The organism is Streptosporangium sp. NPDC048886 (genome assembly GCF_055586905.1).
Genome location: NZ_JBVJHH010000023.1, coordinates 1 through 57671, shown reverse-complemented (window position 1 = coordinate 57671; position 57671 = coordinate 1). Strand labels below are relative to the sequence as shown.

At 74.2% G+C, this 57671-nt stretch carries 31 protein-coding genes and 2 pseudogenes (1 of these 33 running past the window's edge); 19 read left to right on the top strand and 14 right to left on the bottom strand.

Annotated elements, in window-relative coordinates:
• The 5 genes in view from ACZ6R6_RS27250 to ACZ6R6_RS27230 are tightly spaced (at most 35 nt apart) and all read right to left on the bottom strand, a layout consistent with a single transcriptional unit that may run on beyond the window.
• Positions 1–889 carry the 5' portion of an alpha/beta hydrolase gene (locus ACZ6R6_RS27250; protein WP_470097899.1) on the bottom strand. It extends 5 nt beyond the left edge of the window, so the window shows 889 of its 894 coding nt (coding positions 1–889); the start codon lies at positions 887–889; its stop codon lies off the left edge, out of view.
• An 18-nt stretch (positions 890–907) separates the two neighbouring features.
• Positions 908–2233: an MBL fold metallo-hydrolase gene (locus ACZ6R6_RS27245; RefSeq protein WP_470097897.1), complete on the bottom strand. Its 1326-nt coding sequence runs from the start codon at positions 2231–2233 to the stop codon at positions 908–910.
• 35 nt (positions 2234–2268) lie between these two features.
• Positions 2269–3099 carry an NAD(P)H-binding protein gene (locus ACZ6R6_RS27240; protein ID WP_470097895.1) on the bottom strand — a complete coding sequence of 277 codons (831 nt, stop codon included), beginning with the start codon at positions 3097–3099 and terminating at the stop codon, positions 2269–2271.
• Between the two features lies 1 nt (position 3100).
• Positions 3101–3376, bottom strand: coding sequence for a nuclear transport factor 2 family protein (locus ACZ6R6_RS27235; RefSeq protein ID WP_470097893.1), 276 nt, complete (start codon positions 3374–3376; stop codon positions 3101–3103).
• Positions 3334–3555: a nuclear transport factor 2 family protein gene (locus tag ACZ6R6_RS27230; protein WP_470097891.1), complete on the bottom strand. Its 222-nt coding sequence runs from the start codon at positions 3553–3555 to the stop codon at positions 3334–3336. The genes ACZ6R6_RS27235 and ACZ6R6_RS27230 overlap by 43 nt, the downstream gene beginning before the upstream one ends.
• 82 nt (positions 3556–3637) lie before the next feature.
• On the opposite strand from ACZ6R6_RS27230, the gene ACZ6R6_RS27225 reads away from it, so the two are divergent.
• The gene (locus ACZ6R6_RS27225; protein ID WP_470097890.1) at positions 3638–4516 is read left to right on the top strand and encodes a LysR family transcriptional regulator; all 879 of its coding nucleotides are present in this window, start codon (positions 3638–3640) and stop codon (positions 4514–4516) included.
• Between the two features lie 198 nt (positions 4517–4714).
• Here ACZ6R6_RS27225 and ACZ6R6_RS27220 read toward each other — a convergent pair.
• Positions 4715–5830 (bottom strand): annotated as a pseudogene (locus tag ACZ6R6_RS27220) (alpha/beta hydrolase); the annotation flags it as partial.
• A gap of 396 nt (positions 5831–6226) precedes the next feature.
• Here ACZ6R6_RS27220 and ACZ6R6_RS27215 point away from each other — a divergent pair.
• From ACZ6R6_RS27215 to ACZ6R6_RS27205, 3 genes are all read left to right on the top strand, one after another.
• Positions 6227–7000, top strand: coding sequence for an ABC transporter permease (locus tag ACZ6R6_RS27215; protein WP_470097888.1), 774 nt, complete (start codon positions 6227–6229; stop codon positions 6998–7000).
• 96 nt (positions 7001–7096) lie between these two features.
• On the top strand, positions 7097–7885 hold the full coding sequence (locus ACZ6R6_RS27210) for an ABC transporter permease (protein WP_470097886.1): 789 nt from the start codon (positions 7097–7099) through the stop codon (positions 7883–7885).
• 4 nt (positions 7886–7889) lie between these two features.
• On the top strand, positions 7890–8639 hold the full coding sequence (locus ACZ6R6_RS27205; protein WP_470097884.1) for an ABC transporter ATP-binding protein: 750 nt from the start codon (positions 7890–7892) through the stop codon (positions 8637–8639).
• Here the strand turns inward: ACZ6R6_RS27205 and ACZ6R6_RS27200 are convergent.
• Positions 8627–9013, bottom strand: coding sequence for a winged helix-turn-helix transcriptional regulator (locus tag ACZ6R6_RS27200; RefSeq protein ID WP_470097882.1), 387 nt, complete (start codon positions 9011–9013; stop codon positions 8627–8629). The two genes, ACZ6R6_RS27205 and ACZ6R6_RS27200, sit on opposite strands and share 13 nt — an antisense overlap.
• A gap of 87 nt (positions 9014–9100) precedes the next feature.
• On the opposite strand from ACZ6R6_RS27200, the gene ACZ6R6_RS27195 reads away from it, so the two are divergent.
• The 7 genes from ACZ6R6_RS27195 (at position 9101) to ACZ6R6_RS27165 (ending at position 18500) form a co-directional block, all read left to right on the top strand.
• On the top strand, positions 9101–9724 hold the full coding sequence (locus tag ACZ6R6_RS27195; RefSeq protein ID WP_470097880.1) for an NAD(P)-dependent oxidoreductase: 624 nt from the start codon (positions 9101–9103) through the stop codon (positions 9722–9724).
• A gap of 195 nt (positions 9725–9919) precedes the next feature.
• Entirely contained in the window at positions 9920–10984 is a 1065-nt protein-coding gene (gene trpD, locus ACZ6R6_RS27190; RefSeq protein WP_470097878.1) for an anthranilate phosphoribosyltransferase, read from the top strand.
• A gap of 122 nt (positions 10985–11106) precedes the next feature.
• Positions 11107–12492: a hypothetical protein gene (locus ACZ6R6_RS27185; protein ID WP_470097876.1), complete on the top strand. Its 1386-nt coding sequence runs from the start codon at positions 11107–11109 to the stop codon at positions 12490–12492.
• 201 nt (positions 12493–12693) lie between these two features.
• Positions 12694–13596: a siderophore-interacting protein gene (locus ACZ6R6_RS27180; RefSeq protein WP_470097874.1), complete on the top strand. Its 903-nt coding sequence runs from the start codon at positions 12694–12696 to the stop codon at positions 13594–13596.
• Positions 13597–13697: 101 nt separating this feature from the next.
• A complete protein-coding gene (locus ACZ6R6_RS27175; protein ID WP_470097872.1) occupies positions 13698–15383 on the top strand; it encodes an ABC transporter ATP-binding protein in 1686 nt (561 codons plus the stop codon).
• A gap of 31 nt (positions 15384–15414) precedes the next feature.
• Positions 15415–17427 carry an ABC transporter ATP-binding protein gene (locus ACZ6R6_RS27170; protein ID WP_470097870.1) on the top strand — a complete coding sequence of 671 codons (2013 nt, stop codon included), beginning with the start codon at positions 15415–15417 and terminating at the stop codon, positions 17425–17427.
• On the top strand, positions 17427–18500 hold the full coding sequence (locus tag ACZ6R6_RS27165; protein WP_470097868.1) for an iron-siderophore ABC transporter substrate-binding protein: 1074 nt from the start codon (positions 17427–17429) through the stop codon (positions 18498–18500). Before ACZ6R6_RS27170 ends, ACZ6R6_RS27165 begins: the two co-directional genes overlap by 1 nt.
• Before the next feature lie 76 nt (positions 18501–18576).
• Here ACZ6R6_RS27165 and ACZ6R6_RS27160 read toward each other — a convergent pair whose 3' ends face one another.
• Both ACZ6R6_RS27160 and ACZ6R6_RS27155 read right to left on the bottom strand, forming a co-directional pair.
• A complete protein-coding gene (locus ACZ6R6_RS27160; RefSeq protein WP_470097866.1) occupies positions 18577–18777 on the bottom strand; it encodes an MbtH family protein in 201 nt (66 codons plus the stop codon).
• Entirely contained in the window at positions 18774–41069 is a 22296-nt protein-coding gene (locus ACZ6R6_RS27155; protein WP_470097864.1) for a non-ribosomal peptide synthase/polyketide synthase, read from the bottom strand. Before ACZ6R6_RS27155 ends, ACZ6R6_RS27160 begins: the two co-directional genes overlap by 4 nt.
• 174 nt (positions 41070–41243) lie before the next feature.
• Here ACZ6R6_RS27155 and ACZ6R6_RS27150 point away from each other — a divergent pair, with 174 nt between their 5' ends.
• The 3 genes from ACZ6R6_RS27150 to ACZ6R6_RS27140 are packed head-to-tail and all read left to right on the top strand — an operon-like array spanning position 41244 to position 44219.
• Positions 41244–42269 (top strand): FecCD family ABC transporter permease, encoded by a 1026-nt coding sequence (locus tag ACZ6R6_RS27150; protein WP_470097862.1) that lies wholly within the window; start codon positions 41244–41246, stop codon positions 42267–42269.
• 2 nt (positions 42270–42271) lie between these two features.
• Entirely contained in the window at positions 42272–43378 is a 1107-nt protein-coding gene (locus tag ACZ6R6_RS27145) for a FecCD family ABC transporter permease (RefSeq protein ID WP_470097860.1), read from the top strand.
• A gap of 4 nt (positions 43379–43382) precedes the next feature.
• Positions 43383–44219 (top strand): ABC transporter ATP-binding protein, encoded by an 837-nt coding sequence (locus ACZ6R6_RS27140; RefSeq protein ID WP_470097858.1) that lies wholly within the window; start codon positions 43383–43385, stop codon positions 44217–44219.
• Positions 44220–44406: 187 nt separating this feature from the next.
• Here ACZ6R6_RS27140 and ACZ6R6_RS27135 read toward each other — a convergent pair whose 3' ends face one another.
• Positions 44407–45354 carry a methionyl-tRNA formyltransferase gene (locus ACZ6R6_RS27135; protein WP_470097856.1) on the bottom strand — a complete coding sequence of 316 codons (948 nt, stop codon included), beginning with the start codon at positions 45352–45354 and terminating at the stop codon, positions 44407–44409.
• Between the two features lie 85 nt (positions 45355–45439).
• Between ACZ6R6_RS27135 and ACZ6R6_RS27130 the strand changes: the two genes are divergently transcribed.
• A complete protein-coding gene (locus ACZ6R6_RS27130) occupies positions 45440–46786 on the top strand; it encodes a lysine N(6)-hydroxylase/L-ornithine N(5)-oxygenase family protein (RefSeq protein WP_470097854.1) in 1347 nt (448 codons plus the stop codon).
• Between the two features lie 152 nt (positions 46787–46938).
• On the opposite strand, the gene ACZ6R6_RS27125 is transcribed toward ACZ6R6_RS27130, so the two are convergent.
• Together ACZ6R6_RS27125 and ACZ6R6_RS27120 are read right to left on the bottom strand one after the other, a co-directional pair.
• The gene (locus ACZ6R6_RS27125; RefSeq protein ID WP_470097852.1) at positions 46939–47556 is read right to left on the bottom strand and encodes a LysE family translocator; all 618 of its coding nucleotides are present in this window, start codon (positions 47554–47556) and stop codon (positions 46939–46941) included.
• 119 nt (positions 47557–47675) lie between these two features.
• On the bottom strand, positions 47676–48146 hold the full coding sequence (locus tag ACZ6R6_RS27120; RefSeq protein WP_470097850.1) for a hypothetical protein: 471 nt from the start codon (positions 48144–48146) through the stop codon (positions 47676–47678).
• 111 nt (positions 48147–48257) lie between these two features.
• Here ACZ6R6_RS27120 and ACZ6R6_RS27115 point away from each other — a divergent pair, with 111 nt between their 5' ends.
• On the top strand, positions 48258–48812 hold the full coding sequence (locus ACZ6R6_RS27115; protein WP_470097848.1) for an MFS transporter: 555 nt from the start codon (positions 48258–48260) through the stop codon (positions 48810–48812).
• 184 nt (positions 48813–48996) lie between these two features.
• Positions 48997–49752, top strand: coding sequence for a YcnI family copper-binding membrane protein (locus tag ACZ6R6_RS27110; RefSeq protein WP_470097846.1), 756 nt, complete (start codon positions 48997–48999; stop codon positions 49750–49752).
• A gap of 1040 nt (positions 49753–50792) precedes the next feature.
• Here the strand turns inward: ACZ6R6_RS27110 and ACZ6R6_RS27105 are convergent.
• Positions 50793–52115, bottom strand: a pseudogene (locus ACZ6R6_RS27105) (AfsR/SARP family transcriptional regulator); the annotation flags it as partial.
• Positions 52116–52582: 467 nt separating this feature from the next.
• On the opposite strand from ACZ6R6_RS27105, the gene ACZ6R6_RS27100 reads away from it, so the two are divergent.
• Positions 52583–53836, top strand: coding sequence for a hypothetical protein (locus ACZ6R6_RS27100; protein WP_470097844.1), 1254 nt, complete (start codon positions 52583–52585; stop codon positions 53834–53836).
• Between the two features lie 11 nt (positions 53837–53847).
• Positions 53848–55926 carry a tetratricopeptide repeat protein gene (locus ACZ6R6_RS27095; protein WP_470097842.1) on the top strand — a complete coding sequence of 693 codons (2079 nt, stop codon included), beginning with the start codon at positions 53848–53850 and terminating at the stop codon, positions 55924–55926.
• 132 nt (positions 55927–56058) lie between these two features.
• Here ACZ6R6_RS27095 and ACZ6R6_RS27090 read toward each other — a convergent pair whose 3' ends face one another.
• Positions 56059–57225 carry an ROK family protein gene (locus ACZ6R6_RS27090; protein ID WP_470097840.1) on the bottom strand — a complete coding sequence of 389 codons (1167 nt, stop codon included), beginning with the start codon at positions 57223–57225 and terminating at the stop codon, positions 56059–56061.
• Positions 57226–57671 lie beyond the last annotated feature (446 nt).

Genomic DNA, 57671 nt, shown 5'->3' with positions numbered 1-57671 from the left:
CGCGGGGCAGCGTGCGGGCGAAGTGGGCCGCTGCGGCGTCCGCCGCCGTCGTGACCTGCGGTTCCTGGTCATAGAAGGCGAACTGGTCGCCCTCGGTCCAGACGAAGTCCTTGGGCCCGGCCAGCGCGGCGTGGAAGCGCCGCGCCCCGTCCGGGATGGCGGCGTCCTCGCTGTGGACGAGCAGGACGGGCTGGGTGAGGCGGGGGGCAAGGGAGATCGAGTCGTGGCCGAGCCAGTCCGGCCATGCCATCACCGCGAAGCGGTTGGGCCACTGCGGGAGGCCGCCGCGGTCGGGGTTGAGGTAGAAGTCGATGTCGAACGGCATGGCGGCGCGGGGGTCGGAGCCGCTGACGACCGGCACGTACTCGACCTCGCCGGTCGCCTCGTACTTCGCGCGTGCCCGCGCGGCCTCGGCGAGCTTGCCCGCGACGCCCTCCTCGCCGCCGTACACCTCCCGGCAGATCTCGGGGTCGTGCAGCCAGGGCGCGACGAGCGCCAGCGACCGGATGCGGGGATCGTCGACGGCGTTCCCGCTCATGTACATCGCGGCCGCGCAGACGCCGAGGGCGCCGAGACGGGCGGCGTTCACCGCGGGATGTTCGGCGAGGAAGGTGACCGCGTGGTTGATGTCGCGGATCTTCCGTTCCGGCACCTCGTAGTCGCGAGGTTCGCCCTCGGATTCGCCGTAGCCGGTGAAGTCGAAGGACAGGGCGGCGAACCCGCGGTCGGCGAGCCGTTCGGCGTACCGGTCGGCCATCAGCTCCTTGACGCTCGTCCAGGTGCCCGCCACCACGATGCCCGGCGCCGGGCCGGCGCCGCCGGGTAGAAACAGGTTCCCGGTCAGCGTCACGTCGCCGGCGGAAAACTTCACCTTCTGCATGGTGGTCATGAACGTGTGCTCCTTCGATCAGTTCGCATAGGTCAGTTCGGCTTCGGCGATGGACGAGCCGTCGACGGTGAAGGCGTAGTAGGCCTCGAAGCCTCCCTGGCCGCCGGGGGCGAAGCGCACCAGGAGGCGCTGGTGACCGGGCCGGTTCTCGGCGACCCTGATGACGGTCAGGCTGCCGCCGATGACCTCGGCCCGCGCCCAGTCGCGGATCGCGGCGCGCCCCTTGAAACGCCGCCCGACGTCAATGAGCTCCGCGTCGGCGGCGAACGCTCCCGCCAGCGCGTCGAGGTTCCGGCCGTTGACCGCGGTGACGTAGGCGTTCACCGGCGCGAGCAGCCCGTCCGGCCCTTCCTGGGGGGTGTCCGCGCAGACGGCAGGCGTCTTCGCGGGGTCCTCGGCGGACAGCTCCCGCGCGACGGCCCTGACGTTCTCCTGCGCGATGGTCGGAAGGTCCGCGACCGGTGGATAGCCGGGGTAGGCGCGGTCCAGCTCGGCGATGATCGACTTCTGCTCGCCGGGGCCGACCGTCCTGCCCCCGGGCGAGTCCGGGGCGACGGCCGGCCGGACCAGGCCGCGGAATACCTGGAGATATCGGCGCTGCTCGTCGATCAATGCGCGGGCCGGGCCTGCGGCACCGTGTCCCGGGTACGTCGTCCTGGCCCCGGAGAAGCGCCCACCGAGCTGATCGAGGATCTGGAGCCAGCCACAGCTGGTCCCCTCGATCAGCGCGGGCGTGACCTTACCGGTCGCCAGGTCACCGGAGAAGAGGTCGCCGGTGTCGGGACGGTAGTAGACGTCCGCGGTGTCGGACTCGCCGTGGGCGAACGTGGCGGTCTCGAAGCGGAGGCCGCCGACCTGCAACGGTGCGCCGTTCTCGAAGGTCCGGTCGGCGTAGGTGAGCTTGGCGGGGAAGTCCGCGTTCGCCGAACGGGCCAGCGGGTAGAAGCCCCGACCGTCCTCCCGCATCGTCTTGTCGGTCGCCTTGGACGCGTAGATGGGGGCCTTGGGGAACGCCTCGTGGAAGGCGCCCGCCCCGCCCACGTGGTCGGGATGGGAGTGGGTGAGCAGGATGGCGGCGACCGGCTTGCCGGTCTTCCTGATCTCCGCCACCGCTTTCCGGGCATCGGCCGGCGTGCGCAGGGTGTCGATGAGGATCAGGCCCTCCGGTGCCTGGATCCAGTAGGTGTTGACCGAACCCGGGTTGGACGAGGCGAAACGTCCCGGCTCCGCCTTCTGCGCGGGCGGCGCCGCGGGCTTGTCGTCGTTCGAACAGCCCGCCACCGACGCGATCGCGCATGCGGCGGCGGAGCTTGCGGCGAGAAGACGCCGCAATCTCTGGTTCATCTAGAGCCTTCGTGGAGTTGGGATGTGAGGGGGGTTCAGCGGAAGTCGTCCGCGTGGGCCTGTGCCCACTGCTCGAAGGTGCGGGGCTCGCGGCCGGTGACCTCGCGGACGGTCGGGCGGACGATCGACTCGTCGAGCGAGCCGTTCACGTAGAAGTCGAAGAACGCGTCCACGTACTCGACGGGCATGGTGGCGAGCAGGTCGGCGCGCGCCTCCTCGTCCGTCAGGCCCACGGACTCCAGATCGCGGCCGAGGACCTCGGCCAGCACGGCGACCTGGTCGGCGGGCGGCATCGCGACCGGACCGGTCGGCCGGAGGATCTCGCCCCGGTACTCGTCCGACAGCAGCGCGCGGGCGGCGACGGCCCCGACGTCGCGCGGGTCGACGCTCGCCGCGCGGACGTCCGGGAACGCGACCCGCACCCGATCGCCGGACCGGAGCTGCGGCAGCCAGCGCAGAGCATTGGACATGAACGCGCTCGGCCGCAGGAACGTCCACGGCAGCCCGGACTCCCGCACGGCGGACTCGGACGAGGCCATGAAACGGGTCACCGCGTTGGTCATGTCGCCGCTCCCGGCCGAGCCGCCGGACAGCAGCACGACCTGTTCCACTCCCGCGCGCCGGGCCTCGGCCACCAGGCCCGGCATGTCCTCGTACCCGGGGAGCAGGAACACCGCGCGGGCCCCGCCCAGCGCTCCGGTCATGCTCTCCGGCCGGTTGAGGTCGCCCGTCACCGCCTCGACGCCGTCCGGCAGCGGTACGGTGTCCGGCTTGCGCACCAGCGCCCGGACGGGTTCACCGGCTGCGGCCAGGGCCCGGACCACTTCGGAGCCGACGTTGCCTGTCGCACCCGTCACCAAGATCATTTCATTCTCCTTCGAGTTCCTTGGCCGCGGTCTCGGCCGCCTCCGGCGATCGGGCGGCGGTCATCACCACAGCGCCGATCTTCCACGCGCCGTCCGACCGGACCAGGTCGAAGCGGTAGGTGCCGCCCAGCGTCCACAGCGGCGAGCCGAACGGATCAGTGAGGCGGTGCGTGGCCTGGGACGACACCGTGCAGAGCGCGGTGGCGCCGTCGACGGTCACCAGGTGGTCCATGATCAGGTGCTGCGTGGCGTCGAACCGCCGAGCAGGCCCGACCACGCCCCGACGATCTGCGCCGGCGTCAGCACGGCAGGCTCGCCGCCGTTCAGGCTGGTGTGGTCCAGGGTCACCGAGTCCGCGGACACCTCGCCCAGACGGTCCCATTCGCGCTGGTCGGCGTGCCATGCCATGCGGGTGCAGGTCTCGATGATCGCCAGGCGATCCTGCGTGGTGCTCATGCCGCAATCGTGGCGTCGACCTTCCCCGCACGTCCAATATCTGCTGTAATAGCCGACCGTTATGGATGCTCATCTGCGTGACATGAGGTATTTCGTGGCCGTGGCGGAGGAGCTCAGCTTCACCCGGGCGGCCGAGCGCCTGTTCATCTCACAGCCGGCGCTCAGCAAGCAGATACGCCAGCTCGAAGAGCTGATGCGGGTGAGGCTGTTCGACCGCGACCGGCGCACGGTGCGGCTCACCGCGCCGGGCGAGGCGCTGCTGCCGGCCGCCCGCGAGCTGCTCCAGCAGTGGGACGAGGCCCAGCAGGCCGTCGCCGACGCCGCCGCCGCCGAAGCCTCACGGCTGACCGTGGGCATGTCGACCAGTGTCGGACGCGGCCTCTTGGGAACGCTGCGGGAACGGTTCACCAAACGCCGTCCGGGCTGCGACCTGCGGTTGCGTCAGGTCAACTGGACCGACCCCACGGCGGGCCTGGCCGAGGGCGAGGTCGACGTGGCGTTCGTCTGGCTGCCGTTCCCCGGTCAGGACGATCTCAACGTCCGGGTCGTGGCCCGAGAGCCGCGCTGGGTCGCGTTCCGGCACGACCACTGGCTGGCCGAACGGGACGAGGTCGACTTCACCGAGCTCCTGGACGAGAAGTTCCTGGCGCTCCCCGAAAGCGCCGGCCCGCTCCGCGACCACTGGCTCGCGACCGACGAGCGCGGCGGGCGGCCGCCGGTGGTCTGCACGACCGTGACGAACGCCGAGGAGACCTTCGCGGCGCTGGAGAGCGGCGACACCATCGTCCTGCTCGCCGCCGGCAACGCCGAGATCTACCGGCGGCCCGGGATCATGACCATCCCGGTCACCGGGCTGTCCCCGAGCGTGCTCGCCCTCGCGTGGCGGCCCGGCGATCATCGCAGCACCATCCGCGACCTGGTCGAGGCCCTGTCGCCCGAGCCGCAGCGCCCCCGGACGTGATCCCCGTACGCTCCTGACGGCCTCTTCCGGCCCCACCCCCTGAACGGCGACGACCTGAACGGCGAGATCCTGAGCCGGGAGATCCTGAGCCGCGAGATCCTGAGCCGGAAGGTCCTGAACGGCGGTGAGAAAGCGGGCGATGTGCCGGAAGACCTGGCGGGCCTCGGGGACGACGTCGGCGAGGATGGCGAAGACGTGGGGCATCCGGCGCCACTCCTCGTAGGTGACCGGGACCCCGTGCGCGCGGGCCCGCTCGGCGACCCGGCGCCCCTCGTCGCGGAGGACCTCGGTGGAGCCCGTGACGATCATCAGCGGCGGCAGGCCGGTGTAGTCGCCGAAGACCGGGGAGACCAGGGGGTCGCGAGGGTCGAGGCGGGCGGTCCAGCGGCGGGCGAGCCAGCCGACCCGGCCCGCCGGGATCATCGGGTCGAGCAGGCGGTTGACCCGGCGGGGCACGTCGGTGAGGTCGGCCCACGGCGACAGGCAGACCGCGGCCGAGGGCAGCGGCAGCCCCCTGTCACGCAGGGCCAGCAGCGTGGCCAGGGTGAGGTGGCCGCCGGCGGAGTCACCGGCGAACAGGACGCGGGCCGGGTCGTAGCCCCACTCCAGCAGGCACAGGTAGGCCGCTATCGCGTCTTCCAGCGACTCGGCCGGCGTGTGGACCGGACCCTGGCGGTAGTCGACGGCCAGCACCGGGCACCGGGCGGCGGCCGACAGACGCCAGGTGATCGGCCGGTGCGTGGCCGGGGAGCAGAGGAAGTAGCCGCCGCCGTGGAAGTACAGCACCACCCTGCTCTCGTCGAGCCCCTCCCCGAGGTCCCCGTCAGTCCCGCTCGGCTGCCCGTCGGTCCCGCTCCACCCCTCGCTCCCCTCGCCGGAGCCGCTCCACTGTCCATTCCTCCCGTCAGCCCCGCTCCGCTGTCCGGCGCCGTCGCGGGAGCCGGCCCCCGGGGCTCCACCCCCGTCGGCTCTGGACCGGCCGCCCCCGTCGGCTCTGGACCGGCCGCCCCCGTCGGCTCTGGACCGGCCGCTCCCGCCGGACTCGGGGCCGCCGCCGGGCGACCGTCCGGCGCGGATCCACTCGCCGGAGCACGGCCCGATCTCCCCCTGCACCACGCTCACGTGGGCGGGCAGGGGGAGCGGCACCCTGCCCGCCAGCGCGACGAGGCGGGAGGCCGCCACGAAGCCGGCGTCGGTTCTCAGCAGCAGGCCGGAGATCGGTTTGAGCGTGCCACGCAGGACCGTGTTGAGGGCTGCGGCCTGCCAGCTCACGGGGTAGCCGGGGCAGACGTCCACGTCGATCTCATCGCGCATGCGGGCCTCCGATGAGGAGGATTCCCGCAGAACATCCTTCTATTCCAGCGGTGACCGTATCGTGTCGATCACGGCCATATGCCGGCCCGCCTCGCTCGCGCTTACGGCGGCACCGGCCCCCACCCACGGCCGAGGCCCGGACCGCGCCGCCTACCGCCCGTAGTCCCGGAGCACGGACCGCAACCGCCCACCGACCGTAGTCCCGGAGCCCGCACCGCACCGCCTACCGCCCATAGTCCCGGAGCCCGCACCGCACCGCCCACCGCCTACAGGCCGCAGTCCGCGGCCCCAGGCCGGACCGGCCGCCACCGGTAAATACGTTGCCGCCGCCGAGGGCGCCGAGGAAGATAGGAGGGTTGCCCTGACGCCCTTGAGGAGGCCGCCTTCCTGCTCTATGTGCGCATCGCCGGATACGGCTTCCGCCGCCACTCCGCCTACCGCGCCGCCGCCTTCGCCGGAGCCTTCACCAACACCGTGTTCGGGATCCTCCGCGCCTACGTCCTCATCGCCCTCTGGGAGGCCCGTCCGGGACTCGCCGGATACGACCTCGCCGACGCCGTCACGTTCTGCTTCCTCAGCCAGGCGTTCATCGGTCCCATGCAGGTCTTCGGCGGCGGACTGGAGATCGCCGGGCGGGTCCGCACCGGCGACATCGCCGTCGACCTCATCCGGCCGGCGTCCCTGCAGATGTGGAGCCTCGCCGACGACCTCGGCCGGGCGGCCTACCTGTTCCTGCTGCGCAGCCTGCCGCCCACCGTCGTCGGGGCCGCGCTGTTCGGGCTCGTCACCCCGGCCGACCCGGCGACCTGGCTGTTGTTCGCCCTCTCCTGCACGCTCGGGGTGGTCGTCAGCTTCGGCTGGCGCTATCTGATGGCGCTGTCCACCTGCTGGATCGTCGACGACCGGGGTCCCCAGTCGCTGTCGCTGGTGATGACCTTCTTCTTCAGCGGCATGGTCCTGCCGCTGAACCTATTCCCCGGCTGGCTCGGCACCCTGGCCGGCGCGCTGCCCTGGTCGGCGATGGTCCAGGTCCCCGCCGACGTCTACCTCGGCAAACGGGACGTCCTGGAGGCCCTGGCGTTCCAGGCCGCCTGGGCGGTGGCGCTGCTGGCCCTGGGCGCCCTGGTCACCCGGGCCGCCCGGCACAAGGTCGTGATCCAGGGTGGGTGACGACGTGACCGCCGCGGGACGCCGGACAGGCATGACCATCGCGGGACGCCGGACAGGCATGACCTCCACGGGAGACGGGACAGGAGGGGGCGCCTGATGGTCAGGACCTATCTGCTGCTGGCCTGGACCTGGCTGAGAGCCTCGGCTCAGTATCCCGGACCGCTGATCATGATGGCGGCCGGCTCGTTCGCCGTCAACGCGCTGGACGTCCTGGCGATCTGGGTGATCTTCGAGCACACCGGGACGCTGGCCGGCTTCGGCCTGGCCGAGGTGATGCTCCTGTACGGGACCGCGGGCCTGTCGTTCGCGCTGAGCGACATGCTCTTCGGCAACGTCGACCGGCTCAGCCAGCACATCAGGGCCGGCACCTTCGACACCATGCTGATCCGCCCGGCCAGCCCGTTCGTCCAGATAGCCGTCGACCGCTTCAGCGTGCACCGCTTCGGCAGGATCGCCCAGGCCCTGGTCGCGCTCGGCATCGCCCTGTCCGGGCTCGACATCCCCTGGAGCAGGGCGTGGATGATCCCGGTGATGATCGTGTGCGGGGTCGTCATCTTCGCCTCGATCTTCGCCCTCGGCGGCGCGCTGCAGTTCCTGCTGACCGACGCGCCCGAGGTGGCCAACGCCTTCACCTACGGCGGCAGCACGCTCACCCAGTATCCGCTGAGCGTCTACGGCGAGGAGCTCGTCAGGGGCGTCACCTTCGTCATACCGCTGGCGTTCGTCAACTGGCAGCCCGGGCTGTTCGTGCTGGACCGGCAGGATCCCCTCGGCCTGCCGCACGGGCTGCGCTTCGCCGCGCCCCTGGCGGCCCTGGTGCTCGCCACCGCCGCCGCGCTCGCCTGGCGGGCGGGCATCCGCCGCTACCGCTCAACGGGGAGTTGATCACATGATCGAAGTCGACCGGGTCGGCCGCTCGTTCACCGTGGGCCGCCGCCGCACGCGCACGACCGTGCACGCCGTACAGGATCTGTCCTTCACCGTCGAGGCCGGGGAGTTCGTCGGCTATCTCGGCCCCAACGGCGCGGGCAAGTCCACCACCATCAAGATGCTCACCGGCATCCTCGCCCCCACCTCCGGCCGCATCCGGGTGGCCGGGCTCGACCCGGCGCGCCGCCGTACGGCGCTCGCCCGCAAGATCGGCGTGGTCTTCGGCCAGCGGACGACACTCTGGTGGGACCTGCCGCTGAAGGACAGCTTCGAGCTGATCCGCCACCTTTACAAAGTAGATCGTATTGACTTCCGCCGCAGGCTGGACGAGCTGACCGGCCTGCTCGGCCTCGCCGAGTTCGTCGACACCCCGGTCCGCCAGCTCAGCCTCGGCCAGCGCATGCGGGGCGACATCACCGCCGCCCTCCTCCACTCCCCCGCCGTGTTGGTGCTCGACGAGCCCACGATCGGCCTCGACGTGGTCAGCAAGGCCGCCATGCGCGAGTTCCTGCGCCGCCTCAACGCCGACCACGGCACCACGGTCCTGCTCACCACCCACGACCTGGGCGACATCGAGAAGCTCTGCCGCCGCGTGATGCTCATCGACCACGGTCGCCTGACCTTCGACGGCACCCTCGACGACCTGCGCGCCACCGCCCCCGAGGAGGACTCCATCGAGGACGTGGTCGCCCGCCTCTACACCGGCTGACCGGCCGGACCGCCCGTCGCCCGGACGTCGTGCAGGTCACGGGCCGACATCACCGCGTTGACGTTGCGCTCGGCCCAGTCGGTGACGGCCCGCAGCGGCTCCTGGAGCGACTGGCCGAGCTCGGTCAGCGTGTATTCCACCCGGGGCGGGACCTCGGCGAAGACCTTCCGGGTCAGCAGGCCGTCACGCTCCATCGCCCGCAGGGTCTGCGTCAGGACCTTCGGCGTGACGCCGCCGATCATGTCGCGCAGCTCGGTGAACCGGCGCGGCCCCCCGTGCAGGCTCAGCACCACCAGCACCGACCACTTGTCGCCGATGCGGTCGAGCACCACACGGGTGGGGCAGGACGGGTCGAAGGAGTCTCCGTTCAGCATGGTTTCCAATGTATATCAATAGCACTTTGAAGTAACCAGTATCCAATGGATACGGTCAAGCCGACAGCACGTTTCAGGAGGTCGAAGATGAGAATTCTGCTGATCGGCGCCAGTGGCATGATCGGGAGCCGGGTCGCCGCGGAGGCTCGCGCCCGAGGGCACGAGGTCACCGGTGTCACCCGCAGCGGCACGGCGGGGACGGCGGTCGCCGACGCCTCGGACCCGGCCGCGATGGCCCGGCTCGCCGCCGGTCACGACGCGGTCGTGTCGGCCGTCGCCCCGCCGCGGGACGGCTCCGAGCCTTCCGGCCCGCTGCTGGCGGCCGTCCGCGGCCTGCTCGGAGGGCTCCGCGAGGCGGGCGTGCGCCGCCTGGTGATGGTCGGCGGCGCGGGCAGCCTGGAGGTGGCGCCGGGCGCGCGGCTCGTCGACACCCCGGACTTCCCCGAGATCTACCGGAGCGAGGCCCTGGCCCTGGCCCAGGCGCTGGAGCTGCTCCGGGCCGAGGCCGGGGACCTGGACTGGACCTACATCTCCCCGGCCATCGTCATCGAGCCCGGCGAGCGCACCGGGAGGTTCCGGTTGGGCGGCGACCAGGTGCTCGTCGACGACCGGGGCGACAGCTTCATCTCCGCCGAGGACTACGCCGTCGCCCTGGTCGACGAACTGGAGAACAGCCAGGCCGTCAGGCGCCGGATCACCGTCGCCCGCTAGCGCGGCGGCCGCTCCACGCCCCCTCGCGCGTCGCCGGGACGACGCCCGCCGGATCGAAGGACGGCGCCTCGATGCGTATGCGGCCGGGCGCGGGCTCCGGCGCCCGCGGTCGGTACAGTGCTGGTTGAGCCGGCATATGCCGGTCGCCACGCTCGGAGACACCGCCCGGCCCGCGGTCGCATCGAGAGGATCCCCGTGACTGAGCCCGTCCGCTCCTGGCCACACCTGCTCGCGGCGCTCCTGCGCGGGCACGACCTCGACGCCGACGACACCCGATGGGCCATGCGGCAGGTCATGGACGACGCGGCCGGCCCCGCCCAGCTCGCCGGGTTCCTGGTCGCCCTGCGGGCCAAGGGCGAGAGCACCGCGGAGCTCCGCGGAATGCTCGACGCCCTCATGGAACGGGTCACGCCCCTCCCGGTCGACGGCGCGGACGTCGTCGACATCGTCGGTACCGGCGGCGACGGCGCCCACACCGTGAACGTGAGCACCATGGCGGCGATCGTCGTCGCCGCCGCCGGCGCCCCGGTCGTCAAGCACGGCGGCCGATCGGTGTCCAGCAAGGCCGGTTCCGCCGACGTGCTCGAAGCCCTGGGCCTGCCGCTCGATCTCACGCCCGACGGCATCGCCCGGTGCTTGCGCGAAGTCGGCATCGGCTTCACCTTCGCCCCGCGCTTCCACCACGGCCTGCGTCACGCCCTCCCGGTGCGCAAGGCGCTCGGCGTCCCCACCGCCATCAATTACCTGGCGCCGCTGACCAATCCCGCCGGCCCCCGCGCCGCTCTCGTCGGCTGCTCCAACTCCGCCCTCGCCCCGGTCCTGGCGGGTGTGCTCGCCGAACGGGGCGTCAGCGCCCTGGTCGTGCGCGGGGCGGACGGCCTCGACGAGATCACCACCGCCGCGCCCACCGACGTCTGGATCGCCGGCAACGGCGGCGTCCGGCAGGAGACGCTGGACGCCGCCGACTTCGGACTCGCGCGCAGCGCGCCGGACGCGCTCCGCGGCGGTGACGCCGCCTACAACGCCTCGGTCGTCCACCGGGTCCTGGCCGGCGAGCCGGGCGCCGCCCGCGACGCCGTCCTGGCCAACGCGGCCGGAGCCCTCGCCGCCCACCGCGGTCTCGGCGGAGGCCTCCGCGACGCCTTCGCGACCGGTCTGGAGGAAGCGCGCCACGCCGTCGACAGCGGCAACGCCGTCGCCACCCTCGACAACTGGCTGAAGCTCGCCTCGTCCCTGGCCGGCGGCGCCGACGGAGCATGACCGGCCGCGGGCGCGTTCTCGAAAGGGGCCCCGGGCGGTAAACGCGCTCCGTACCGTATGCGTCACATCTGGCGTATGCGACATCTGTCGCAAGGGAGCGCGCCCGACACGGAAGGGAACCCATGCTGCCATTAAGCGGTGTGACCCAGCAGGAGCCGTTCACCCACCCCATACTCCCCCAGCCGCCACTCCGCACGACGCTGCACCGGATGGTACGGCGGGCCTACGGCCGGGTCCGGGCAGCGGACCTGGGCGCACTGCGGGTCGCGCTGGGCAGCACCGGCGTGGACAACTACGCCCGGACCGCGGCCCCGCTGGACTACACGACCACGGCGGCCGACGACACGCTGGAGAAGCTGATCGCGGTCTTCGAGGACAAGACCCCGTACGTCATGCAGGCGGGAGCCCGGCAGAACCAGCCGCCGAACGGCAACGGCCAGACGGTGCTGAAGACCATGGTGGACGAGGTGGTCACCGTTCACACCCAGGTCGCGGCGGGCAACGCCGACGGGCACATCATCGCCGTCTTCGGCCTGCCGGACAACACCAGGGTGCCGGAGATCAGGAAGGTCTTCACCGAAGCCGCCGAGGGGCTGCAGAGGCTCTACGACAACCGGCTGATCCTGCTGGACCGCCGCGGCGACCTGGCCATCCAGGGTGCCGGCGCGACGTCCTCGCCCAGGTCGATGACCGTTCCCGACGCGTTCACGGACGCCCGTACCAACGATCGGGTCCGCACCCTGATGCACGAGTCCTTCCACGTCGCCCGCACGGAGATCACCGATCACGTCTACTTCGGCGTGCCGGGCTTCGCGACGGCCGACTGGGGGACCATGAGCACCAACGCCGACCACTACGCCGAGGTGGCCAGGCGCCACGCGGGCCTGAACCTGCCCGTGCCCGCGCCGCTCGCCGTGCTCGGCCCGCCGGCCGGCCCGGCCCTGACGCCTCCACAGGAGGCCAAGGTGCGCCAGGCGGTGGCGGAGGCGCAGGAGCGGCTCACCCGGGGCTGGGCCCGGTCGTTGTGGGTGTGGCAGAACATGGGATACGTGCAGCGCTACCAGAACTCCTACGTGTGGCTGGGTGCCGCGCCGACCGAGCTGCTGCTCCGGCAGCTCATGCTGGAGTCGCAGCAGACCTCGATGACCCTGCACCACGGGACCGGCGGCCGCGCCACCACCCGGGTCGACGTCCCGCCGGTGCTCCCCTCCGTCACCGCCTACGATCTCGCCGTGATGGAGGAGGTCCTGGCCGACCTGCACCAACTGGTGGGCTGGGGCCGCGGGCAGAACACCGTGCAGGTGCTGGCGGCCGGGGCGGCCCTGCCCGCGGGGAACGCGGCCTACCTGTGGGCCGCGGACGTGACGAACGCGGCGACGCCCATGACCAACCTCGCCGACCAGCTCGTCAGTCAGGCGACGCAGTCTCTGGCCGATCCCTGGCTGCCGACCCCCGCCGCGCTCAAGACCCTGGTGGACGGCATGCGCGTCCGCTACGGGCAGCTCTAGGCCGCCCAGGTGGGCCTGGCGCCGACGGCGCCGTACCGATACGTCGGCAGCAAGGACGAGCTGCTGACCACCGTGGCCTGGCACGTCTCAGCCACGGCGATACCGGGTGAAATTCATAGATGACCACAAGACGGAAGGTAGGTTAGCCTAACTTTATCTCTGCCTCCGGCGGGTGAACGCAGTCACAGGGAGAGCCGAAAGATGATCGATCCCTTCCGCATCTTCCACGTGCGGGTGAGCAGGCTGGCCCGGCTCAGCCCGTCCTTCCTGCGCGTGACCTTCACCGGGGACGACCTTCACCTCTTCGCCGACAACGGGCTGGACCAGCGCATCAAGCTCATCCTGCCGCTGCCCGGCCTCGGGCTGACCCCGCTGCCGACCGGCTCCGACTGGTACTCCCGCTGGCGCGAGCTCCCCGACGAGTCGCGCAACCCCGTGCGCACCTACACCGCCAGGGCGGTCCGGCCCGATCTGCGCGAGGTCGACGTCGACGTCGTCGTCCACGAGCTGCACGACGACTCCGGCCCCGTCGCCCGCTGGGCCCGCGACGTACGGCCCGGCGACGAGGCCGCGCTGCTCGGCCCCGACGCCCGGCACGACGGCGAGCACGGCGGGCTGGAGTTCCGCCTGCCCGCCGGGGACGGCCCCGTGCTGCTGGCCGGCGACGAGACCGCCGTGCCGGCGATCACCGCGATCCTGGAGCGCATCCCCCGCCACTGCGCGGGCGAGGCGCTGCTGGAGGTGCCGCACGGGGCCGACGTCATGGACGTCGACGCGCCGAGCGGGCTGACCGTCACCTGGCTGCCGCGCGACGGCTCCGGCCATGGCAGCCGGCTGGTGCCCGCCGTACGGGCCGCCGCCGACCGGCTGCTGCCCTCGCTGTCCTCTCCCCAGCAGTTCACGGACGTGGACGTCGACGTGGAGGAGCTGTGGGAGGTGCCGGAGGAGGAGACGCCGGCGCCGCAGCGGATGTACGCGTGGCTGGCCGGCGAGGCGGCCGTCATCAGGACGCTCCGCCGCCATCTGGTCGCCGAGCGCGGGCTAGACCGGCAGTCGGTGGCGTTCATGGGCTACTGGCGGATGGGCCGCTCCGAGCAGCACTGACCGCACCCCGCGGCCTCGGCGGAGGCTGGTCCGTGACCATAAACATAGGCTAGCCTTACCTAAGTTTCATGGTCGGCTGTTCCAGAGGGGTGCGGGTGGGCATGACGGGTCCGTCGGGGCGGGACGTGCTGAGGCGCGCGGTCAGGGGGCAGCGGCGGGACGTCGCGCTCGGCTCCCTCCTGGGAGCCGGGCACCAGGCCGGGGAGGCGCTGGTCCCGGTCCTGATCGGCATCGTGATCGACCAGGCCGTCGCCAGGGACGACGCGGGCGCGCTGCTGCGCTGGCTCGCGATCCTGGCCGTGGTCTACGTGGGACTGTCGTTCAGCTTCCGCTTCGGCGCCCGCGCCGGGGAACGGGCCGCCGAGCAGGCCGGTCACGCGCTACGCGTCGAGCTCGTACGGCGCGTGCTGGACCCCGGCGGCGGGGCCGAGAAAGGCCGGCTGCCCGGCGCGCTGACCACCATCGCGACCGAGGACGCCAAACGGGTCGGCGCCGTGAACATGGCGCTGATGTTCGGGATATCGGCGTCCGTGGGGCTGCTGGTGGGCACCGTGGTGCTGCTGCGGACCTCGGTGCCCCTCGGCCTGACGGTGCTGCTGGGGACACCGGTGCTGCTGTGGCTCGGTCACCTGCTGAGCAAGCCGCTGGAGCACCGCAGCGAGGCCGAGCAGGAACGGGCCGCGCACGCCTCGGGCGTCGCCGCCGACCTGGTGGCCGGGCTGCGGGTGCTCAAGGGCATCGGCGCGGAGTCCGCGGCGGTCGCCCGCTACCGGCGCACCAGCCGCCGGTCGCTGGCGGCCACCCTGCGGGCGGCCCGGGCGCAGTCCCTGCAGAGCGGCATGGTGCTCGCCCTGACCGGGGGGTTCATCGCCGTCGTGGCGCTGGTCGGCGGGCGGCTCGCCGCCCAGGGCGACATCAGCCTGGGCCAGCTCGTGTCAGCGGTCGGGCTCGCGCTGTTCCTGCTCGGGCCGCTGGAGACGTTCTCCTGGGTGAACGCCGAGTTCGCCCAGGGGCGGGCGTCGGCGGCGCGCATCGCCGGCGTCCTGGCGACGCCGCCGGCCGTCACGGCCGGCGGCGGGCGGCTGCGGCAGCCCGTACGGGGCCAGGTGCGGCTGCGCGGCGTCAGCCACGGCGGGCTGCGAGAGGTCGACCTGGACGTCGCGCCCGGCGAGCTGGTCGGCGTGGCCGCGACCGATCCGGCGGACGCGACGGCCCTGCTGCGCTGCCTGAGCCGGCAGGCCGACCCCGACGCCGGGGTGGTCCAGCTGGACGGCGTGCCGATGCGCGACCTGGACCCGGCCGACATCCGCATGGCGGTGCTGGTCGCCGAGCATGACGCCGACCTGTTCGAAGGCACCCTGCGCGGCAACGTCACCGCCGCGCCCGGATCGGCCGATCCGGAACGGTCGATGGCGGCCGCCGGGGCCGACGAGGTCGCCCGGACGCTGCCGGAGGGCCTCGACACGGTGGTGAGCGAGCGCGGGCGCTCGCTGTCCGGCGGGCAGCGCCAGCGCGTCGCCCTCGCCCGCGCCCTGGCCGCCGACCGGCCCGTGCTGGTCGTCCACGACCCGACCACCGCGGTCGACGCGGTCACCGAGAGCCGTATCGCCACCGGCATCCGCGAGATCCGCCGGGGCCGCACGACGATCCTGGTCACCACCAGCCCCGCGCTGCTCGCGGTCGCCGACCGGGTGGCGCTGCTCGACGGCGGCCGGGTCGTCGACACGGCCCCGCACGCCGACCTGGTGCGGCGCCACGCCGTCTACCGGACGGCGGTGCTGGCATGACCGGCGGACCCGGCACAGGAAGGCAGGGACGATGACCGCGGCGGAGGAGCACCGGATGCCGGAGCCGGCCGGGACCGGCACACCACAGACGGCACCCGACCGGCACACGGACGCGCGGCAGGCGGACCCGAGGAGGGCGCCGGCGGGGGCCCGGGAACTGCTGCCCACCGCGTCCCCGGCACGGACCCGCGCCGCCGTCCGCGGGCTCCTGCGCCCGCACCGCGGGCTGGCGCTCGGCGGGTTCGCCGTGATGGTCGCGGCGACCGCCGTCGGGCTGCTCACCCAGCCGCTGCTGGGGCACATCGTGGATCTGGTCGCCGACCGGCGGCCGGCCGGGACGCTCACGTGGCCGGCGGCGCTCCTGCTGCTCGTCGCGCTCACGCAGGGAGCCGCCACCGCGCTTGGGCTGTCGCTCATCTCGCGGCTGGGAGAGACCGCGCTCGCGGAACTCCGCGAGCGGTTCGTCGACCGGGCGCTGCGGCTGCCCCTGGAGCAGGTGGAGCGGGCCGGCTCGGGCGACCTCACCGCCCGGGTCACCGGTGACGTCTCGCAGGTGTCGGAGGCGATCCGGACCGCCCTGCCCGAGCTGGCCCGTTCGCTGCTGGCCATCGTGCTGACCCTGGGGGCGCTGGCCGTGCTCGACTGGCGGTTCCTGCTCGCGGCCCTGCTCGCGGTGCCGGTCCAGGCGCACACCGCGCGCTGGTACGTGCGCAACGCCGTGCCGCTCTACGCCCGGCAGCGCATCGCCACCGGAGCCCGGCAGCAGCAGTTGCTGGACGCCATCGGCGGCGCCGCCACCGTACGGGCGTTCCGGCTGGAGGCCGAGCACACCGAGCGGGTCACCCGGCGGTCCTGGTCGGCGGTGGAGCTGACGATGCGCGGAGTACGGCTGGTGCTGCGGTTCTACAGCCGCCTGCACCTGGCCGAGTACACCGGGCTGGCGGCGGTCCTGGTGGTCGGGTTCTTCATGGTGCGCAGCGGTTCCGCCTCCATCGGCACCGCGACGGCGGCGGCACTCTACTTCCACAGTCTGTTCGGGCCGGTCAACTCCGCTCTCGTGCTGCTCGACGACGCCCAGTCCGCCGGCGCGAGCCTGGCCAGGCTGGTCGGGGTCGCCGACCGGCCGGAACGGGAGGAGCCGGAGACGCCCGGCGGACATCCCCCGGAGGAGCCGGGGACGCCGAGCGGGCAGTCCCGGGAGGAGCCGGAGACACCCGGCGGGCATCCCCTGGAGGAGCGCGGCGCCCCGCCGGGCTGGGCGGTGGCGGTGCGTGGTGTGGGGCACGCCTACGGAACCGGGCGGCCCGTGCTGCACGATGTGGACCTCACCCTCCGGCCCGGCGAGCGCGTCGCCCTGGTCGGCGCCAGCGGCGCCGGCAAGACCACGCTCGCCAAGCTCATCGCCGGCATCCACCGCCCGACCGCCGGCTCTGTACGGCTGGCCGCCGGGCGGCCCGGCAGCGGCCCCGCGGTGGCCCTGGTCACCCAGGAGGTGCACGTCTTCGCCGGGCCGCTCGCCGACGACCTGCGGCTGGCCCGGCCCGGCGCCACCGACGACGACCTGCGCGCGGCACTCGTCCGCGTGGACGCGCTGGCCTGGGCCGAGGCGCTGCCCGAGGGCCTGCGGACGGTCGTGGGGGAAGGCGGCCACCGCCTCACCGCCGCGCAGGTCCAGCAGCTCGCCCTCGCCCGGCTGGTCCTGGCGGACCTGCCGATCGCCGTGCTCGACGAGGCGACGGCCGAGGCGGGCAGTGCCGGGGCGCGGACCCTGGAGAGGGCCACGGAGCGGGCCATCGAGGGCCGCACCGCCCTGGTCGTCGCCCACCGCCTCACCCAGGCCGCGGCCGCCGACCGCGTCGTCGTCATGGACGGCGGCCGGATCGTGGAGAGCGGCGGGCACGAGGAGCTGCGCGCCGCCGGTGGACGGTACGCCGCGCTCTGGGAGGCGTGGTCGGACATCCGTGCCACCGCCCGTCACCGCCCCGCCGCGCACGACGGATCCACCCCTGACAGAGATGAACCGACGGACATGAAGGACCACTGATGTCTCACTCCCCGAGGGGCGCCCGGCTCGCCGCGGCGCTCGCCTCCGCACTGCTGCTGCTCGGCGCCGGCGCCGCGTGCGGCTCCGGCCCCGCCCCCGGCCCGAGCTCCGCCGCCGGCGATCCCGCCGCCACCGCGCCGGAGGGCGGCGCCTTCCCGGTGACGATCGAGCACAAGTTCGGCAGCACCACCGTCGCCTCGGAGCCCAAGCGGATCGTCACGGTCGGCCTGACCGACCAGGACGCCGTGCTGGCCCTCGGCAAGGTCCCGGTCGGCACCACCGACTGGCTCGGCGGCTACGCCGGCGCCATCGGCCCCTGGGCCGCCGGCAGGCTGGGCGGCGCCGCCGCGCCGACCATGCTGACCGACACCGGTACCGGCCCGCAGGTGGAGAAGATCGCCGCGCTCGCGCCGGATCTGATCATCGCCCTGTACTCGGGTCTCACCAAGGAGCAGTACGAGACCCTGTCGAAGTTCGCCCCGGTCGTGGCCCAGCCGAAGGCGTACAACGACTACGGCGTGCCCTGGCAGGAGCAGACCCGGACCATCGGCAGGGCGCTGGGCAAGGAGGCCGAGAGCGGCAGGCTCGTCGAGGACGTCGAGGCCCGGTTCGCGGCCGCGAAGAAGGAGCATCCGGAGTTCGCGGGGGCCGGCGTCGTGGTGGCCACGCCGTACGAGGGGTTCTTCGTCTTCGGCAGCCAGGACTCGCGCTCGCGCACCCTCACCTCGCTCGGCTTCACGCTGCCGGCCGACCTCGACAAGGTCATCGGCGACAAGTTCGGCGCCGGCATCAGCAAGGAGCGCAGCGACCTGCTCGACCAGGACGCGATCGTGTGGACCGTGCCCGACGTCGCCAAGGACCCGGCCGCGCTCCACAAGGACAACGTCTACAGGGATCTGAAGGTGGCCAGGCAGAGCCGCGAGGTCTTCATCGGTGAGAGCACCGACTACGGCAAGGCCTTCTCCTTCGTCACGGTGCTGAGCCTGCCGTACGTCCTGGACCGGCTCGTCCCGCAGCTCGCGGCGGCCGTCGACGGCGACACCGCGACGCAGGTGGAGCAGCCGGCCTCCTGAGCGGGGGCACGGCGTGAAAGGGGGCCGGGCCGCGGATTCCGCGGCCCGGCCCCCCTTTCACGTGCGCGGTGTGCGGCTACGACTCGATCAGGCTCTTGGGGCGCATGTCGGTCCAGTGGGCCTCGATGTGGTCCAGGCACTCCTGACGGGCGCCGGGGCCGTGGACGACGGTCCAGCCGGCCGGGACCTCGGCGAAGCCGGGCCACAGGCTGTGCTGTCCCTCCTCGTTGACCAGGACGGAGTAGACGCCCTCGGGGTCGTCGAACGGGTTGCTCATGCGGGGTTCTCCTCTGTTGTGTGCAGGGGGTCGGTGGTCGGTCCTGTTGCGTTCAGGGGGTCGGCGGTCAGTGCCCGCGCGCGGTCCACCAGGGCTTCCAGCATCCGGAACCAGGTCTCGGCGAGATCCCGGACCGTCTCCTCGGCCAGCACCTCCGAGGCGAAGGACCAGGAGGCGACGAATTCCGGCCCCGCGGGCCGGTCCTCGGTCAGCGCGTTGACGGTCAGGGCGTGGGACATCGGCATCCGCGGATCGTCGCCCAGCTCCGCCGCCTCGGCCTCGGCCGCCCACGACCAGTCCGTCGCCTCGGGGACGCCGAAGCGGCCGAGGTAGTTGAACTGGATCTGCGGCCTCGGCTGACGGGCCAGCTCGGGCCCGGTCACCGGGTTCAGGTACCGCAGCAGGCCGTGGCCGACGCCCGCCGCCGGCAGGGCGGCCAGCTGCTCCCTGATCCGGGACACGGCCCCGTCGAGCGCGGGCCCACCGGCGAGCGCGTCGGCCAGGTCCACCGCGCCCGGGTCCAGCCGGACCGGGACGACGCTGGTGAACCAGCCGACCGTGCGCGACAGGTCGGCCTCGCCCGCCAGCTCCGCCTCGCGGCCGTGCCCCTCCAGGTCCACCAGCACCGAGCCACCCTGCCCCGGCCCGGCCGTCCGGCGGCGCCGGTCGGCCACGGCCAGTGCCAGGGCGGTCAGCAGCACGTCGTTGACGCTCGCCCCGAAGGCGGCGGGCACCCGGCCCAGCAGCGGCGCCGTACGGTCGGCGGGCAGGGTGAGGGACAGCTCCCGCGAGGTGGCGGCCACGTCCCGCGCCGGGTCGAGGGCCCGCGCCGTCAGCGGCGGGTCCCCGCCTTCCAGGATCGAGGTCCACAGCGGCAGCTCGTCCTCGCGGGCCGGGTCCGTGGCACGCTCGCCGAGCAGTTCCGCCCAGCGGCGGAACGGCAGGCCGACCGGCGCCGGCGTCACGGGCCTGCCGGCCTCGACGTCCTGCCAGGCGGCGGCGAGGTCGGGCAGCAGGACCCGCCAGGACACGCCGTCCACCGCCAGGTGATGGATCAGCAGCAGCAGCCGTCCGGGGCGCTCCCGTCCCGCGTCGAACCAGACCGCCTGCAGCATGTCGCCGGTGTCCGGGTCGAGGCGGGAACGGGCCGCGCGGGCGTGCTCGGCGACCGCCGCGCGCAGCTCCGTCCCGCCGGCTGCGGCCGTGTCGACCCGGACGAGCCGGGAGGCCGCCTCCACCGTGCCCGGGGCGGGCACCCGCAGCGACCACCGCCCGGCGCCGTCCCCGGCGGGGCGGGGTCCGGAGGGGGTCCTCTCCAGGCGGGCGCGGAGCATGTCGTGCCGGTCCATGACGGCCTGGAGCACGGACCCGAGCCCGGTCTCGTCCACCGCCGCGGGGACCTGCAGCAGCGCCGCCTGGTGGTAGCCCCGGATCGGGCCGCCCCGCTCGCGCAGGGCGTGCATGATCGGGGTCAGCGGGACCGTGCCCGTGCCGTCGCCGGGTGCCCGCTCCTCCGTGCCGGGGACCGGCGCGCCGGCGACGGCGGCCAGGGCGGCGGCGGTGCGGTGCTGGAAGACCTGGCGTGGAGTGATCTTCAGGCCCGCCGCGCGGACCCGGCTCACCAGCCGCATCGCGACGATGCTGTCACCGCCGAGGGCGAAGAAGTCGTCGTCGACGCCGGCCCGGGCCAGGCCGAGCACCTCGGCGAAGATCGCGGACAGGGCGCGCTCGGCGCCGTCGGCGGGCTCACGGCCGCCGTCGGCGGCCGTGAAGTCCGGCGCCGGGAGCGCCCTGCGGTCGAGCTTGCCGTTGGGCAGCAGCGGCAGCCTGTCCAGGATCACCACGGCCGCCGGGACCATGTAGTCCGGCAGGGCGGTCCCGGCGTGGGCGCGCAGGGCGGCCGGGTCCGGGGCCGCGGCGCCCTCGGCCGGGACCACGTAGGCGACCAGTTGCTTGACCCGGGGCCGGTCCTCGCGGGCGACCACCACGACCTGGGCGACGGACCCGTGCCGGTCCAGCACGGCCTCGATCTCGGCCGGTTCGACGCGGAAACCCCGGATCTTCACCTGGTCGTCGGCGCGCCCGCCGTACTCCACCTGGCCGTCGGCGTTCCAGCGGGCCAGGTCGCCGGTGCGGTACATGCGGCTGCCGGCCGCACCGAACAGGTGCCCGTAGGGGTCGGCGACGAACCGCTCGGCGGTCAGGGCCGGGCGGCCCAGGTAGCCGCGGGCCAGGCCCTCGCCGGCGAGGTACAGCTCCCCGGTGACGCCCGGCGGGACGGGCCGCAGGGCGGCGTCGAGCACGTAGGCGCGGGTGTTGCCGACCGGGCGGCCGATCAGCGGGCGTCCGCTGTCCCGGACCCGGGCGGCCAGGGCGTCCACGGTGGCCTCGGTGGGGCCGTAGAGGTTGAACGCCTCGGTGGAACGCAGGGCGGCCAGGTCGCTCCAGAGCGAGTCCGGCACCGCCTCGCCGCCGACGCCGATCACGGCGAGCGGGCACCGGCCGTCCTCGATCAGGCCGAGGTCTGCCATCTGCGCGAAGAACGAGGGCGTGACCTCGATGAAGTCCAGTCCCCCCTCGCGGACGGCCGCGGCCGTCAGCTCGGGGTCGCGGCGCGTCTCGTCGTCCAGGATGTGCAGCGCGTGCCCGTCCAGCAGCCACAGCTGCGGCTGCCACGAGGCGTCGAAGGAGAACGACCAGGCGTGGCCGACGCGCAGGTGGCGGCGGCCGGTGGCGCGCCTGGCCGGGCCGTGGAGCATCCGGCGGTGGCTGTGGAAGAGGTTGACGACGCCGCGGTGGCAGACCACCACGCCCTTGGGGCGGCCCGTGGAGCCGGAGGTGTAGATGACGTACGCCGGGTGCCGTGGGTCCAAGGCGGTGGTGAGGTCGTCCCCGGGCTGCGCGGCGAGCCGCTCGGCGGTCCGGGCCGTGTCGAGCCGCAGTCGGGGCACCTCGCCGCCGGGCAGGGCGGCGGCCGGCTCCCCGGCGGTCAGGATCAGCAGGGGCCGGGCGTCCTGCAGCATGTCGAGCACCCGCCCGGCGGGCAGGTCCGCGTCGACGGGCAGGTAGGCGGCGCCCGACTTCAGCACGGCGAGGATCGCCAGGATGAAGTCCGCCGAGCGCGGCAGCGACAGGGCGATGATCCGCTCCGGTCCGGCGCCGTGCTCCACGAGCAGCCGCGCGAGCCGGTTGGCGCGCTCGTTGAGCTCGGCGAAGGTCCAGCTGACCGGGCCCGAGACGACCGCGACGGCGTGCGGGGTGGCGGCCGCCTGGGCCTCGAAGAGCGCCGGGACGGTGGCGGGCGCGCCGGGCACGGCCGGCAGGGCGGTGTCGTTCCAGGTCCGCAGGATGGTGTGGCGGTCGGCGGCGCCGAGGATGTCGACCCGGCCGGCGGGCTGCCCGGCGTCGGCCGTCATCGCCTCGAACAGGCGCACCATCGAGGCGGCCATCCGCTCGGCCGTCGCCCGGTCGAACAGGTCGGGCCGGTACTCGGCGGTCAGCACGAGGCGTTCGGCGGGCTCGACCGCCCAGGTGAACGGGTAGTGGGTCGAGTCCTGGTGGTCGTGCACGGCGGCGCGCAGCCCGTCGCCGAAGGCGTCGCCCCCGGCGTCGGGATAGGACTCGAAGACCACGAGCGTGTCGAACAGCTCGCCCAGCCCGGCCCGGCGCTGGATGTCGGCCAGGCCGAGGTGCTGGTGGGCGATGAGCCGGGACTGCTCGTCCTGGAGGCGGCCCAGGAACGCCGACAGGGGTTCGTCGTCGCGGACGCGGACGCGGACCGGGACCGTGTTGATGAACAGGCCGATCATCGACTCGACGCCGTCCAGCTCGGGGGGCCGCCCGGAGACGGTCGCGCCGAAGACCACGTCGTCGCGGCCGGTGAGCCGGGACAGCAGGATGCTCCAGGCCCCCTGGACGAGGGTGTTGAGGGTCAGGCCGCAGGAGCGGGCCAGGGCCGTCAGGGCCTCGGTCAGCTCCCGGGTCAGGTGCGTGGTGTGCGTCTCGGGCACGGCGGGGGCCCGGTTCGGGTCGGCGGGCGCCAGGTGGGTGGGCGCCTCGAGGCCGTCCAGGGCCTCGGCCCACGCGGCGGCGGAGGCGTCGGCGTCCTGCCGGGCGAGCCAGGCGAGATAGTCCCGGTAGGGGACCGGCGGGCCGGCGGTGCCGGCCCGGCGGGCGTACAGCTCCGACAGCTCGCCCATCAGCCGCGGCAGCGACCAGCCGTCCAGCAGCAGGTGCTGGTGCGACAGTGTCAGGCGGTGCCGTCCGGGCCCCAGGCGGACCAGCATCAGCCGCAGCAGCGGCGGCTCGGCCGGTGTGAAGCGGCGCCGTTCCTGGGCGAGACAGCCGGCCCACCGGGCCTCCCGGGCCGCCTCGTCCAGCTCCGAGAGGTCCACCTGGCGCCAGGGCAGGGTGACCGTACGCGGGACGACGGCCACCGGGCGGCCGGAGGGCAGGTACCGGAAGCCCGCGCGGAGGTTGTCGTGCCGGTCGAGCAGCGCCTGGCCGGCCTCGCGCAGCCGGGCCGCGTCCAGCGGGCCGTCGATCTCGTAGGACACCTGGACCGTGTAGACGTCAGGCCCGCCGTCGCCGGAGTCGAAGGAGGCGTGGAACAGCAGGCCGGCCTGGAGCGGCGTCAGCGGCAGGATCTCGGCGGCGTCCGGCAGCCCGGCGCGCTCGTCGTCGGTGAGCGTGACCAGCGCGGCGGGCGCGGCCGTGCCGCCGGCGGCCTCCGGCGCGCCGGCGACCGCGGCCAGCGCGGCGGCCGTCTTGTGCCGGAAGACGTCCCGGGGGCTGATCACCAGCCCGGCCGCCCGGGCCCGGCTGACCAGCTGCATGGCGACGATGCTGTCACCGCCGAGGGCGAAGAAGTCGTCCTCGGCGCCGACCCGTCCGAGGCCCAGGACGGCGGCGAACAGCTCGCACAGCAGCTCCTCGCGCGGGGTGCGCGGGAGGGTGTCGCTCACCTCGGCCGCGAAGTCGAAGGCCGGCAGGGCCCCGCGGTCGAGCTTGCCGTTCGGGGTGAGCGGGAGGGCCTCCAGGGCGGCGAAGGCGGCCGGGACCATGTGCTCGGGCAGCGCGGCGCCGGCGTGCTCGCGCAGGGCCGCCCCACTCGGGGCCGCCCGGCCGGGGACCGGGACGACGTAGGCGATCAGCCGCTGCTCGCGGACGGCCACCGCGGCGTGCGCCACCGCCTCGTGGCGGGACAGTACCGCCTCGATCTCCCCGGGCTCGATCCGGAAGCCCCGGATCTTGACCTGGTCGTCGGCCCGGCCGAGGAACTCCAGTGTCCCCTCCCGGCCCCATCGCGCCAGGTCACCCGTGCGGTACATGCGCGTGCCGGGCCCGCCGTACGGGTCGGCGACGAACCGCTCGCCGGTCAGCCCGGGGCGGCCCAGATACCCCCGGGCGAGCTGGACTCCCGCCAGGTACAGCTCCCCGGCCACTCCCGGCGGCACCGGGCGCAGCGCGGCGTCCAGCACGTACGCCCGGGTGTTCCACACCGGCCGGCCGATCGGGACCGGGCCGGTCCCGGGCAGGATCCGGGCGGCGGTCACGTCGACGGACGCCTCGGTCGGCCCGTACAGGTTGTGCAGCTCGGCCGAGAGCACGGAGTGGAAGCGGGCGGCGAGGTCGGCGGGGAGCGCCTCACCGCTGCACATCACCCGGCGCAGCCCCGGGCAGCGCGCGGCGCCCGGCTCCGCCAGGAACGCCCGCAGCATCGACGGCACGAAGTGCACGGTGGTGACCCGCTCGTCCCGGATCAGCCCGGCCAGGTACGCCGGATCCTTGTGGCCCTCCGGCCGGGCCACCACCAGCGTCGCCCCGGTGATCAGCGGCCAGAAGAACTCCCACACCGACACGTCGAAGCTGGAGGGCGTCTTCTGCAGCACGCGGTCCTCGGCCGTCAGGCCGTAGGCGTCCTGCATCCACAGCAGCCGGTTGACGATGCCCTCGTGCGGCACCACCACGCCCTTCGGGCGGCCGGTGGAGCCGGAGGTGTAGATCACGTACGCCGGGTGCCGGGGATCGTAGGAGCCGGGCAGCTCTCCCGGCGGGCCGTCGGGCAGCCCGTCCCGCAGCACGCAGACCGGGTGCGCGTCCGCCAGCATGAACGCGACGCGCTCGCGCGGGTAGCCGGCGTCCAGCGGCAGGTAGGCCGCGCCCGTCCGGTGCACCGCCAGCAGCGCGACCACCAGTTCCACCGAGCGCGGCAGCGCCACCGCCACCGTGCGCTCGGGGCCGGCCCCCATCCCGGCCAGCGTCCGCGCCACCCGCTCGACCTCGGCGTCCAGCTCCGCGTAGGTCAGCCGCCGGTCGCCGGCGACCAGGGCGAGCGCCTGCGGCGACCGCGCCGCCTGGGCGGCGAACAGCTCCGGCAGGGTGGTCGGCGCCACCGCCCGCGCGGTGTCGTTCCACTCTCCGACGACCAGCCGGCGCTCACGCTCCTCCAGCACCTCCAGCCGGCGGACCGGCAGGTCGGGGTCGGCTACCACCTGCTCCAGCAGCCGCAGCAGCCGCCCGGCGAGCTGTTCGACCGTGCCGCGGTCGAACAGGTCGGCGCTGTACTCGATCCAGCCCTGGATGCCGTCGCCCTCCCCCCGCTCGACGAAGTCGAAGCTCAGGTCGAACTTCGCGCTCTCCTGGCCGAGCGGCTCGGGCCGCACGGCCAGCCCCGGCAGGTCGGGCGTGCCGCCCGGGCCGGTCAGGTAGACGACCATCACCTGGAACAGCGGGTGCCTGGCCAGCGAACGGGCCGGGTTGACCGCCTCCACCAGCCGCTCGAACGGCAGGTCCTGGTGCTCGTAGGCGGCCAGGTCCGTCTCGCGCACCCGCGCCAGCAGCTCGGCGAAGGTCGGCTCGCCGGACAGGTCGGTGCGCAGCACCAGGGAGTTGACGAAGAAGCCGACCAGGTCCTCCAGGCTCTCGTCGGCGCGTCCGGAGATCGGCGCGCCGAGCGGGATGTCCTCCCCCGCGCCCAGCCGGTGCAGCAGCGTGGCCACGGCCGCCTGGGCCACCATGAACATGCTGACACCGTGGGCGCGGGCGAGCCGGCGCATCCCGCGCTCCAGCTCGGGGCCGAGCGACAGGCCGACCGCCCCGCCGCGGTGGCTGCTCTGCTGGGGGCGCGGCCGGTCCGCCGGGAGCGCCAGCTCCTCGGGCAGGCCGGCCAGGGTCTGCCGCCAGAAGGCGAGCTGGCGGGCCTGCGGGCTGTGCGGGTCGTCGCCGTCGCCGAGCAGGTCGCGGTGCCAGAGGGTGTAGTCGGCGTACTGGAGCGGCAGCGGCGCCCACCGCGGCGCGTGACCCTCGTGCCGGGCCCGGTAGGCGGTGGACAGGTCGCGCAGCAGCGGCCCGTCCGACCATTCGTCACCGGCTATGTGGTGGACCACCAGCAGCAGCACGTGCTCCTGCGGCGCCACCTGGAACACCCGGGCCCGCAGCGGCGGTTCGCGGTCGAGCTCGAAGCCCTGCCCGGCCGCCTCGGCCAGCCGCCCGGGGAGGTCCGCCTCCGCGACCTGCTCGGCGCGGACGTCGATGCGGACCCGGTGCGGGTCCAGGACGACCTGGTGGGCGCGCCCGTACCGCTCGGGGAAGACCGTGCGCAGGCTCTCGTGCCGGACCGCCACGTCCTGTACGGCCGCCGCCAGGGCGTCCGGGTCCAGCGGGCCCGACAGCCGCCAGGCCGTCGGGATGTTGTAGGTGGCGCTCGGGCCCTCCAGCCGGTACAGGACCCACAGCCGCTGCTGGGCCGACGACAGCGGCAGCGGCTCCGGCCGGACGGCGGGAGCGGGAGCGGGCACGCCGCCCCGCCCCTCCCGCAGCCGCCCGGCGAGCCGGGCGACGGTGGGGGCCTCGAAGACCGCGCGGAGGCCGACCTCGGCGCCCAGCGCCGAGCGGATCCGGCTGACCAGCCGCATCGCCAGCAGGGAGTGGCCGCCGAGGGCGAAGAAGTCGTCGTCGACGCCCACCTGCGCGGCCCCCAGCACGGCGGCGAACAGCTCGCACAGGATCTCCTCGCGGGCGTCGCGGGGGCGCCGCCCGGAGGTGGGGGCCGCCGGGTCCGGGGCGGGCAGCGCGCGGCGGTCCAGCTTGCCGCTGATCGACCTCGGCAGGGCGGGGAGTTCCACGAAGGCCGCCGGCACCATGTGCTCGGGCAGCGCGGCGGCGACATGCGCGCGCAGCTCGGCGGGGCCGGCGCTCCGGCCGGACGGCGGGACCGTGTAGGCCACCAGCCGCCGCGCGCCGGGGCTGTCCTCGCGGACGGCCACGGCGGCCTGCGTCACGCCGGGGTGAGCGCGCAGCACCGCTTCGATCTCGCCGAGCTCGATGCGGAAGCCGCGCAGCTTCACCTGGTCGTCGGCCCGGCCGAGGAATTCGAGGGTGCCGTCGGCGCGGCGGCGCACCAGGTCGCCGGTCCGGTACATGCGACCGCCGGGCGCGCCGTACGGGTCGGCGACGAACCGTCCGGCGGTCAGCCCGGGGCGGCCCAGGTATCCGCGGGCCAGGCCCTCCCCGGCCAGGTAGAGCTCGCCGGGCACCCCGACGGGGACCGGGCACAGCGCGCCGTCCAGCACGTGGGCACGGGTGTTGGCCACCGGGGCCGCCCAGGGCCGCGGCCGCTCCGGGCCGCCGCTGTGCCAGCCGTAGGCGTCGACGGCGCACTCGGTCGGCCCGTACAGGTCGTGGACCACCGTGCCGGGCAGCGCGCACAGCCGCTCCCAGAGCGGGGCGGGGGTGGCCTCGCCGCCCACCGCGATGACCCCCGGGCGGTACCGGCCGGGGTCGAGGAAACCGTGGTGGACCAGTTCCTGCAGGTAGGTGGGGGTGAGGTCGACGAAGTCGATGCGTTCGTCCGCCAGGTAGGCCAGCAGCGCCGCCGGGTCGGTCATGGTGGTCTCGCCGACGACGTGCAGCTGGTGTCCGGCCAGCAGCCAGAGCAGCGGCTCCCAGGAGCCGTCGAAGCTGAACGACGCGGCGTGCACCGCGCGCAGCACCTCGCGGCCGGCGGCCCGGCCGGCCGGGCCGATGAGATCCTCGTGGTGGGAGCCGAACAGGTTGCTCAGCCCGCGGTGGGTGCCGAGCACGCCCTTGGGCCTGCCGGTGGAGCCGGAGGTGTAGATGACGTAGGCGGCGGCCGACGGCAGCGGGCGGGCTCCGGGGAGGGGCGGGCGGTCATCGGAGGGGCTCGCCGGCTCCCCGGTGGCCGGCGGGGCGTCGAGCAGCAGCGTCTCGACTCCCCCTGCGGGGAGCGCCGGGGCGATGGCCGTGGTGGTGAGCACGCAGACCGGTGCCGCGTCGGCGAGCATGTACTCCAGCCGTCCGGCCGGATGGCCGGGGTCGAGCGGGAGGTAGGCGGCGCCGGCGGCGAGCACCCCGAGGATCGCCGGCACCATCTCGGCCCGGGGAAGGGCCAGGCCGACCACGCTCTCGGCGCTCACCCCGCGGCGCAGCAGCAGCCGGGCGATGCGGTCGACCCTGGCCGACAGCTCGGTGAAGGTCAGCCGGCCGTCGCCGGTGACCAGCGCGACCTGGTCGCCCCGGGCCCGGGCGGCCTCGGCGAACAGCTCGGGGACCGTGCGCCGCTCCACCGGCCGCGCGGTGTCGTTCCAGGCACCGCGGGACGCCCGGCGCTCCTCCTCGGTCAGGACGGGCATCCGGCTGATCGGCTGGTCCGGCTCGGCGGCCAGCCGGTCCAGCAGGGCCACGGTCCGCTCGGCCAGCGCCCGGGCCGTCCCCGGGTCGGCGAGGTCGGCGGCGTACTCCAGCAGCAGCAGGACGCGGTCCTCGCCGGCGTGGTCGACGAAGGTGAAGTCCAGGTCGAACTTCGCGGTCCTGATCCGGGTCGGCCACCACTCGGTGGGCAGGCCGAGCACCTGCGGATCGCCGTCGGGGCGGTAGTGGTAGCCCAGCATGACCTGGAACAGCGGGTTGCGGCCCGGCACGCGCGGCGGGTTGAGCGCCTCCACCACCCGCTCGAAGGGCAGGTCCTGGTGCTCGAAGGCGGCCAGGTCGGCGTTCTTGACCCGGGTCAGCAGTTCGGTGAACGTCGGGTCGCCGGTCAGGTCGGCGCGGAGCACCAGGGTGTTGACGAAGAAGCCGACCAGGTCGTCCAGGGCGCTGTCGGTGCGCCCGGCGATCGGCGCGCCCAGCGGGATGTCGGTGCCCGCCCCCATCCGGTGCAGCAGGGCGGCGACCCCGGCCTGCAGCAGCATGAACATGCTGGTGCCCGTCTCGGCGCACATGGCGCGCAGCGCGCGGACGGTGCCGGCGGGCAGCTCCGCGCGCACCGTGCCGCCGCGGCCGGTCGGCTCGGCGGGACGGGGCCGGTCGAGCGGCAGCGGGATCTCCTCCGGCAGGCCGGACAGCGTCCCGGCCCAGAAGGCGAGCTGCCGCGCGCCCTCGCCGCCGGGGTCGGCCGGCTCGCCGAGGAGCCGCCGCTGCCAGAGGGTGTAGTCGGCGTACTGCACCGGCAGCGGCGTCCACTGCGGCGCCCGGCCCTCGCGGCGGGCCCGGTAGGCGGTGTCGAGGTCGGCGAGGAACGGCCGGTCGGACCACTCGTCGGTGGTGACGTGGTGCAGCACGATCGCCACCACGTGGTCGTCCGGGGCCACCCGGAACACCTCGGCCCGGAGCGGGAGCTCGGTGCCCAGGTCGAACGGCCGGGCGACCGCGGCGCCGATCCGCGTCTCCAGCTCCTCCTGCGGGCAGTCCTCGACGGTGAAGCGCGGCTCGGCCCCGGCTGCGGGCAGGACCAGCTGGTACGGCTCGCCCTCGTGCTCGGCCAGGACGGTGCGCAGCGCCTCGTGACGGCCTGCCACGTCGCGCAGCGCCTGGTGGAGCGGACCGGTCTCCAGCGTGCCGCGCAGCCGGAAGACCAGCGGGAAGTGGTAGGCGTCGCCGCCGCTGAGCCGCTCGGCCAGCCACAGCCGGCGCTGCGCCGGGGAGAGCGGGACGCGCTCGGGGCGCCGGTCCGCCGGTCCGACGGCCGGGCGGGCCGGGCGGCCGGCGTCCGCGCGCCCGGCCAGCAGCGCGGGCGTCGGGGCCTCGAACAGGTCGCGGATGGCCAGTTCGGCGCCCAGCTCCGTGCGGGCCCGGCTGATGAGCCGGGTGGCGAGCAGCGAGTGGCCGCCGAGGTCGAAGAAGTCGTCCTCGGCGCCGGCCTGGGGCAGGCCCAGGACCTCGGCGAAGAGCCTGCAGAGCACCTCTTCCCGGGGGGTCCGCGGTCCGCGTCCGCCGGTCGGCGCCACCGCCGCTCCGGCGTCGGGCAGCGCCCGCACGTCGAGCTTGCCGTTGTCGTTCATGGGCAGCCGGTCGAGGGTGACGAAGGCGGCCGGCACCATGTAGTCGGGCAGCCTCCGCCGGAGGTCCTCGCGCAGCAGCCGCACCAGGCCGTCGGCCTCGCGTGCCGCGGTCGGGGTGCCGGCGTACGGGGGCGCGCCGCCGCCCGGCCGGTACAGGCCCGCGGTGATCCGGAAGTCCTCCCGCACGAAGACGGCCTCGTAGCGGCCCGGCTCGCGCGACCAGGTGGTGAGGAGCCGGTAGCCCTCCTCGGCCCCGAGCGCGTGCAGCGACTCGGGCTCCACTCCCCCGGTCACCGCGGCGCCGGGCTCGCTGGCGGCGCGGGCGTCGGGGATCCCGGTCACCCGCAGCCGCTCCGGCCGCCGCTCGCGCAGGTGGCGGGCGAGGTCGCCGGTCCACTCCAGCACCGGCTCGTCGCCGAGCCGGAGGTCGGCCTCGCCCTGGTGGAGGACGACGTCGTAGCGGTGGCGGGACAGCTCGTTGTGGTGGGTGCCGCGCTTGGTGCGCAGGTCGACGCCGAGACCCAGGGTGGTGAAGTAGTCGGGGTCGACGAGGAGTTCCTTCTCCAGCGCGAGGCCGCGCTCGACGGCCCGGCGGACCTGCTCGGGGTCGGCGTCCCGCCCGGCGCGGGTGAGCTGGACGGCGGTGTGGAAGGCGCGGGCCGTTCGCAGGTTCCGCACGTCGCCGACGAACAGGGCGCCGTCCGGCGTCAGCAGCCGCATGGCGCCGCGGATGACCTCCGTCAGGTGGTCGACGCTCGGGAAGTACTGGACGACGGAGTTGACGACGATCGTGTCGAAGTAGCCGGTGGGCAGTCCTTCGGTCACGTGGGCGGGCTGGCAGCGCAGCTCGACCCTGGCGGCCAGCCCGGGGTCGCGCCGCAGGTCCTCGCCGAGCTTGCGGATCACGGGGGCGGCGAAGTCCGTCGCCCAGTACGCCTCCGCCTCGGGGGCCAGGCGTGCCAGCAGCAGGCCGGAGCCGACGCCGATCTCCAGGATCCGGCGCGGGCGCAGCTCCCGGATGCGGGCGACGGTCTGCTCGCGCCACTCGCGCATGTGCTCGACCGGGATGGGCCGCCCGTCGTAGCTGCTGTCCCACCCGGCGAAGTCCTCGGTGGAGACGGCGGTGCCGATCTGCTCGTACTCGTCGGTGTAGATCTCCCGCCACTCGCCGATCCGCTCCCGCTCGGCCGATTCCCGCTCCTGCCCGGTGGGCCCGGCGGGGACGAGGTAGCCGATGAGGCGCTGGGTGCCGGGGGCGGCGGGGTCGTCGCGGGCGATGACGGCGGCCTGGGCGACCCGGGGGTGCTGGGCCAGGGCGGTCTCGATCTCGCCCAGCTCCACCCGGTAGCCGCGGATCTTGACCTGGTCGTCGGTGCGGCCCAGGAAGTCCATGTTGCCGTCGGCGCGGCGGCGCACCAGGTCGCCGGTGCGGTACATGCACTCGCCCGGCGCGCCGTACGGGTCGGCGACGAACCGTTCGGCGGTCAGGCCCGGCCGGCCGAGGTAGCCGCGGGCCAGGCCGACGCCGGCGATGTACAGCTCGCCGGGGACGCCGTCGGGGACGGGGCGCAGCCAGGCGTCCAGGATGTGGGCCCGGGTGCCGCGGATGGGGCGGCCGACGGTGGGGGTGGGGCTGTCGTCCGTGCCGCCGCCGAGGGTGTTGATGGTGTACTCGGTGGGCCCGTAGAGGTTGTAGCCGTAGGTGCCCTCGGTGTCGCGGAGCCGGTTCCAGACCGCCTCCGACACCGCCTCGCCGCCGAGCAGCACCAGCGGCGGGCGGTGCCCCTCCAGCAGCCCTTCCTCGATCAGCAGGTGGGCGTAGGTGGGGGTGACGTTGACGACGTCGATGCGGTGGCCGTCGCAGTAGGCGACCAGGGCCACGGCGTCGCGCCGCAGCTCCTCGTCGCAGATGTGCACCTCATGCCCCTCGACCAGCCAGAGCAGCTCCTCCCACGACATGTCGAAGGCGAAGGAGACCGTGTGCGCGATGCGCAGCCGGCGCCCGCCGGCCGAGGCGACGGCCGGGGCGAAGATCTCCTTCTGGTGGTTGAGCTGCATGTTGGTCAGGCCGCGGTACGGCGTGACGACCCCCTTGGGGCGTCCGGTGGATCCGGAGGTGTAGATGACGTACGCCGGGTGCTCCAGGCTGAAGCGGGGGCGGTCGGCCTCGGTGACCGGACCGCCGGGGAGCCCGGCCAGTTCCCCGGCCACCGCCGGGTCGTCGAGCACGACACGCGGGACGTCCGGGACGCCGCCCGCCAGCCGGGCGGCGACGGCGGCGGTGGACAGCAGCGCCACCGGCCGGGCGTCGGCGAGCATCATCGCGAGCCGGTCGTCGGGGTGGTCCAGTTCCAGCGGCAGGTAGGCGGCGCCGGTGCGCAGCACGGCGAAGAGCGCGACGACCATGTCGATGGAGCGCGGCAGGCCGAGCGCGACGACCTTCTCCGGCGCCGCGCCCCGCGCGAGCAGCAGCCGCGCCATGCGGTTGATGCGGGCGTCCAGCTCGGCGTAGGTGAGGCTGCGGTCGCCGAAGACGAGCGCGGTCGCGCCGGGGGTGCGGGCGGCCTGGGCGGCGAGCAGGTCGGCGACGGTCTCCCGCGGGACGGGCACCCGGCCGGCGGCCCACTCCCGTTCCAGGGCGGCGCGCTCGGCGGGCAGCAGCGGGTCGACGCCGCCGACGGGCGCCGCCAGGTCGCGCGTCAGCCGTTCCAGCAGCAGGGCGAAGCGCTCCAGCAGGGCCTGGGCCCGCGGGCGGTCGATGACGTCGGGCCGGTGGGCGAGGGTGATCCGGATCCGCTCCCCCGGCGTGACGATGAGGTTGACCGGGTAGTGGGTGGCGTCGACGTTGGCCACGGCGGTGGCGCCGTGCCGCTCCGACAGCTCCGCCAGCCGCTCCTCGGTGTCGCTGTTGCGCAGTACGAAGAGGGTGTCGAACAGCTGCCGGTGGCCGGTCTCGGCCTGCAGGACGCCCAGGCCGAGATACTCGTACGGCATCAGGGCCAGGCGCTCGCCCTGGACCCGCCGCAGCAGGTCCAGCACCGGCTCGGCCGGGTCGAAGGCGATGCGGGCGGGGACGGTGTTGAGGAACATGCCGATGACGTTCTCGACGTCCGGCACCTCGCTCGGCCGGCCCGCGACCGTCGTGCCGAAGACGACGTCGGTGCGGCCGGTGGCGCCGGCCAGCACCAGGCCCCAGGCGGTGTTGAGCACCGTGTTGAGGGTCAGGGCGTGCCGGCGGGCGCTGTCGCGCAGCCGCCGGCCCAGCTCGGCGGGGAGGACGGTCTCCAGGCTCTCCGGGATGACCGGCTGCCGGCCCTGGTCCGCGGCGGCGAGCAGGGTGGGCTCCTCCAGTCCGCCGAGGGCGGCGCGCCAGGCGCGGGTCGCGATCCCGGTGTCCTGCGCCTCCAGCCAGGTCAGGTAGTCGCGGTAGGAGCCGGGGCGCGGCAGCCCGCGCGCGTCGCCGCCGCTCTCGTACAGCGCGAAGAGCTGGTCGAGGAAGAGCCAGGCGGACCAGCCGTCCCACAGCAACAGGTGCCGGCCGATGACGAGCCGGTCGCCGCGGTCCGCGCCGAGGCGGATCAGCAGCATCCGGAAGAGCAGCGGCCGGGCCAGGTCGAACCTGCGGGTCCGCTCGGCCTCCATCAGCTCGCGCAGCCGCGCGTCCTGCCCGGCGGCGGACAGCCCGGACAGGTCGACCTCTTCGAGCGGTATCTCGGGGTCGGCGACGATGAACTGCACCGGCCGGCGCAGGCCGTCGCTGGTGAAACCGGCGCGCAGGCTGGGGTTGCGGGCCAGCAGCACCCTGACCGCGGCGCGCAGGCGGCCGGCGTCGACACGGGCGGCGAAGTCGAAGGACTCGTGGACGGTGTAGACGTCCAGGGCGCCGTCGTCGTAGGTGGAGTGGAAGAACAGGCCCTCCTGGAGGGGGGCCAGCGGCCAGATGTCCTCCACGGCGCCGCCGCCGAGGCGGCGGACGCGCTCGGTCTCCTCCTCGGTCAGCTCGAAGGCGGAGCTCAGGTCACGGGTCGCGGCGGCGGCCGGCGTGACGGCCGCCGCCGCGGCGGCGGCGGCCAGCCCGGCGGGAGTGCGGTGCTCGAAGACGTCGCGGGGGCTCAGGTCCAGGCCCGCCCGGCGGGCGCGGCTGGAGACGCCGATCGAGGTGATGCTGTCACCGCCGAGCATGAAGAAGTCGTCGTCGACTCCGATCGCGTCGAGCCTGAGCACCGCGGCGAAGATCTCGGTGAGGGCGCGCTCGCGCCCGTCGCGCGGGGCGCGGGCCTCGGCCCGCACCGTCCGGGGGGCGGGGAGCGCGTCGCGGTCGAGCTTGCCGCTGGGGGTCAGCGGCAGGGCGTCGAGCTCCACGTACGCGCCGGGGACCATGGGCGCGGGCAGCGCCGCGGCGAGGGCGGCCCGCAGCGCGGCCGGGTCGAGGGGGCGCCGCCCGTCGCCGGCGGGGACGACGTAGGCGACGAGCGCCGTCCCGTGGACGGCCACCGCCGCCTGGGCGACGGCGGGCAGGCCGGTCAGGGCGGCCTCGATCTCGCCGGGTTCGACGCGGTTGCCGCGCAGCTTGACCTGCCGGTCGGTGCGGCCCAGGTATTCGACGGTGCCGTCCTCGCGGCGGCGCACCAGGTCGCCGGTGCGGTACATGCGGCCGCCCGCCGGGCCGTACGGGTCGGCCACGAACCGCTCGGCGGTCAGGCCGGGCCTGGCGTGGTAGCCCCGGGCGAGCTGTACGCCGGTCAGGTACAGCTCGCCGGGCACGCCGGCCGGCACCGGGCGCAGGCAGGAGTCCAGCACCCGCAGCCCGGTGTTCCACACCGGGCGGCCGATGGGCACGGTGGTGTCCGCGGAGCCGTCGCAGGCGTGGTGGGTGACGTCGACGGCGGCCTCGGTGGGCCCGTACAGGTTGTGCAGCGGCACCGCGGTGAGCGCCCGCCAGCGTGCGGCGGCGGCGCCGGGCAGCGCCTCGCCGCTGCTGAAGACGCGGCGCAGCGAGGCGGCCCAGGACGGGTCGGCGGTGACCTCGTCGGCCCGTAGGAAGGCTTCGAGCATCGACGGCACGAAATGCATCGTCGTGACGCGCTGCCGGCCGATGAGCCCGGCCAGGTACGACGGGTCGCGGTGGCCGTCGGGCCTGGCGAGCACCACGGCGGCGCCCTCGCACAGCGCCCAGAAGAACTCCCAGACGCTCACGTCGAAGCCGGCGGGCGTCTTCTGCAGCACCCGGTCGTCGGCGCGCAGCCCGTACTCGCCCTGCATCCACGCCAGCCGGTTGACGATGGCGCGGTGGGTGACGACGACTCCCTTGGGGCGTCCGGTGGATCCGGAGGTGTAGATCAGGTAGGCCGGATCGTCCGGCCCCGCGGCCGCCGGGGCGGGATCCGCGCGCGGGCCGTCGCCGTCCGGGGCGTCCGGGGTGTCCGGGGTGTCCGAAGTATCCGGTGTGTCTGGCACGTCCGGGGCGTCCGGGACATCGAGGACGAGTGGGGCCGGCCCGCCTGCCCGGGGCAGCCGCGAGGCCGCGGCGGCGGTCGTCACGACCGTCCTCGCGCCGGAGTCGGCGAGCATGTACGCCACCCGGTCGGCCGGGTAGTCCAGGTCGAGCGGCAGGTAGGCGGCGCCGGACTTCAGCACGCCGAGCAGGGCGACCATCAGCTCCGCCGAGCGCGGCACGGCGACCGCGACGATCCGTTCCGGGCCCGCGCCGCGGGCCCGCAGGCGGCGGGCCAGCGCCTCGGCGCGGGCGTCCAGCTCCTCGTAGGTGAGGCTCTCCCCCTCGTAGACGACCGCCGTGGCCCGCGGGGTGCGTGCCGCCTGGGCCTCGAAGGCGGCGGCCAGGGTGGTCGCGGGGACGTCCCGCTCCTCACCCTCCTGCTGGGCCCGCCCCAGCTCCTCGCCGGACAGCAGGTCGACGTGGGCGGCGCGCTGCCCGGGGTCGGCGGCCAGGGCCCGGAGGATCCGGACCAGCCGCTCGGCGATCCGCTGGACGCGCTCGCCGTCCAGCCGCCGGGTGTGGTGCTTCAGGCGCAGGTCGAGCCGGCGGCCCGGCTTGACGATCAGGGCGAGCGGGTAGTGGACGGCGTCGTGGAACTCGTGGCCGGTGATCCGGACCGTGCCCGAGGGGTCGGCCAGGCCGGTGCCGGCCGGGTAGTTCTCGAAGACGACGAGGGTGTCGAACAGTTCGCCGCCCCCGGCGAGCCCGGCGATGCGCTGGAGTTCGGCGAGGCCGAGGTGCTGGTGGTCCAGGAGACCGGCCTGCTCGTGCTGGAGCCGGTCCACCAGCTCGGCGAGGGTGTCGGCGGGCTGCCACCGGAACCGGGTCGGCAGGGTGTTGATGAACAGGCCGACCATGGACTCGATGCCGTCGACCTCGGCGTCACGGCCTGAGACCGTGGTGCCGAAGACCACGTCCTGGCGGCCGGTCAGCCGCCCGAGGAGCAGGCCCCAGGCGCTCTGGACGATCGTGCCGAGGGTCACCCCGTGCTCCCTCGCGCGGGCCGCGAGCCGGGCGGTGACCCGCTCGGGCAGCTCGACGCGGATCTGCCCGGTCCGCAGCGGCGCACCGCCCGCCGGGACGTCGACCAGGCGGGTCGGCCCGTCGAGCCCGGCGAGCGCGGTCCGCCAGGCCGCGCGGGCGGCGTCGCGGTCGGCCGCCGACAGGCGGCGCAGGTATTCGCGGTAGGGGGCCGGCTCGGGCAGCGCGGCGGGGACGGCCCCGTAGGAGGCCATCAGCTCGCGATGCAGCACCGGCAGCGACCAGCCGTCCGCCACGATGTGGTGGAACGTCAGCACCAGGAGGCCGCGCTCGTGCCCGAGCCGTACCAGCGCGCAGCGCACCAGCGGCGGCCGGGCCAGGTCGAAGCGGCGGGCGCGCTCGTCGGCCGTGACGGCGTCGACGAGTGAGCGCTGCGCCTCGCCGTCCCGCCCGGACAGGTCCACCTCGCGCCAGGGCAGTTCCAGCCGCCCGGCGACGATCTGCACCGGCCGGCCGTCCGGGCGCCGGCGGAAGCAGGCGCGCAGCGGGGCGTGCCGGTCCAGCAGCCGCTGGGCGGCGCGACGCAGGGCCCCGCCGTCGACCGGGCCGGCCAGCTCGACGACCTGCTGGACGACGTAGGCGTCACCGTCCGTGCCGTCCACGAGGGAGTGGAAGAAGAAGCCCTCCTGGAGCGGGCTGAGCGGCAGCAGGTCCTCGACGGCGACCGGGTGCCCGCCCTGGACCTCGGCGAGCTCGTCCGCCGTGAGCCAGACGAGCGGGAGGCCGTCGGCGGCGTCCCGGGGGGCGTCCCCGGCGTCCCGGGGGTCGGCGCGCTCCACCGCGACCCGGGCCAGCGCGGCGACCGTGCGGTGCCGGAAGACGTCCCGGGAGGTGAGCCGCACCCCGGCCCTGCGGGCGCGGATGAGCAGTTGGATGGCGATGATGCTGTCGCCGCCGAGGGCGAAGAAGTCGTCGTCGACGGAGACCGGTCCCAGCCCCAGCACCTCGGCGTACAGCGCGCACAGCAGTTCCTCGCGGGCGTCGCGCGGGGCGCGGCCGGAGCTGAGGGCGGCGTAGTCGGGGGCCGGGAGCGCGGCGCCGTCGAGCTTGCCGCTCGGGGTGACCGGGAGCCGGACGAGGGGGACGAAGGCGGAGGGGATCATGTACTCGGGCAGCCATCCGGCCGCGTACGAGCGCAGGGTCTTCATCAGGCTGGTGACGTCCCGGAACGGCGCGGGCCGGTTGGCGTGCGGGAAGCCGCCGGCCGGGCGGTACAGGCCGCCGGACGGCCTGTCCCCGGCGGCGAAGACCACATCGAGGGCGCCGTCGTCGGCGTGGCCGTTCCAGGTGACGGTCACGCGGTAGCCGTGCCGGGCGCCGAGGGCGTGCAGCGTCTCGGGGTCGGCGCCGTCGGTCCGGGCGGCGGGACGGCTGCTGTCCTCGAGGGCGCCCAGTGCGGCGAGGTCCTCGGCGAGCCGGACATTGGGCACACCGGTGACCCGGAGCAGGGCGGGGCCGCCGGTCAGGCGCGCGTCGAGCGCGTCGAGGCCGTCGGGGCCGTCGAGGTCGGTCCAGCGGATCTCCTCCCCGCCGAGCTCGATCTGGCCGGCATCCTCCGGATCCGGGCCGGTCCGGCGGATCTCCTCCGTGCCCGCCTGGGCCAGCGCCCCGGCGCCGCCCGGCGCGGTAACGGCGACGGCGGTGTCCCGCTTGCGCAGCACCACGTCGTAGCGGTAGCGGGTCAGCTCGTTGTGGCAGGTGCCGCGCTTGAGGCGGATGTCGGCCTCGAAGCCCTCCAGCGTCGCGAAGAAGTCGGGGTCGAGCAGCAGCTCGCCCTCCCACGCCACGGACCGCTCGACGGCCGCCCGCAGGGCCTGCTTGTCCTGCGGGTCGGCGCCGCGCCGGGTCTCGACGGCCGCCCGCAGGCAGCGCAGCAGGCGCAGGTTCCGCACGTCGCCGACGAGCACCCGGCCGCCGGGGGCCAGCAGCGTCCCGGCCTTGCGCAGCACGTCGGCCAGGTAGGCGGCGCTCGGGAAGTACTGGGCGACGGAGTTGACCACGACGGTGTCGAAGAAGCCCTCGGGCAGCCCGGTGACGTCGTGGGCGGGCTGGGCGCGCAGCTCCACCCGGGCGGCCAGGTCCGCCACCGCGTCGACCTGGGCGCGCAGCGCCCGTACCGCCTCCTCGGAGACGTCGGTGCCCCAGTAGGTCTCGCAGCCGGGCGCGACGCGGGAGAGGATGAGCCCGCTGCCGACGCCGATCTCCAGCACCCGGCGCGGCCCCAGCTCCTCGATGAGGCCGACCGTGGCCTCCCGCCACTGCCGCATCTCCTCCACCGGGATGGGCAGGCCGTCGTACATGCTGTTCCAGCCCGCGAAGTTCTCCCGGAAGCCCTCGCCGCCGGCGGCGGAGTAGAGCAGCTCGTGCAGGCCCTTCCACTCCTCCACCCGCCCGGCCTCGTCGTGGCCCGCCCCGGCCTCCAGCGACGGGACGACATAGGCGGCCAGCCGCCGGTCTCCGGGCCGGTCCTCGCGGACCACGACCGTGACCTGGTCCACGGCCGGGTGCCCCCGCAGCACGGACTCGATCTCGCCGGGCTCGATCCGGAAGCCGCGGATCTTCACCTGCGAGTCGGCGCGGCCGAGGAACTCCAGCCGCCCGTCGGGCTTCCAGCGCACCAGGTCACCCGTGCGGTACAGCCGTTCCCCCGGCGCCCCGAAGGGGTCGGCGACGAACCGCTCGGCGGTCAGGCCCGGCCGCCCGAGATAGCCGCGCGCCAGCCCCGCGCCGCCGAGGTACAGCTCGCCCGTGGCCCCGGCGGGGACGGGCTTGAGACGGCTGTCGAGCACGTAGGCCCGGGTGCCCGGGTCGGGGCCGCCGATGGGCACGATGGAGCCCGAGGGGATGTCGGGGTCGCACAGGCCGAGGGTGGAGTTGGTGGTCGCCTCGGTCGGGCCGTAGGCGTTGAACATCATCCGGCCGCGCGCGTAGCGGCCGACCAGCTCGGGCGAGACGCGTTCGGTGCCGGCCAGCAAGGTGGCGGCGGGCGGCAGCAGGACGTCGTCCGGCATGGCGGCCAGCAGGGCCGGGGGCAGGATCATGAAGGTGATGCCGTTGGCGTTGGCGTAGTCGGCCAGCGGCGCGCCGGGCACCCGGCGCTCGGCCGGCACGACGACGAGGCGGCCGCCGGAGAGCAGGCCCAGGCACAGGTCCCAGAAGGCCACGTCGAAGCCGGGCGAGGCGAACTGCAGGACACGGCTGTCGGGCCCGACGCCGAAGCGCTCGCTCTGGGTGGCCACCAGCTTGGCGACGCCCGCGTGGGACAGCACGACGCCCTTGGGGCGGCCGGTGGAGCCGGAGGTGTAGATCACGTATGCCGCGTTGAGGACCGACAGCGGTCCCCGGTCGGCCGCCGTCGGGTCGTGGTCCGGGCGGGCGGACAGCTCCCGCTCCGTCTCCGGCGCGTCGAGGACCAGCGGCTCGGCGCCGGCGTGCCCGGGGATGTCGGCTACCGTGTCGGCGGTGGTGACCAGGCAGACGGGCGCGGCGTCGGCCAGCATGTAGGCGACGCGGTCGGCCGGGTAGTCGGTGTCCAGCGGCAGGTAGGCGGCGCCGGACTTCAGGACGGCCACCTCGGCGACGATCAGCTCGGCAGACCGGGGCAGGGCGAGGGCCACCACCCGTTCGGGCCCGGCGCCGCGGGCGATCAGCGCGTGGGCCAGCCGGTTGGCGCGCTCGTCCAGCTCGGCGTAGGTGAGCGAGACGTCCTCGAACACCAGGGCGACGGCCTCCGGCCGCCTGCGGACCTGCTCGGCGAACATCTCCGGCCAGGTGAGCGGCGGGACGGAGTGGCCGGTGTCGTTCCATTCGACGAGGATCCGGTGCCGTTCCCCGGCGCCCAGCAGCTCCAGCTCGCCGACGGGGGTCTCCGGCCGGGCCAGGCCGTCGGCCAGCAGCGTCTCGTAGTGGCCCAGCAGCCGGTCGACGGTCGCGGCCTCGAACAGGTCCGGGCGGTAGGTCGCCCGCGCCTGTCCCGCCGAGACGTCCACGGACACATCCAGCGGGCCGGCGCTCTCCCCCGCCGTGGCGCCGGTGCCGAAGCCGACGTTGAACAGCAGCCCGCCGCCGCGGGTGGGTTCCGGCCGCAGCTCGGCCACGAGAGCCGACAGCGGGAGCCGGTGCGCCCGCGCCTGCTCACAGGCGTCGGCCACGCGCCGGACCAGCTCGCCGAAGCTCGTCTCACCGCTCAGCCCGACGCGGACCGGCAGCCCGTCGTAGCCGACGCTGACGTCCGCCGCGCCCGTGTAGCGGTGCAGCAGCGCGACGTAGGCGGCGAGCAGGGACGCCTCGGGCGCGGCGACGGCGAGCGCGCGGCTGCGCGTCCGGCGCTCCTCGGCGGGCAGCGGCGGATAGGGGAAGTCGACCGGAAGGGCTGTTTCCTGCGGGAGCGGAGCGAGCTGCCGGCGCCAGTACGCCGCCGCCTCATCAGCCGTCGCTTCTTCGATAGCAGACACAGTCGACCGCGCCTCCCAAGCTGTACGGAACCGGCTCGACCGAGCCGCGACCGCCACATACTAAGGTAAGCATTACCTAAATTAGTAGACCCTTACAAAGAGGGAATCAACCGCACTGGACGTTAAAGTTCAGGTCTGCCTAACCTAAGGAAGTCGCAAAGTGGAGACGGCTCGATGATCCGTGGCGAGGGGCTCCGCCCGGCCCTTCTCGTGGCGCTGCTCGGCGCCCTCCTCGTCGCACTCTGCCTGCTGTCGATCGCGCTCGGCGCGCTGAGCATCCCCCTTGACCAGGTCATACGGACACTGTCCGGCCATCCGCACAGCCGGCTCATCGAGAACGTCATCTGGTCGGTGCGCGTGCCGCGCACCGCACTGGGGCTCACGGCCGGCGCCGCCCTCGGGCTGTCCGGCGCGCTCATGCAGGCGCTGACCCGCAACCCGCTCGCCGACCCCGGCCTGCTGGGCGTCAGCGCCGGCGCGGCCTTCGCGATCGTGCTGTCGGTCGCGGTGCTCGGGATCGGCTCGCTGTTCGGCTACATCTGGTCCGCGTTCGCGGGCGCGCTCGTCGCCAGCGTCCTGGTCTTCCTGCTGGGCAAGCTGGGACGTTCCGGCCTGACGCCGGTCAAACTCGCCCTCGCCGGGGTCGCCGTGACCGCGCTGCTGACCTCTCTCACCAGCGCCGTCGTGCTGACCGACCCGGACGCGCTCAACCGCTACCGCTTCTGGTCGGCCGGCTCGCTCGCCGGTCAGGACGGCGACGCGGTGCTCCGGATCCTGCCGTTCGTCGCCGCCGGCGCGGTGCTCGCACTGGCCTGCGCGCCCACGCTCAACAGCCTGGCCCTCGGCGACGACGTGGCCGCCTCGCTGGGGCGGCGGCTCGGTCTCGTACGGCTCCAGGGCGTGGCCGCAGTCACCCTGCTGACCGGCGGGGCGGTGGCGGTCATCGGCCCGGTCGTCTTCCTCGGGCTGGTGGTCCCGCACATCGCCCGGGTCCTCGCCCAGTACGCCGGCCTGGGGCCCGACCACCGCTGGCTGCTGCCGCTGTCGGCGGTGCTCGCCCCCTGCCTGCTCCTCGTCGCGGACATCGCCGGACGGCTCCTCGCCCGGCCCGCCGAGATCCAGGCCGGGGTCCTGGTCGCCTTCATCGGCGGCCCGTTCTTCATCGCCATGGTCCGCCGCCGTCGTCTCGCGGAGGTGTGAACGTGGCCCGCCCGTCGTCCCCGCACCCCTGGCGGATCTCCCCTCGCCCCGGCGACACGGTCCCGGCCCGCTCCCACCGGACCTTCCGGCTGGCCGTGCCACCCGTCTCCGGGATCCTGCGGCCCCGGCTGGTCACGGTGTGCGCGGCGCTCGCCGCCGCCGTCTTCCTCGTCTTCTGCTGGGGGATCTCGGTCGGCGACTACCCGATCGGCCTGCCCGCCGTGATGAGGGCGCTGGCCGGCTCCGGCGACCCCGGGACCCTGATCGTCGTCCGGGAGCTGCGGTTGCCGCGCGCCGTGGTGGGGCTGCTGGTCGGCATCGCCTTCGCCGTCTCCGGCGCGCTGTTCCAGACGATGACCCGCAACCCGCTGGCCAGCCCGGACATGATCGGCCTCATCGAGGGCGCCGGCACCGCCGTGGTCGCCGGCATCGTGCTCGGCTGGGACGGCGGCCTCGGCACCCAGACGCTCGGGCTGCTCGGCGCGCTGGCCACCGCGCTGGTCGTCTACCTGCTCGCCTGGAGGCGCGGCACCACCGGCTACCGGATCGTCCTGGTGGGCATCGGGGTCTCGTGGATCTGCACCAGCGCCACCGACTACCTGGTGGCCGGCGGCGGGCGGTTCGAGGCGCAGGCCGCCGTCGGATGGCTGGTGGGCAACCTCAACGGCCGCGCCTGGGAGCAGGCGGTCCCGCTCGCCGTCGTCATGGCGGTGCTGGTGCCGGCGGCGCTGGCGCTGGGCCGCCTGATGCGCACGCTCCAGCTCGGCGACGACGTCGCCGCCGGCCTCGGCACCCCCGTGCAGCCGGTCCGCCTCGCCGTGCTGCTCACTGGCGTCGGGCTGATCGCCTTCGGCACCGCGGCCGCCGGGCCGATCGCCTTCGTGGCACTCGCCGCGCCGCAGATCGCCCAGCGGCTGGCCGGCACCGCCTGGCCGCCCCCGCTCGCCTCGGGACTGACCGGAGCCCTGGTCGTGCTCTCCGGCGACCTCATCGCGCGCACGCTGATCTCCGGCATGGAACTGCCGGTCGGAATCGTCACCGGCGTCCTCGGCGCGCCGGTCCTGCTCTGGCTACTCATCCGCGCCAACCGCGCGGGCTCAGGAGGCTGAACGCATGTCGACCCCCGACCCGGACCTGCGGGCGAGCGGCCTGCACCTGGCGTACGACAACCGGCTGGTCGTGGAGGATCTCGACCTGGTCGTCCCGCCGGGCCGCGTCACCGCCATCGTCGGCGCCAACGCCTGCGGCAAGTCCACGTTGCTGCGGGCCCTGGCCCGGCTGCTCGCGCCGCGTCAGGGGAGCGTCCGGCTCGACGGCCGCGCCCTGCAGTCCATCCCCACCAGGGAGCTGGCCCAGCGCCTGGGCATCCTGCCGCAGACGCCGGTGGCCCCCGAGGGACTGACCGTCATCGACCTGGTCAACCGCGGCCGCTCACCGCACCAGACCTGGTGGCGGCAGTGGTCGAAGGCCGACGAGCAGGCCGTCCACGGCGCGCTGGCCGCCACCGGGATGACCGACCTCGCCGACCGCGCGGTCGACGAGCTCTCCGGCGGCCAGCGCCAGCGCGCCTGGATCGCCATGGCCGTCGCCCAGGGCACCGCGGTGCTGCTGCTGGACGAGCCGACGACCTATCTGGACCTGGCCCACCAGATCGACGTCCTGGACCTGATCACCGACCTCAACCGGCGCGAGGGCCGTACGATCGTGATGGTCCTCCACGACCTCAACCAGGCCTGCCGGTACGCCGATCACGTCATCGCCATGAAGGCCGGCCACATCGCCGCCGAGGGGGCCCCGGCCGACGTCATCACCGCGCGGACCGTGGAGGAGATCTTCGAGCTGCGCTGCCAGGTCACGACCGACCCGGTCAGCGGCACGCCGTTGATCATCCCGATGGGCCGTCACCACGACGTCCGGGGCGTCGGGACGGCCGCCGGGGCGGCCGGCTGACCGCGCTCCCGCGCCCGTCACGGCCGGCCGCTCCGTCCGGTCCACGCGGGCGGGGCCGCCGCCCGCCCGATGAGCGCGGGCGGCGCGTCCACGGCGGCGCGGCCCACCGCCCCCGCGCGTACGGCTCACCACTGCACGGTGCGGCTCACCGCCCCCGCGCGTACGGCTCACCACTGCACGGTGCGGCTCACGGCTGCGCGGTGAGATAGCCGCCCATGGTCCGGAAGTAGTCGCCGGCCGCGTACTCCGTGCCGTCCTCGGTCCGCAGCCGCTTGACGACCAGCCCGCGCCTGCGGCCGTTCCGGGCGTCCGCGCCGGCGACGATGACCACCCCGTCCCCTTCGCGGATGAAGACGCGTCCCGGGGTGCCGCCGTAGCGGGCCTGCGACACCGCCGCCGACACGATCCGGATCCGCTCTCCGCGGTGATGGGTGAAGGCGTTGGGATACGGGTCCGACTGGGCGCGCACCAGCCGCTCCAGGTCCTCCGCCGGCCAGTCCCAGTCGATCCGGCTGTCCTCGATGGACCGCTTGTGGAAGAAGCTCGCCCTGCTGCGGTCCTGCGGGACCCACTGCGCCCGGCCGGAGGCGATCAGGTCGAGCGCGTCGCGCACGATCGGCCCGATCAGGTCGACCGTCCTGTGGAACAGGTCGGTCGCGGTGTCGCCCGGCCCCACCGGCACGGCCCGCTGCAGTACGACGTCGCCCGCGTCCAGCTCGGCGTTCATCCGGTGCGCGGTGACGCCGACCTCCTTCTCCCCGTTGATCAGAGCCCAGATCAGCGGGGAGAAGCCCGCGTACGCCGGCAGCAGCGAGTCGTGGACGTTGAGCGTGCCGTGCGGCGGGGCGTCGAAGATCTCCGGCGGCAGCCAGGTCCGCCAGTTGTTGGCGACGATGATGTCCGGCTCCGCCTCGCGCAGCGCGCGCAGCAGCTCCTCGTCGTCGGGCCGGTAGCGCAGCAGCACCGGGACGCCGTGCTTGTCGGCGAGCTCGGCGACCGAGTCGTCCCAGATCTTCTCGTAGGCGTGGTCGCTCTTGGGGTGAGTGACGACGAGGACCACCTCGTGGTCGGAGTCCAGCAGGGCCTGCAGCGTGCGATGGCCCCACGTCTGGTAGCCGAACATGACGACCCGCATGGTGGATCCTCTCCTCGAAAGGGATCATTGCAAGGCAAGGCTAACCTTATTTAACATATGGCGCACAGAGGGAGGCGATGCCGCGGTGGACACACTGCACAGTGAGCCGGACAGCATCTACGACATCCTGGGGGTTGGTTTCGGACCATCGAACCTGGCGCTGGCCATAGCCGTCGAAGAGCACAACGAGAGGGCGCCCGCCGCCGAACGGCTCCATGCCGGGTTCCTGGAACGGCAGCCGCACTTCGGCTGGCATCGGGGCATGCTCATCGACGACGCGACGATGCAGGTGTCCTTCCTGAAGGACCTGGTCACCATGCGTAATCCGGCGAGCGGGTTCAGCTTCCTGTGCTACCTGCAGGAGCGCGGCAGGCTGACCGACTTCCTCAACCAGAAGACCCTCTTCCCGCTGCGCATCGAGTTCCACGACTACTTCGAGTGGGCCGCCGCCCGGGTGCGGCACCTGGTCGAATACTCGGCGGAGGTCCTGGCCGTCGAGCCGGTGACGGCGGAGGACGGCGAGGTCCGCTGGTTCGATGTGATCAGCCGTGACCCGCAGGACCCGGGCCGCACGGTCGTGCGCCGGGCCCGCAACATCTCCGTGGCCACCGGTCTGGAACCCCACCTACCGCCGGGCACGGTCCTGTCCGACCGGGTCTGGCACAACAGCGAGCTGGTCCCGCGCGTCGCCGGGCTGACCGGCGCCGGCGCCCCGGTGCACCGGGCCCTCGTGCTCGGCGCCGGGCAGAGCGCCGCCGAGGCCGTCGACTACCTGCACCGCACCCTCACCGGGACCGAGGTCTGCGCGGTCTTCGCCAAGTACGGTTACACGCCCGCCGACGACAGCCCCTTCGCCAACCGGATCTTCGACCCGGAGGCGGTCGACACCTTCTTCAACGCCCCGCCCGGGGTCAAGCAGTCGCTCTTCGACTACCACCGCAGCACCAACTACTCGGTGGTCGACATGGATCTCATCCAGTCCCTGTACGCGACCACATACCGCGAGAAGATCCAGGGCCAGGAACGGCTGCGCATCCTCAACGTCTCCCGCATCCGGGACGTGCGTGCCCTGGACGACCGCCTGGACGTCACCGTGGAGTTCCTGCCCACCGGCGAGCGGCAGGTCCTCGCCGTGGACATCCTCGTCCACGCCACCGGCTACCGCCCCCAGGACGTCGGCGCCCTCCTCGGCGAGACGGCCAAGCTCTGCCTGCGCGACGAGGAGGACGCCGTCCGCGTCGGCCGCGACCACCGCGTCGAGGTCGCCCCCCAGGTCACCGCCGGCATCTATCTCCAGGGAAGCACCGAGCACACCCACGGCATCACCTCCACCCTGCTGTCCACCACCGCCATCCGCGCCGGCGAGATCCGTGACTCGCTGCTCGCCCACCGCGCGCGCACGGCGCCCGCCCTCGCCGACCGCTCCGCCTGAACCCGGCCGTGTGCCGAGCCGGCGTCGGACCGTCGCGGCACACGGCCGGGTCCCGTCCGGGCCGCCCGCACCGTGGCGGCCCGGATCGGTCAGGTCGTACCGGCGGATCACACCACGTCGTGATCCAGCACCTGGATCACGTCGACCGCACGCTAGGGCTTGGCCGTCAGAGCGAGGCGGACGGCCAGACCGATCAGCAGGGTTCCTGACACGTACTCCAGGTGACGGCGTACGGCGGGCCGCCTGAAGAACCGCTCGGCTGCGCCGACCAGCCGGACGATCCCCAGATACCAGGCCAGGTCGATGAGGGCCGAGGCCACCGCCAGGAGCAGCAGCATCGGCAGCGCCGGCGCGCCCTCGGGCACGAACTGCGGCAGGAAGGACAGCGCGAACACGCCGGCTTTCGGATTGGCCAGGTTGGTCAGCAGCCCGGACCGGTAGCAGCTCCACAGTGAGGGCCCGACGGCCGATGACGTGGCCAGGTCCTCGACCGGCCCGCCCCGCGCCTGCCACAACATCCTCACGCCGAACCAGACCAGCACGATCGCGCCGACGATCCGCATGACGTCGAAGGCGAGCTCGGAGACGAGCAGCAGCGCGGACAGGCCGAAGGCGGCCGTCAGGCACCACACCAGCCAGCCGGTCTCATTGCCCAGCACGGTCGCCACCCCCGCCGACCGGCCCGCCCGGATGGACTGCCGCAGGATCACCACGGTGGTGGGCCCGGGAATCATGGACACCAGCAGGGAAGCGACCGCAAAGGCGATCATGTCATTAAGCATCGGACTTCCCTCACGAAAACTGGTCTAACTCCTCATAAGACCCTAGAGGCTCTCCTCACGCTCATTCGACACCACAACAGGATCATTCACGGGTTTGATGGCACTCTCTAGTAGTGGCTCTGCTCCTCGGAGCGTTCATAGTCGTCATCGTGGGCCCGGCCGGACCAGCGCGAGGGCATCAGGACGGGGACGAACAGCGCGACGCCGAGGAGGGCGTAGACGCCGTTGGCGAGCAGCAGGCCCATGCCCCGGCCGGCCGGGGCGAGGGCCTCGTGGAGGGAGACGACGTCGGACAGCAGGCCGGCGGCACGCCTGGCGTCGAGGGCGTAGACCACGTTCCAGGACAGCAGGACCATCGACGGGACGAAGGCCGCCAGCGGGGAGACCCGGCCGGCGACCACCAGGCCGAACAGCAGGCCGACCGCGGCCATGGCGCCGAGCGCCACCCAGGTCGCCGGGCCGCTCTCGCCGGGGAGCGCGATCACGTTCGCCCCGGCCTCCTGCACCGCCCAGCCCCCGCCGGGCAGCAGGGCGGCCGTCATGATCAACCCGATCAGCAGCCCGGAGAAGTGCCGCATCACCACCACCTCGGCTCGGAGCGCTTGTCACGGTCGCGGCAACCTTAGCGACAAACAACTTGAAACGGCAGGCGTTGCGGAGGCGTGAGAATCTATAGCATGTGGGGCATCATGCATGCCCGACTCCCGTTACGCGTCATGCGCGCGGCCGCCTTCTCGGCCGTCTGCGTGATGCTCGCCGCCCTCGGCCACCTGGCCGCCGGCGGTTCGGGACCCGCCCCGTGGGCGATGGCCACCGGGACCTCTGCGGTCACGGCCCTGGCCGTGCTGCTCGCCGGGCGCGAACGCTCCACCGCGACGATCAGCGTGGGGCTGTCGGCCATGCAGCTGTTCCTGCACGAGCTGTTCGCCTACGGCGACCCCTCGGGGATCGCCCTGACCGCGCACCCGCACGGTCAGGGGCTGGGCGAGGGCCTGGGCATGCTGATCGCGCATCTCACCGCCACGCTGGTCACCGGCTGGTGGCTGGCGCGCGGCGAGGCCGCCCTGTGGGCGCTGCTGCGCGCGGCGGGACGGCGCCTGGGCGCGCTGCTCCTGCTGCTGCCCTCCCCCGTGACGCCCGCCCCGCCCGCCCGCGCGGCCGGGGCCGCCGACGTGCCCGCCCCCGCGCGGAGCCCCCTCCGTCACACCGTCAGCCGGCGCGGCCCTCCACTGCCCGCCGTCTGACCTTCTTGCCCGCCCTTCCCGCGCGTCCTGACGCGGGGAGGTTCCCCGCACGTCCCGGCGTGCCCGGGATCCACCGCACGCCCTGACACGCGTGGCGCTCACCGCACGTCCTGTCCGGTCGGAGCCCCGCACATCCGGCGTGCCCGGAAGATCCCGAAATCGAAATCCGAAGTGGAGAACCCCCATGTCGCTTTCCTCTGCCTGCCGCCGCACCGTGGCCGTCGCCGCCGGCGTCACCGCCCTCACCCTCGGCCTGGCCCTTCCCGCCCTCGCCCACGTGACCGTCAATCCCGGCACCGCCGTGCAGGGCGGCTTCACCAAGGTCGCCTTCAGGGTCCCGAACGAGCGTGACGACGCCTCGACCAGCAAGGTCGAGGTCGCCTTCCCCACCGACCACCCGCTGGCGTTCGTCTCGGTCAAGCCGCTGCCCGGCTGGGAGGTCAAGGTGACCGAGGGCAAGCTGCCCAAGCCGGTCACCACCGAGTACGGCGAGATCACCGAGGCCGTCACGAAGGTCACCTGGTCGGGCGGGAAGATCGAGCCCGGCCAGTTCCAGGAGTTCGAGGTGTCCATGGGCGCGCTGCCCAAGGACACCGACCACCTCGTCTTCCCCGCGACCCAGACCTACACCGGCGGCGAGGTCGTGAAGTGGGCCGACGAGCCCAAGGCCGACGGCTCCGAGCCCGAGCGCCCGGCCCCGGTGCTGAAGCTCACGCCCGCCTCCGCCGAGGGCGACGGCCACGGCGCGGCCTCCGCGAGCCCGTCGGCGGCCGCCTCGGCCACCGGCGCCGCGCCGTCGGTGGCGCCGGCCGCGGCCGCCGGGAGCGCGGACTCCTCCGACGGCACGGCCCGCCTGCTCGGCGGCGTCGGCCTGCTGGCCGGGCTGGCCGGGCTCGTGGCCGGCGTGCTCGGCCTGCGCCGCGGCGGCCGCGCCTCCTGAGCCGCCTGAGCCCGGCCGGGACGGCCCCGCGGAACCCGCTCCGCGGGGCCGTCCCGGCCGGGACGGCGTAGCGCGTCGAGCCGGGCCGCGGTGTCGGCCTCGCCCGGGACGTCGCCGATCTCGGCGAACAGGGCCCGTGCGAGGCCCAGGGTGTCCAGGCACTCCCGGTGCCGCCCCTGGCGGTGGTCCAGCTCGCCCAGGCCGCGCAGGGTGACGGCCTCGCCGCGCCGGTTGCCGGTGGCCCGGCAGGCCAGGAGCGCGGAGCGGTGGGTGGCGCCGCTCTCGGCCCACGGCGTCCGGGTGATCGCGGCGTTCAGCGTGGCGGCGGCCAGCTCCCAGGCCAACTCGTCGTGGCCGAGCTCCGAGGCCTGCAGCACGGCGGCGGCCAGGCAGGGCCGTTCGCTGTCGAACCAGGCCAGCGGGTCGGCGAGCAGCGTCTCCCGGACGGCCGCCGGCGGCGGCCAGCGCGGTGACCGCCCCTGGATCGGCGCCCGGACGGTGTGCGGCAGGCGGCCGTCGGCGTCCTGGGCCAGCGCCAGCAGCGTGGCCAGGGCGCGGGTGACGACCGTCCTGACGGTGACCTCGCTCTCCTCCCGCAGCGCCAGCTCGCGGGCGTAGCGGCGCACCAGCTCGTGGAAGCGGTAACGGGGCCGGCCGCCGGCGTCGGCTCCGGCGAGATCCAGCAGGTAGGCGTCGGCCAGCGCGTCGATGAGGTCCTCGGCCGCCTCCGTGGACGTCTCCAGCACCCCCGCGGCCAGCCATGGCGCGAAGGTCGGCAGGTCCAGCAGCCCGAGCAGGCGCAGGGCCCGCTGGGCCGGCCCGTCGAGCCTGCGGTAGCCGAGCGCGAGGGTGGCCCGCACGTCCGACAGCTCGTCGAGGCCGCGCCGCTCGTCGGCCATGCGACTGGCCATCCTGGCGAGCGTCCAGTGGGGGCGGGCGGCGAGCCGGGTGGCGGCGATCCGGATGGCCAGCGGCAGCCGGCCGCAGAGTCTGACGAGTTCGGTGGCGGCCTCCGGCTCGGGCGCGACGCGCTCCTCGCCGACGATCACCGCGAGCAGGTCGCCCGCGTGGTGGGGCTCCAGCAGGTCGAGGTCGACGGCGTGCGCGCCGGGCCAGCCGGCCGTCCGGGACCGGCTGGTCACGATGACGGAGCAGGACGGCGACCCGGGCAGCAGCGGCCGCACCTGGGCCTGGTCGGCGGCGTCGTCCAGCACGACGAGGACGCGGCGGCCGGCCAGTCGGGTGCGGTACAGCTCGGCCCGCTCGTCCGGATCCTCGGGGATCACCGGATCGCAGACTCCCAGCGAGCGCAGGAACCGGCTGAGCACCCTGGAGGGGTCGGCCGGCTGCTCGTCGGAGCCCCGCAGGTCGGCGTAGAGCTGGCCGCCGGGGAAGTCACCGCTCATCCGGTGCGCCAGATGGACGGCCAGCGTCGTCTTGCCGACGCCCGCCCTGCCGGTGATCGTCGACACCGGGATCGGTCCCGGCCTGCGGTCGGCGATGAGGGCGCTCAACTGCTCGACCAGCTTCTCCCGGCCGGTGAAGTCGGCGATGTCGGCGGGCAGCAGGGACGGGCGGGGCGCTCCGGCCGGGTCGGCGCCCTCGTAGCGCGGTTCCTGGCGCAGCACCTGGAAATACGCCTCGCGCAGCTGGGAGCCGGGGTCGACGCCCAGCTCCTCGGCCAGCCTGAGGCGGATGAGCCCGTACTCGGCCAGCGCTTCGGCCTGCATCCCGGAGGCGGCGAGGGCGAGCACGAGCGAGGTGTGCACGGCCTCGTTCAGCGGTTCGGCGGCGGCGACCGCGCGCAGCTGCGGGACGACGTCGGCCGACCGGCCGAGCCGCTGGGCGATCCTCGCGGCCTCCAGCAACGCGTCGATCCGCTCGTGCTCGATGGCGCGGACCCAGGGGTGGCCGCGCAGCACATGGTCGAGATCGGCCAGACATGGCCCGTTCCACATTTGCAGCGCGGCGATCAGCAGCGCCAGGGACTCCTCCGGGGACGCGGCCGCGCGGGCCCCCGCCACTCCCGCCCGGAAGCGGACCAGGTCCACGTCGCACCGGCCGAGCTGGACCACGTAGGCGGTGCCCATCCCCTTGAGCCAGGTCGTGGCCGAGGACGCGCCCCTGCCCGGGTCGACCTGGCGGCGCAGCCGTCCCACGTAGGTCTGCACCAGGTTGACCACCGAGTCGGGCGTGTCGTCACCCCAGAGCGTGTCGATGATCTCCTGGCGCCTGACCGGTGAGCCCGCCCGGAGCAGGAGCAGGGCGAGCACGGCCCGCTGCTTGTCCGAGCCGATCCTGACCTCGGTCTCCCCCCTCCACACCCGGAGCGGACCAAGCAGGCGGAACCGTATGCCCGTCATATTCCCATCCAGGACAGACCAGCGGCGGGTAGCGAAAACCAGAGAATCATACGATTTGACCTAGTCGAGTGCGAGGTATTGACCTGTCAAAGTACGGCCGGCCGAGTGCGAAGTATTGACCTGGCACCGACCTGGTCTCGGCCTGTCGGAGTGCGGCCGCTGGAGCCGTACCGGCATCCGGCTGTATTCCCCCCTCCCCACAGGGGATCTCCCGTCCAGTACGGCGTCGGCGTCGCTCCAGCGCCACCGGTCATGGTGATGCGGAACCTTCGACGCAGGGAGGGGGTGCACAGATGAAGAAGATCAAGATTCGCAAGGTCGGCCCGATCCGCCTGACCGCCGCGGCGTGCTCGATCTACAAGGTGCCCAACTAGGCAGCCCCCGTGCGGGTGCCTCGGGCACCCGCACGATCCCTCACGCCCTCACGCCCTCATGCACGGAGCCCTCATGCGCGCAAAGGCCCCGCGGTGACCGCGAGCGCCGGCTACGACCCCGACCGGCCACTCCCGCTGCACCCGCTCATCTACCTGGACGACGGCGATGAGGTGACGGTCGGCAGGCCCGACATCGACTCCTACGGCATCTTCCCCCCCGACGGCGCCGAGATCCTGCGCAGGCTGGAGGCCGGCGCCACGCCGCGCGACACGGCGGCGTGGTATCTGGGGGAGTACGGCGAGAGCGTCGACATGGACGACGTGGTCGCGGCACTGGGCGAGCTCGAGTTCGTCAGGCAGGCGGGCACGGCGGAGTCTGCGGAGACGGCCGCGGCCGAGACGGCCCCGGCCCCGGCCCCGGTGCGCTGGCGGCGGCTGGGCACGGCGCTCTTCTCTCCCCCGGCCTGGGCCGTCTACGGCGCGCTCGTCGGGTGGGCCCTGTTCGCCGTGGCCCGGCGGCCCGACCTGGCGCCGACCTACGAGCACGTCTTCTTCACCGACTACTACACGGTCGTCCAGGCCGCCCTGTTCGTCTTCGCCATCCCCCAGCTCCTGCTGCACGAGGCCTTCCACGCCCTGGCGGGGCGGCGGCTCGGGCTGCGCTCCACGCTGACGGTCGGGCGCAGGCTCTACTTCATCGTGCTGGAGACGTCGCTGCCCGGCCTGGTCGCCGTGCCACGCCGCAGGAGATATCTGCCGATCCTCGCCGGGATGCTGGCCGACGTGCTCGTGATGGCCGTGCTCACCCTCGCCGCCGACCTCACCCGGGAGCCGGGCGGCGCCTTCTCCCTCGGCGGGAGGATCTGCCTGGCGATCGCCTTCGCGGTCCTGATCCGGATCGTCTGGCAGTTCTCCTTCTATCTCCGCACCGACCTCTACGTGCTCATCTCCACCGTCCTCGGCTGCGTCGACCTGCACGACACCGCCAAGCAGCACCTGCGCAACCGGGTCAACCGGCTGCTGGGCCGTACCGGGCGGCTGGTCGACGAGTCGGACTGGCACGAGACCGACCGGCGGACCGCGCGATGGTACTCCTGGCTGATCGTCGTCGGGTACGCGGTGAGCGTCGGCTCCTTCGCCCTGGCCGCCGTCCCGATCGCCTACCGGATGTTCGCGGGGGTGCTCGGGCGCTTCACCGGCGGCGGCGCGGCCGGCTGGGAGGAACTGCTGGACTCGGCCGTCTTCTCCGGGCTGGTCGTGCTCCAGGCCGTGATCATCACCTGGCTGATGATCCGTGACCGCCGGCGCAGGCGCGCGCGGCGACGGCTCGCCCACGTCATCGCCTGAAGGGATCCACCATGGGCAACCACTACTGGCTCACCGGCGCCCGCCGCCGCGACCGTGACCGTGCCAGGCAGGGTCTCGACCTGCCGCCGACGCTGGCGGTGCTCGACGCGCACCGGCGGCTGCGCGGCCCCTACACCGCGGCCGGCGCGCTGATCCGGTCGATCGCCGCCGAAGCCCTGGCCCTCCGTCCCGAGCTGGGCCCGGCCCACAACATCGAGCTGCTGACCAGCACGCCGGAGCTCGCCGGCGTCGTGCCCCCGGCCTGGGCGACCCTGGAGTGGAGCGTCGGGGAGAAGGAGCGCACGCGTTTCTACTCCCGGCTGCACACGCTGAACATCTCCAACGGCCTGGCCGAGTTCCTCCGCGACCATCTCGCCGCGGCCGGCGGCGGGCCGCGCACCCTGGTCCTGGAGAACATGCATCAGGCCGATCCGACCGACCAGGAGTTCGCCGCGGTGCTGCTGCGCCGCAGCGACCTCGGGGCGCTGACCGTCGTGGTCGGCACCGGCCCGGAGCCGGTCGCCGACCCGCCGGGCGAGATCGCCGTCTCCCTGGCGCGGGTCCTGGCCGCCCACGCCGAACCCGTCGACTGCCCCGCCACCGCCGGCTCCCCGGGCGGGGACGCGCGCGACTACGTCGACAGCGACGGCACCAGCGACGAACCGGAGCTCCTGGCCGCCTACCGGCGGCTGGCGCCGGAGGAGCGCGCCCGCCTGCACGACGAGCGCGCGGCGCTGCTGGCCGGCCGGGGGGAGTTCTCGCTGCTGCTCGGCGCCGTCCCCTACCACGCCGAACACGGCGGCGACCCGCGCGGGGCGGGGCTGGCCGCCATCCGCCAGGCGCTCCAGCACTGCAAGGACATCGGCCTCTACCAGGCGGCCGTCGAGCTGGGACAGCGCGCCCGCGCGATCGTCGACCGGCCGACGCAGGAGGAGCTCTGGTGGTACTTCACCAACTCCACCAGCACCTGCATGGCCTCGCTCGGCCGGGCCGACGAGGCGGAGGCGATCTACGACGAGGCCCGGGGGGCGACCCAGGACCCGGTCGTGCACATGGACCTCGCCTACGGCACCGCGATGCTCTACGCCCGCCACTACCCGGAGGAGCGCCGGGACTACCAGCAGGCCAGGGCCTGGATGAACCTGTCCGTCGCGATCGCGTCGCTGCTGGGCGACCGGAAGGAGCGCGCCTTCCACTCGGTCTTCGCCAACAACGGGCTCGCCCTGGTCGAGGTGCGGCAGCAGAGCGCCGAGGTGGCCCTGCGGCTGCTGGAGGACGGGATGGCCAGGCTGGACCGGGAGCTGGAGCCGGGCGAGCACGCCCTGCACCGGGCCGTGCTGCGCTACAACCGCGCCCAGGTGTTCGGCATGACGGGCCGCCTGGAGGAGGCGCTGGCCGACTACGCCGCGGTCGTCGAGCTCGACCCGGACTTCCCCGAGCACCACTTCAACATCGGCAACATCCTGCGCCGGCTGGGCCGCGACGAGGAGGCGGTCGCCTCCTACGAACGCGCGCTGCGGCTGTCCCCGCCGTTCCCCGAGGCGTACTACAACCTCGCCGACGCCAGGCTCGAACTCGGTGACGCGCAGGGGGCGCTGGCCGACTTCCTCTACACCATCGAGCTGGATCCCGGGCACGTGGACGCCCACGTGAACCTGGCCGGCCTGCTGCACGGGCTGGACGACGGCGAGGCCGCCTGGCGGGTCACGGCCGCCGGGCTGGCCCTCGCCCCGGACAACGCCCACCTGCTCTGCCTCAAGGGGAAGCTGCTGGCCGAGCGGGGCGAGGCCGGCGCCGCCCGTACGGCCCTGTCGGCGGCGCTCCGGCGGGACCCCGGCCTGGCCGAGGCGTGGGCCGCCCGGGGCGAGCTGGCCTTCGAGGCCGGCGACCTGGCCGGCGCCGCCGGCGACCTGGACCGGGCGGTCGAGCTGGCCGGGACGCCCGCGATCCGGTTCAACCGGGCCGTCGTCTACCAGGAGGCGGCCCGCTACGCCGAGGCGGCCGCGGACTACGGGGCGGTGCTGACGGTGGTCGACGACGCGGAGGCGCGGGAGCGGCTGGAAGCCTGCCTGAAGGCCGCCGCGATGTGAGGCCGCCCGCCCCGGCGGGACCGGAGCCCGCGAGCACGCGGCGTGACGGGGAGCCGGGGCGGCGCGGCGCCGCTCCGGAAGACCGTCGCGGCCCGTCCGGGGCGGGCGGAGCGCCGGGGACGCTCCGGGCGGTCAGGAGACTCGCTGCGGGGCCACCGGCGGGATGCTCCGGCCCTCGGGTGAGAAGAACTGCCGGTCCAGGTGGTCGAGGGCGAGCCGGGCCGCCCCGAGGACGACGCACTCCTCACCGAGGACGGACAGCCTGATGTCCGGCATGCGCAGGCAGAGCGGCCGCAGCGCCCTGCGCAGCGGGTCGAGCAGGACGTCTCCGGACCGGGAGAAGCCGCCGCCGAGCACGACCACCTCCGGATCGAGGGTGAGGACCATGGCCGCCGCCCCGAGGGCGAGGTCCCGCGCGTAGCCCTCCACCGCCTCCACCGCGCGGGGGTCGCCGTTCCTGGCCGCGGCGAAGACCAGGGCCGCCGCCTCGTCCGGCGGGGAACCGGCGGCGACGGGACAGCGTTCGAGGTGCTCGGCCATGTGCCGCCACCGCGTGACGTCGAGCAGGCCGACCTCGCCCGCGGCCCCGCTGAAGCCGTGGTGCAGCGCGCCGTTGATGACGAGCGCGGAGCCCGGCCGGCGGCCGGCGTGCAGGTAGACCATGTCGCGGGTGTCGCGGGCCACGCCGAGGCGCTGCTCGGCGAGCGCGGCGAGCTTGCTGTCGTTCTCGACGAGGACGGGGCAGGCGAACATGCCGCGCAGGTGGCCCGCGAGGTCCACGCCCGCCCAGTCGGGCAGGGCGGCGACCAGCGCCACCGCTCCCTGCCGGTCGACGACGCCGACGGTGCCCGCGGTCAGGGCCCAGATGTCGGCGGGGGTCAGGCCGGCGGCCAGCAGGGCCGCGTCGACGGCCCGGTCCACCGCCGCCAGCCGGCCCGCCCGCGGGGTGTCGGGGGTGACCGAGGTGCGGCCGCCGGCGACGGCGTGGCCGTCGAGGTCGGTCACGGTCGCCAGCACCTTGTGGACGCCTATGTCCAGCCCGAGCACGTGACCGGCGTCGGCCCTGAAGCGGTAGCGGCGGGCCGGGCGTCCCAGGCTCCCGGGCACCGGGTCGACCTCGGCGATCCAGCCCTTGGTGAGCAGGGCGGCCATGACCTCTCCGACGGAGGCCCTCGACAGCCCGGTCTCGGCCGCGAGCTCGGTCAGGGTGAGCGGCCGGGCGGCGGCGCGCAGGGCGCGGATGCCGCTGAGCGAGTTCAGCTGACGCAGCCGCTGGAGGTCTCCGCCACTGACCTGCACGACACCACTTCCTGACGTCTCGGCCCACTAACGGAGGAAACTATTTTATCTCAAGATCGCATGCCGCGCGAAACCTGCCGCACCCTCCGTGATCACGCAAGAAACCGCTGACCCCACAGCGGCTCCATGACTTTTTGGGCTCTTATTCAAGGAGTCCGTCATAATCATCGCGCCACTCTCCCTGAAGGCCGACAAACAAGCTGTTTCCCCAGATTTCGCCCACACGGCGATCAAACTCCGATCTGCCGTACGGGACGGATGGTCGGCTGTCACCCCCCGAGAAAACTGAAGGAGAACGCGTGCGCCCCCTCTTCCGCCGCAGCACCTCACTGGCCGCGGGAATGCTGCTCGCGGCACTCGTCGCGGCCCAGCCGGGCCCGGCCCAGGCCCAGCCGCGTGAAGATCCCGTGGACGTCCAACTGCTGTCCATCACCGACTTCCACGGC

What these genes read in the sequence shown, in the direction of transcription:
- ACZ6R6_RS27245 (WP_470097897.1), bottom strand. Translation starts at nt 2,233, where the DNA reads ATGAACCAGAGATTGCGGCGTCTTCTCGCCGCAAGCTCCGCCGCCGCA.
- ACZ6R6_RS27240 (WP_470097895.1), bottom strand. Translation starts at nt 3,099, where the DNA reads ATGATCTTGGTGACGGGTGCGACAGGCAACGTCGGCTCCGAAGTGGTC.
- ACZ6R6_RS27230 (WP_470097891.1), bottom strand. Translation starts at nt 3,555, where the DNA reads ATGAGCACCACGCAGGATCGCCTGGCGATCATCGAGACCTGCACCCGC.
- ACZ6R6_RS27225 (WP_470097890.1), top strand. Translation starts at nt 3,638, where the DNA reads ATGAGGTATTTCGTGGCCGTGGCGGAGGAGCTCAGCTTCACCCGGGCG.
- ACZ6R6_RS27210 (WP_470097886.1), top strand. Translation starts at nt 7,097, where the DNA reads ATGGTCAGGACCTATCTGCTGCTGGCCTGGACCTGGCTGAGAGCCTCG.
- ACZ6R6_RS27205 (WP_470097884.1), top strand. Translation starts at nt 7,890, where the DNA reads ATGATCGAAGTCGACCGGGTCGGCCGCTCGTTCACCGTGGGCCGCCGC.
- ACZ6R6_RS27200 (WP_470097882.1), bottom strand. Translation starts at nt 9,013, where the DNA reads ATGCTGAACGGAGACTCCTTCGACCCGTCCTGCCCCACCCGTGTGGTG.
- ACZ6R6_RS27195 (WP_470097880.1), top strand. Translation starts at nt 9,101, where the DNA reads ATGAGAATTCTGCTGATCGGCGCCAGTGGCATGATCGGGAGCCGGGTC.
- ACZ6R6_RS27185 (WP_470097876.1), top strand. Translation starts at nt 11,107, where the DNA reads ATGCTGCCATTAAGCGGTGTGACCCAGCAGGAGCCGTTCACCCACCCC.
- ACZ6R6_RS27180 (WP_470097874.1), top strand. Translation starts at nt 12,694, where the DNA reads ATGATCGATCCCTTCCGCATCTTCCACGTGCGGGTGAGCAGGCTGGCC.
- ACZ6R6_RS27175 (WP_470097872.1), top strand. Translation starts at nt 13,698, where the DNA reads ATGACGGGTCCGTCGGGGCGGGACGTGCTGAGGCGCGCGGTCAGGGGG.
- ACZ6R6_RS27170 (WP_470097870.1), top strand. Translation starts at nt 15,415, where the DNA reads ATGACCGCGGCGGAGGAGCACCGGATGCCGGAGCCGGCCGGGACCGGC.
- ACZ6R6_RS27165 (WP_470097868.1), top strand. Translation starts at nt 17,427, where the DNA reads ATGTCTCACTCCCCGAGGGGCGCCCGGCTCGCCGCGGCGCTCGCCTCC.
- ACZ6R6_RS27160 (WP_470097866.1), bottom strand. Translation starts at nt 18,777, where the DNA reads ATGAGCAACCCGTTCGACGACCCCGAGGGCGTCTACTCCGTCCTGGTC.
- ACZ6R6_RS27150 (WP_470097862.1), top strand. Translation starts at nt 41,244, where the DNA reads ATGATCCGTGGCGAGGGGCTCCGCCCGGCCCTTCTCGTGGCGCTGCTC.
- ACZ6R6_RS27140 (WP_470097858.1), top strand. Translation starts at nt 43,383, where the DNA reads ATGTCGACCCCCGACCCGGACCTGCGGGCGAGCGGCCTGCACCTGGCG.
- ACZ6R6_RS27135 (WP_470097856.1), bottom strand. Translation starts at nt 45,354, where the DNA reads ATGCGGGTCGTCATGTTCGGCTACCAGACGTGGGGCCATCGCACGCTG.
- ACZ6R6_RS27125 (WP_470097852.1), bottom strand. Translation starts at nt 47,556, where the DNA reads ATGATCGCCTTTGCGGTCGCTTCCCTGCTGGTGTCCATGATTCCCGGG.
- ACZ6R6_RS27120 (WP_470097850.1), bottom strand. Translation starts at nt 48,146, where the DNA reads ATGCGGCACTTCTCCGGGCTGCTGATCGGGTTGATCATGACGGCCGCC.
- ACZ6R6_RS27115 (WP_470097848.1), top strand. Translation starts at nt 48,258, where the DNA reads ATGCATGCCCGACTCCCGTTACGCGTCATGCGCGCGGCCGCCTTCTCG.
- ACZ6R6_RS27110 (WP_470097846.1), top strand. Translation starts at nt 48,997, where the DNA reads ATGTCGCTTTCCTCTGCCTGCCGCCGCACCGTGGCCGTCGCCGCCGGC.
- ACZ6R6_RS27095 (WP_470097842.1), top strand. Translation starts at nt 53,848, where the DNA reads ATGGGCAACCACTACTGGCTCACCGGCGCCCGCCGCCGCGACCGTGAC.